Annotated in this window: 49 protein-coding genes (2 of these 49 cut by a window edge); 31 read left to right on the forward strand and 18 right to left on the reverse strand. The window is 70.8% G+C overall.

Features of this window, described 5'->3' with window-relative positions:
* The 4 genes in view from AC2D80_RS11620 to AC2D80_RS11635 are tightly spaced (each overlapping or abutting the next) and all read right to left on the reverse strand, a layout consistent with a single transcriptional unit that may run on beyond the window.
* Positions 1-696, reverse strand: partial view of a carbohydrate ABC transporter permease gene (locus AC2D80_RS11620; protein ID WP_484633173.1) — the 5' portion only. It extends 117 nt beyond the left edge of the window; 696 of the gene's 813 nt are visible here — the first part of the coding sequence; its start codon is at positions 694-696; its stop codon lies off the left edge, out of view.
* Positions 689-1,582, reverse strand: a complete 894-nt coding sequence (locus tag AC2D80_RS11625) for a carbohydrate ABC transporter permease (RefSeq protein ID WP_484633174.1) — start codon at positions 1,580-1,582, stop codon at positions 689-691. The genes AC2D80_RS11620 and AC2D80_RS11625 overlap by 8 nt, the downstream gene beginning before the upstream one ends.
* Entirely contained in the window at positions 1,579-2,652 is a 1,074-nt protein-coding gene (locus AC2D80_RS11630; RefSeq protein ID WP_484633175.1) for an ABC transporter ATP-binding protein, read from the reverse strand. Before AC2D80_RS11630 ends, AC2D80_RS11625 begins: the two co-directional genes overlap by 4 nt.
* The gene (locus AC2D80_RS11635) at positions 2,652-3,734 is read right to left on the reverse strand and encodes an ABC transporter ATP-binding protein (RefSeq protein ID WP_484633176.1); all 1,083 of its coding nucleotides are present in this window, start codon (positions 3,732-3,734) and stop codon (positions 2,652-2,654) included. Before AC2D80_RS11635 ends, AC2D80_RS11630 begins: the two co-directional genes overlap by 1 nt.
* A gap of 151 nt (positions 3,735-3,885) precedes the next feature.
* On the opposite strand from AC2D80_RS11635, the gene AC2D80_RS11640 reads away from it, so the two are divergent.
* The 4 genes from AC2D80_RS11640 (at position 3,886) to AC2D80_RS11655 (ending at position 7,679) form a co-directional block, all read left to right on the forward strand.
* Positions 3,886-4,662: a DeoR/GlpR family DNA-binding transcription regulator gene (locus tag AC2D80_RS11640; protein WP_484633177.1), complete on the forward strand. Its 777-nt coding sequence runs from the start codon at positions 3,886-3,888 to the stop codon at positions 4,660-4,662.
* A gap of 33 nt (positions 4,663-4,695) precedes the next feature.
* Positions 4,696-6,189, forward strand: coding sequence for a glycerol kinase GlpK (gene glpK / locus AC2D80_RS11645; protein WP_484633178.1), 1,494 nt, complete (start codon positions 4,696-4,698; stop codon positions 6,187-6,189).
* 49 nt (positions 6,190-6,238) lie between these two features.
* Complete coding sequence (gene proC, locus AC2D80_RS11650; protein WP_484633179.1) at positions 6,239-7,081, forward strand: pyrroline-5-carboxylate reductase; 843 nt, start codon at positions 6,239-6,241, stop codon at positions 7,079-7,081.
* 181 nt (positions 7,082-7,262) lie between these two features.
* The gene (locus AC2D80_RS11655) at positions 7,263-7,679 is read left to right on the forward strand and encodes an SRPBCC family protein (RefSeq protein WP_484633180.1); all 417 of its coding nucleotides are present in this window, start codon (positions 7,263-7,265) and stop codon (positions 7,677-7,679) included.
* Between the two features lie 205 nt (positions 7,680-7,884).
* Here AC2D80_RS11655 and ubiA read toward each other — a convergent pair whose 3' ends face one another.
* The 3 genes from ubiA to AC2D80_RS11670 form a co-directional block, all read right to left on the reverse strand.
* Positions 7,885-8,763 (reverse strand): 4-hydroxybenzoate octaprenyltransferase, encoded by an 879-nt coding sequence (gene ubiA, locus AC2D80_RS11660; RefSeq protein WP_484633181.1) that lies wholly within the window; start codon positions 8,761-8,763, stop codon positions 7,885-7,887.
* A 23-nt stretch (positions 8,764-8,786) separates the two neighbouring features.
* On the reverse strand, positions 8,787-9,746 hold the full coding sequence (locus AC2D80_RS11665) for a hydrogen peroxide-inducible genes activator (RefSeq protein ID WP_484633182.1): 960 nt from the start codon (positions 9,744-9,746) through the stop codon (positions 8,787-8,789).
* 109 nt (positions 9,747-9,855) lie between these two features.
* Entirely contained in the window at positions 9,856-12,129 is a 2,274-nt protein-coding gene (locus tag AC2D80_RS11670) for an ATP-dependent DNA helicase RecG (RefSeq protein ID WP_484633183.1), read from the reverse strand.
* 63 nt (positions 12,130-12,192) lie between these two features.
* Here AC2D80_RS11670 and queA point away from each other — a divergent pair, with 63 nt between their 5' ends.
* From queA to yiaA, 4 genes are all read left to right on the forward strand, one after another.
* Positions 12,193-13,281 carry a tRNA preQ1(34) S-adenosylmethionine ribosyltransferase-isomerase QueA gene (gene queA, locus AC2D80_RS11675; protein WP_484633184.1) on the forward strand — a complete coding sequence of 363 codons (1,089 nt, stop codon included), beginning with the start codon at positions 12,193-12,195 and terminating at the stop codon, positions 13,279-13,281.
* Positions 13,278-14,513 (forward strand): PQQ-dependent sugar dehydrogenase, encoded by a 1,236-nt coding sequence (locus AC2D80_RS11680; protein WP_484633185.1) that lies wholly within the window; start codon positions 13,278-13,280, stop codon positions 14,511-14,513. Before queA ends, AC2D80_RS11680 begins: the two co-directional genes overlap by 4 nt.
* Positions 14,514-14,535: 22 nt before the next feature.
* The gene (tgt, locus tag AC2D80_RS11685; protein ID WP_484633186.1) at positions 14,536-15,708 is read left to right on the forward strand and encodes a tRNA guanosine(34) transglycosylase Tgt; all 1,173 of its coding nucleotides are present in this window, start codon (positions 14,536-14,538) and stop codon (positions 15,706-15,708) included.
* A gap of 133 nt (positions 15,709-15,841) precedes the next feature.
* The gene (gene yiaA / locus AC2D80_RS11690) at positions 15,842-16,297 is read left to right on the forward strand and encodes an inner membrane protein YiaA (RefSeq protein WP_484633187.1); all 456 of its coding nucleotides are present in this window, start codon (positions 15,842-15,844) and stop codon (positions 16,295-16,297) included.
* A 17-nt stretch (positions 16,298-16,314) separates the two neighbouring features.
* On the opposite strand, the gene AC2D80_RS11695 is transcribed toward yiaA, so the two are convergent.
* Genes AC2D80_RS11695 through AC2D80_RS11705 form a run of 3 tightly spaced genes read right to left on the reverse strand, consistent with a single transcriptional unit; the run spans position 16,315 to position 18,732 of the window.
* Positions 16,315-17,376, reverse strand: coding sequence for a serine endopeptidase (locus AC2D80_RS11695; RefSeq protein WP_484633188.1), 1,062 nt, complete (start codon positions 17,374-17,376; stop codon positions 16,315-16,317).
* A 55-nt stretch (positions 17,377-17,431) separates the two neighbouring features.
* Positions 17,432-18,259 carry a DUF2145 domain-containing protein gene (locus AC2D80_RS11700; RefSeq protein ID WP_484633189.1) on the reverse strand — a complete coding sequence of 276 codons (828 nt, stop codon included), beginning with the start codon at positions 18,257-18,259 and terminating at the stop codon, positions 17,432-17,434.
* Positions 18,256-18,732, reverse strand: coding sequence for a hypothetical protein (locus AC2D80_RS11705; protein WP_484633190.1), 477 nt, complete (start codon positions 18,730-18,732; stop codon positions 18,256-18,258). The genes AC2D80_RS11700 and AC2D80_RS11705 overlap by 4 nt, the downstream gene beginning before the upstream one ends.
* Before the next feature lie 198 nt (positions 18,733-18,930).
* On the opposite strand from AC2D80_RS11705, the gene AC2D80_RS11710 reads away from it, so the two are divergent.
* The 3 genes from AC2D80_RS11710 (at position 18,931) to AC2D80_RS11720 (ending at position 23,161) form a co-directional block, all read left to right on the forward strand.
* Complete coding sequence (locus AC2D80_RS11710; protein ID WP_484633191.1) at positions 18,931-20,493, forward strand: sensor histidine kinase; 1,563 nt, start codon at positions 18,931-18,933, stop codon at positions 20,491-20,493.
* Complete coding sequence (locus AC2D80_RS11715) at positions 20,490-21,194, forward strand: response regulator (protein ID WP_484633192.1); 705 nt, start codon at positions 20,490-20,492, stop codon at positions 21,192-21,194. Before AC2D80_RS11710 ends, AC2D80_RS11715 begins: the two co-directional genes overlap by 4 nt.
* 80 nt (positions 21,195-21,274) lie before the next feature.
* Complete coding sequence (locus AC2D80_RS11720) at positions 21,275-23,161, forward strand: potassium transporter Kup (RefSeq protein WP_484633193.1); 1,887 nt, start codon at positions 21,275-21,277, stop codon at positions 23,159-23,161.
* Between the two features lies 1 nt (position 23,162).
* Here the strand turns inward: AC2D80_RS11720 and AC2D80_RS11725 are convergent, their stop codons facing one another.
* Positions 23,163-25,103 carry an MFS transporter gene (locus AC2D80_RS11725; RefSeq protein ID WP_484633194.1) on the reverse strand — a complete coding sequence of 647 codons (1,941 nt, stop codon included), beginning with the start codon at positions 25,101-25,103 and terminating at the stop codon, positions 23,163-23,165.
* Positions 25,104-25,261: 158 nt separating this feature from the next.
* Between AC2D80_RS11725 and AC2D80_RS11730 the strand changes: the two genes are divergently transcribed.
* The 6 genes from AC2D80_RS11730 (at position 25,262) to AC2D80_RS11755 (ending at position 31,886) form a co-directional block, all read left to right on the forward strand.
* The gene (locus AC2D80_RS11730; RefSeq protein WP_484633195.1) at positions 25,262-25,996 is read left to right on the forward strand and encodes a helix-turn-helix domain-containing protein; all 735 of its coding nucleotides are present in this window, start codon (positions 25,262-25,264) and stop codon (positions 25,994-25,996) included.
* On the forward strand, positions 25,993-27,192 hold the full coding sequence (locus AC2D80_RS11735; protein WP_484633196.1) for an MFS transporter: 1,200 nt from the start codon (positions 25,993-25,995) through the stop codon (positions 27,190-27,192). The genes AC2D80_RS11730 and AC2D80_RS11735 overlap by 4 nt, the downstream gene beginning before the upstream one ends.
* Positions 27,193-27,225: 33 nt before the next feature.
* The gene (gene pyk / locus AC2D80_RS11740) at positions 27,226-28,653 is read left to right on the forward strand and encodes a pyruvate kinase (RefSeq protein WP_484633197.1); all 1,428 of its coding nucleotides are present in this window, start codon (positions 27,226-27,228) and stop codon (positions 28,651-28,653) included.
* A gap of 73 nt (positions 28,654-28,726) precedes the next feature.
* Positions 28,727-29,653: an alpha/beta hydrolase gene (locus AC2D80_RS11745; RefSeq protein WP_484633198.1), complete on the forward strand. Its 927-nt coding sequence runs from the start codon at positions 28,727-28,729 to the stop codon at positions 29,651-29,653.
* A 177-nt stretch (positions 29,654-29,830) separates the two neighbouring features.
* Entirely contained in the window at positions 29,831-30,895 is a 1,065-nt protein-coding gene (gene fba / locus AC2D80_RS11750; RefSeq protein ID WP_484633199.1) for a class II fructose-bisphosphate aldolase, read from the forward strand.
* 82 nt (positions 30,896-30,977) lie between these two features.
* The gene (locus AC2D80_RS11755) at positions 30,978-31,886 is read left to right on the forward strand and encodes a phosphoribosylaminoimidazolesuccinocarboxamide synthase (RefSeq protein ID WP_484633200.1); all 909 of its coding nucleotides are present in this window, start codon (positions 30,978-30,980) and stop codon (positions 31,884-31,886) included.
* Between the two features lie 34 nt (positions 31,887-31,920).
* On the opposite strand, the gene trxA is transcribed toward AC2D80_RS11755, so the two are convergent.
* Positions 31,921-32,829, reverse strand: a complete 909-nt coding sequence (gene trxA, locus AC2D80_RS11760) for a thioredoxin (protein WP_484633201.1) — start codon at positions 32,827-32,829, stop codon at positions 31,921-31,923.
* Between the two features lie 80 nt (positions 32,830-32,909).
* On the opposite strand from trxA, the gene purE reads away from it, so the two are divergent.
* The 3 genes from purE to AC2D80_RS11775 are packed head-to-tail and all read left to right on the forward strand — an operon-like array spanning position 32,910 to position 35,705.
* Positions 32,910-33,404 carry a 5-(carboxyamino)imidazole ribonucleotide mutase gene (gene purE / locus AC2D80_RS11765; RefSeq protein ID WP_484633202.1) on the forward strand — a complete coding sequence of 165 codons (495 nt, stop codon included), beginning with the start codon at positions 32,910-32,912 and terminating at the stop codon, positions 33,402-33,404.
* Between the two features lie 10 nt (positions 33,405-33,414).
* The gene (locus AC2D80_RS11770; RefSeq protein WP_484633203.1) at positions 33,415-34,650 is read left to right on the forward strand and encodes a 5-(carboxyamino)imidazole ribonucleotide synthase; all 1,236 of its coding nucleotides are present in this window, start codon (positions 33,415-33,417) and stop codon (positions 34,648-34,650) included.
* 41 nt (positions 34,651-34,691) lie between these two features.
* On the forward strand, positions 34,692-35,705 hold the full coding sequence (locus AC2D80_RS11775; RefSeq protein ID WP_484633204.1) for an L-threonylcarbamoyladenylate synthase: 1,014 nt from the start codon (positions 34,692-34,694) through the stop codon (positions 35,703-35,705).
* A gap of 22 nt (positions 35,706-35,727) precedes the next feature.
* Here the strand turns inward: AC2D80_RS11775 and AC2D80_RS11780 are convergent, their stop codons facing one another.
* From AC2D80_RS11780 to dacB, 3 genes are all read right to left on the reverse strand, one after another.
* The gene (locus tag AC2D80_RS11780) at positions 35,728-36,807 is read right to left on the reverse strand and encodes an SGNH/GDSL hydrolase family protein (protein WP_484633205.1); all 1,080 of its coding nucleotides are present in this window, start codon (positions 36,805-36,807) and stop codon (positions 35,728-35,730) included.
* 87 nt (positions 36,808-36,894) lie between these two features.
* Positions 36,895-37,185, reverse strand: coding sequence for a SemiSWEET family sugar transporter (locus tag AC2D80_RS11785; RefSeq protein WP_484633206.1), 291 nt, complete (start codon positions 37,183-37,185; stop codon positions 36,895-36,897).
* Between the two features lie 8 nt (positions 37,186-37,193).
* Positions 37,194-38,681 carry a D-alanyl-D-alanine carboxypeptidase/D-alanyl-D-alanine endopeptidase gene (gene dacB / locus AC2D80_RS11790; protein ID WP_484633329.1) on the reverse strand — a complete coding sequence of 496 codons (1,488 nt, stop codon included), beginning with the start codon at positions 38,679-38,681 and terminating at the stop codon, positions 37,194-37,196.
* Positions 38,682-38,732: 51 nt separating this feature from the next.
* Between dacB and tsaB the strand changes: the two genes are divergently transcribed.
* Genes tsaB through AC2D80_RS11805 form a run of 3 tightly spaced genes read left to right on the forward strand, consistent with a single transcriptional unit; the run spans position 38,733 to position 40,962 of the window.
* The gene (tsaB, locus tag AC2D80_RS11795; RefSeq protein ID WP_484633207.1) at positions 38,733-39,530 is read left to right on the forward strand and encodes a tRNA (adenosine(37)-N6)-threonylcarbamoyltransferase complex dimerization subunit type 1 TsaB; all 798 of its coding nucleotides are present in this window, start codon (positions 38,733-38,735) and stop codon (positions 39,528-39,530) included.
* Positions 39,527-40,144, forward strand: coding sequence for a ribosomal protein S18-alanine N-acetyltransferase (gene rimI / locus AC2D80_RS11800; RefSeq protein WP_484633208.1), 618 nt, complete (start codon positions 39,527-39,529; stop codon positions 40,142-40,144). The genes tsaB and rimI overlap by 4 nt, the downstream gene beginning before the upstream one ends.
* A complete protein-coding gene (locus tag AC2D80_RS11805; protein WP_484633209.1) occupies positions 40,141-40,962 on the forward strand; it encodes a uracil-DNA glycosylase in 822 nt (273 codons plus the stop codon). The genes rimI and AC2D80_RS11805 overlap by 4 nt, the downstream gene beginning before the upstream one ends.
* 16 nt (positions 40,963-40,978) lie before the next feature.
* On the opposite strand, the gene AC2D80_RS11810 is transcribed toward AC2D80_RS11805, so the two are convergent.
* Entirely contained in the window at positions 40,979-41,866 is an 888-nt protein-coding gene (locus AC2D80_RS11810) for a DMT family transporter (protein WP_484633210.1), read from the reverse strand.
* Between the two features lie 70 nt (positions 41,867-41,936).
* Between AC2D80_RS11810 and pyrF the strand changes: the two genes are divergently transcribed.
* The 5 genes from pyrF to AC2D80_RS11835 all read left to right on the forward strand — a co-directional run bounded on the left by pyrF (position 41,937) and on the right by AC2D80_RS11835 (position 47,633).
* Complete coding sequence (gene pyrF, locus AC2D80_RS11815) at positions 41,937-42,797, forward strand: orotidine-5'-phosphate decarboxylase (protein WP_484633211.1); 861 nt, start codon at positions 41,937-41,939, stop codon at positions 42,795-42,797.
* A gap of 134 nt (positions 42,798-42,931) precedes the next feature.
* A complete protein-coding gene (locus AC2D80_RS11820; protein WP_484633212.1) occupies positions 42,932-44,791 on the forward strand; it encodes a DUF1800 domain-containing protein in 1,860 nt (619 codons plus the stop codon).
* Positions 44,792-44,799: 8 nt separating this feature from the next.
* Positions 44,800-46,233 (forward strand): DUF1501 domain-containing protein, encoded by a 1,434-nt coding sequence (locus AC2D80_RS11825; RefSeq protein ID WP_484633213.1) that lies wholly within the window; start codon positions 44,800-44,802, stop codon positions 46,231-46,233.
* Between the two features lie 69 nt (positions 46,234-46,302).
* Positions 46,303-47,013 carry a glutathione S-transferase family protein gene (locus tag AC2D80_RS11830; RefSeq protein WP_484633214.1) on the forward strand — a complete coding sequence of 237 codons (711 nt, stop codon included), beginning with the start codon at positions 46,303-46,305 and terminating at the stop codon, positions 47,011-47,013.
* Positions 47,013-47,633 carry a glutathione S-transferase family protein gene (locus tag AC2D80_RS11835; protein ID WP_484633215.1) on the forward strand — a complete coding sequence of 207 codons (621 nt, stop codon included), beginning with the start codon at positions 47,013-47,015 and terminating at the stop codon, positions 47,631-47,633. Before AC2D80_RS11830 ends, AC2D80_RS11835 begins: the two co-directional genes overlap by 1 nt.
* Positions 47,634-47,672: 39 nt before the next feature.
* Here AC2D80_RS11835 and AC2D80_RS11840 read toward each other — a convergent pair whose 3' ends face one another.
* Positions 47,673-49,187 (reverse strand): CYTH and CHAD domain-containing protein, encoded by a 1,515-nt coding sequence (locus AC2D80_RS11840; RefSeq protein ID WP_484633216.1) that lies wholly within the window; start codon positions 49,185-49,187, stop codon positions 47,673-47,675.
* Between the two features lie 131 nt (positions 49,188-49,318).
* Between AC2D80_RS11840 and AC2D80_RS11845 the strand changes: the two genes are divergently transcribed.
* A complete protein-coding gene (locus AC2D80_RS11845) occupies positions 49,319-49,885 on the forward strand; it encodes a hypothetical protein (protein ID WP_484633217.1) in 567 nt (188 codons plus the stop codon).
* A 10-nt stretch (positions 49,886-49,895) separates the two neighbouring features.
* A complete protein-coding gene (locus AC2D80_RS11850; protein WP_484633218.1) occupies positions 49,896-50,705 on the forward strand; it encodes a MipA/OmpV family protein in 810 nt (269 codons plus the stop codon).
* Here the strand turns inward: AC2D80_RS11850 and uvrA are convergent.
* Positions 50,690-53,836, reverse strand: coding sequence for an excinuclease ABC subunit UvrA (gene uvrA, locus AC2D80_RS11855; RefSeq protein ID WP_484633219.1), 3,147 nt, complete (start codon positions 53,834-53,836; stop codon positions 50,690-50,692). The genes AC2D80_RS11850 and uvrA overlap by 16 nt on opposite strands.
* 135 nt (positions 53,837-53,971) lie before the next feature.
* On the opposite strand from uvrA, the gene AC2D80_RS11860 reads away from it, so the two are divergent.
* Positions 53,972-55,140 carry the 5' portion of an MFS transporter gene (locus tag AC2D80_RS11860; RefSeq protein WP_484633220.1) on the forward strand. The gene runs 7 nt beyond the window's last position, so the window shows 1,169 of its 1,176 coding nt (coding positions 1-1,169); the start codon lies at positions 53,972-53,974; the stop codon falls past the right edge of the window.

A 55,140-nucleotide genomic window follows, 5' to 3' on the forward strand; every position in this document is an offset into this window, starting at 1 on the left:
GCTGGCGCTCACGGTGCGTGTCATGGTGGCCACGATGGGCTTGGCATTCACGCTGGTAAGCGTGCGCGCCAACAGGAGTTCAACCCAGCTGAACATGAAACAGAAGAACGCCGCCACACCCACGCCGGCCTTGATGAGCGGCAGGAAGATGGTGAAGAAGAAGCGCGGGAAGCTGTAGCCGTCGATGTAGGCGGTCTCGTCGATCTCGCGCGGGATGCCGCTCATGAAGCCTTCGAGAATCCACACCGCCAGCGGCACGTTGAACAACAGGTGCGCCATCGCCACGGCGATGTGCGTGTCCATCAGGCCGAGCGTGGTGTAGAGCTGGAAAAAGGGCAGCAGGAACACCGCCGGTGGCGTCATCCGGTTGGTGAGCAACCAGAAGAACACGTGCTTGTCGCCCAGGAAGCGGTAGCGCGAGAACGCGTAGGCTGCCGGCAGCGCCACGGTGAGCGAGATCACCGTGTTGATGCCCACGTAGATCAGGCTGTTGATGTAGCCCGAATACCACGACGGGTCGGTGAAGATGGTCTTGTAGTTGGCCCAGGTGAACTCGGCCGGCCACAAGGTGAACGAGGACAGGATCTCCTCGTTCGTCTTGAAGCTCATGTTGACCATCCAGTAGATGGGCAACAGCGCGAAGATCAGGTACGCGATGAGGAACAGCGAGCGCTTCTTGAACCGCTGGTCATTCATGGCCGTGCTCCTTTTGCGCCGTGCCCAGGCTCTGCATCCAGTTGTAGAGCACGAAGCAGAACAGCAGGATGATGAGGAAATAGATCAGGGAGAACGCCGCCGCCGGGCCGAGGTCGAACTGGCCGACCGCCTTGGTGGTGAGGTACTGCGAGAGGAAGGTGGTGGCGTTGCCGGGGCCACCGCCGGTGAGCACGAAGGGCTCGGTGTAGATCATGAAGCTGTCCATGAAGCGAAGCAGCACGGCGATCATCAGCACGCCGCGCATCTTGGGCAGCTGGATGTAACGAAACACCGCCCACTTGCTCGCGCCGTCGATGCTGGCGGCCTGGTAGTAGGCGTCGGGGATGCTGCGCAGGCCGGCATAGGCCAGCAGCGCCACCAGTGGCGTCCAGTGCCACACATCCATGGCCAGCACCGTCCACCACGCGTGGTCGGGATTGCCGGTATAGCTGTAGTCGAAGCCGGCCTTCTCGAGGTAGTAGCCCAGCAGGCCGATGTCCGCGCGACCGAAGATCTGCCAGATGGTGCCCACCACGTTCCATGGGATCAGCAGCGACAGCGCCACGATGACCAGCACCGCCGACGACTGCCAGCCCCGCGATGGCATCGACAACGCCAATGCGATGCCCAACGGAATCTCCACCAGCAGCACCGCCAGCGAGAACTGGATCTGGCGCCACAGGGCCAGGTGCAGCTCCTCATCGCGCATGACGGCCACAAACCACTCGGTGCCGACGAACACGCGACGGTCGGGCGAGAAGATGTCTTGCACCGAGTAGTTCACCACCGTCATCAGCGGCAGCACCGCCGAGAAAGCCACGCACAGCACCACCGGCAGCACCAGCCACCACGCCTTCTGGTTCACGGGTTTCAGGGTCTGGCTCACGGAATCAGCCTTTCGTCCTGGTAGAAGCAGGTGCGGGTGTCAATCAGGCGCAGATGCACCGTGTCACCTTCCGACGGCGCCAAGCGTTCGGCGGGCAAGCGCACCTTCAGGGCGTGGCCGCCGGCCTCGCAAGTGAGCATCGTGCTGGTGCCGATGTCCTGCACTCGGGTCACGCGCGCGGGCAGCGTGCCGGCCTCGTCCGGCCGGCCAAGATCGAGGTAATCGGGCCGAATCCCCAGCCGCAGCTCGGTAGCCGGTAACGCCCGACCCGCCACGGGCAACACCAGGTCCAGCACGCGCACGCCGCCGTCCACACCGTGGGCGGGCAGAAAGTTCATGCCCGGCGAGCCGATGAAGTGGCCCACGAAGGTGTGTTCTGGACGCTCGAACAGCGCCTCGGCCGTGCCGACCTGCACCGCTCGGCCGCGCGACATCACGACCACCTCGTCGGCGAAGGTCAGCGCCTCGACCTGGTCGTGCGTGACGTAGATCAGGGTGAGCTTGAGTTCGTGGTGGATTTGTTTGAGCTTGCGCCGCAGCTGCCACTTCAGGTGCGGGTCGATCACGGTGAGCGGCTCGTCGAACAGCACGGCCGACACGTCCGAGCGCACCAGGCCGCGGCCCAGGGAAATCTTCTGCTTCTGGTCGGCCGACAGGCCTGCGGCGCGCAGGTCGAGCTGATGGCTCATCTCCAGCATCTCGGCGATGCGCCCGACCCGCTCACGGATCTCGGCCGCCGGCACCCGCCGGTTCTTCAACGGGAACGCCAGGTTGTCTGCCACGGTCATCGTGTCGTAGATGACCGGAAACTGGAACACCTGCGCGATGTTGCGCTGCTGGGGCGTCTGGCGGGTCACGTCGGCGCCGTCGAACCTGACCGTGCCCTGCGAGGGAGTGAGCAAGCCCGACATGATGTTGAGCATGGTGGTCTTGCCGCAGCCCGACGGGCCCAGCAGCGCGTAGGCGCCGCCATCGCGAAAGCTCATCTTCAGGGGCAGCAGCGCGTAGTCTTCGTCGCGCTGGGGGTTGGCGCGGTAGGCGTGCGCCAGGTCAAGCTCAATCTGGGCCATCAGCCACGCCCTCCGGTCTGGGTCCGTTGGGCCGCCCGCAGCAGCGGTCCGGCGGCGTCGAAGATGAAGATCTGGCCCGGGTCAAGGTGCAGGGTGAGCGGGGTGCCGAGGTCCAGGTTGTGGACGCCGCGGAGCTGAGCAACGAGCTCACCCACCGGGCTGTGGAGGTGCACGAAGGTGTCGGATCCGGCGATTTCGGCCAGTTCCACCCGACCGGCCAGCGCCACATCACCGGGGCGGGCCTGCGGCCGCAACGCGCCGGCGCGCACACCCAGCACCAGCGCGCGCGGCGCGTCGGGCGGCAGCGCCACCGGCCAGGCACCGCCCCCGTCCACCCGCACGCCCTCAGCGACTGCCTCGGCCGTGAGCAGGTTCATCGGCGGATCGCTGAAAGCGCGGGCCACGCGGATGCTGCGCGGCGCGTGGAACACCTCTGCCGTGGGGCCGTACTGCAACAGCTCACCCGCGTCCATCACGGCCGTGTGGCCGCCCAGCAGCAGGGCCTCGCCCGGCTCGGTGGTCGCGTAAACCACGGTGGAATCGCCCGCGGCAAACAGGGCGCCAAGCTCGTCGCGCAACTCTTCGCGCAGCTTGTAGTCCAGGTTCACCAGCGGCTCGTCGAGCAGCATCAGCGGGGCCCGCTTGGCCAGTGCCCGGGCCAAGGCCACGCGCTGCTGCTGGCCACCCGACAGCTCGGCCGGCAGCCGCGACAGGAAAGGGTCGATGTGCAGCCGAGCGGCCAGCTCGTGCACGCGGCGGTCGATGTCAGTCTCGCCGCGCAGCTTCAGGGGCGAGGCGATGTTTTGGGCCACCGTCATGGACGGGTAGTTGACGAACTGCTGGTAGACCATGGCCACGTCGCGCTCGCGCACCGAGGCGCGAGTCACGTCGCGGCCGTCCACCAGCACGCGGCCGCTGCTGGCGCGGTCCAGCCCGGCCATCACGCGCATCAGGCTGGTCTTGCCGGCCTGCGTGGCGCCCAGCAACACCGTCACCGCCCCGGGCACCAGGGCCAGGTCCAAGGGGTGAAGGTGGATGTCGGGCCCGACCGTCTTGCCGACCTGTTCCAGGGTGAGTTGCATGGGCGTGAAGCGAAAAGAAGGCGCAAAACCGAAAGGCTCGCGCTTTCGATTCGGGCATTCTATTGTTCGTTTAAGTTCGTTTTTATTCGGTATTTACCCTGAGCAGTGCCTTTTGCTTTTCCGTTATGTTCCTGCCCCGGACCCTGCCGCCATGAACCTAAACCCCCGCCAGACCGCCCTGCTCGACGACGTGCGCGCGCACGGACCGCAAACCATCGAGGCCCTGGCGGAGCGTTTCGGGGTCACGCTGCAGACCGTGCGCCGCGACGTGCAGCGGCTGGCCGAATCGGGGCTGCTGGCGCGGTTTCACGGCGGCGTGCGCCTGCCCAGCTCCACCACCGAAAACATCGCGTACCGGCAGCGCCAGGCCATGCACGCCGAAGCCAAGCTGGCGATCGCCCGCGCGGTGGCGGCTCGGGTGCCCAACGGCTGCTCGCTGATCCTCAACATTGGCACCACCGTCGAAGCCGTGGCGCGGGGCCTGCTGCGCCACCGCGGTCTGCGCGTGATCACGAACAACCTGCACATCGCCTCGCTGCTGAGCGCCAACCCGGACTGCGAGGTGATCGTGGCCGGCGGGCAGGTGCGCGGCGCCGATCAGGGGATCGTCGGCGAGGCCACGGTGGACTTCATGCGCCAGTTCAAGGTCGACATCGGCCTGATCGGCATCAGCGGCATCGAGGCCGACGGCACCCTGCGCGACTACGACTACCGGGAGGTGAAGGTAGCGCGCACCATCGTGGCCCAGTCGCGCGAGGTCTGGCTCGCCGCCGACCACACCAAGTTCAACCGCCCGGCCATGGTGGAGCTGGCGCGGCTGGACGAACTCGACCTGCTGTTCACCGACCGGCCGCCGCCGCCGCCGTTTGACCAGTTGCTGGCCCAGAGCCACGTGGAATGCGTGGTCGCCGCCGGCGACGCGGCGTGATCCCCGCCCGCCGCCCCCACCCCGGATGTCCGCATGAGTTACCTGCTCGCCCTTGACCAAGGCACCTCCAGTTCGCGCAGCATCGTGTTCGACCGCGCCGGCCGCGTGGTCAGCATGGCGCAGCGCGAGTTCCGCCAGATCTACCCACAGCCCGGCTGGGTCGAACACGACCCGCGCGACCTGTGGACCACGCAGCTCGACACGGCCCGCGAGGCCCTCAAGCACGCTGGCCTGAGTGCGCGCGACGTGCGCGCGGTGGGCATCACCAACCAGCGCGAAACCACGGTCGTGTGGAACCGCCGCACCGGCGAGCCGGTGTACAACGCCATCGTCTGGCAGGACCGCCGCGCCGAAGACGCCTGCGCCCGCCTGCGCGACGCCGGCCACGAGGCCCGGGTGCAAGCCCTCACCGGCCTGCGCATCGACGCCTATTTCTCCGGCACCAAGCTGCAGTGGATCCTGGACAAGGTGCCCGGCGCGCGGGCCGCCGCGGAGCGCGGCGAACTGGCTTTCGGCACGGTGGACAGCTGGCTCATCTGGCAACTCACCGGCGGCCAGCGCCACGTCACTGACCACAGCAATGCCGCGCGCACGCTGCTGTTCAACATCAACACCCAGCGCTGGGACGACGAGCTGCTGGGCCTGCTCGACATCCCACCGGCGCTGATGCCCGAGTCGCTGCCCTCCAGCGCCGACTTTGGCACCGTGCGCGCCGACTGGCTGGGCGCCGAACTGCCGATCGGCGGCGTGGCCGGCGACCAGCAAAGCGCTCTGTTCGGTCAGGCCTGCTTCCAGGCCGGCATGGCCAAGAACACCTACGGAACCGGCTGCTTCATGCTGATGCACACCGGCCAGCGCTTCCAGACCAGCCAGAACGGGTTGATCACCACCGCCTGCGCGCAGCCACCCGGCGCGCCGCAGTTTGCGCTGGAGGGCAGCGTGTTCATCGGCGGGGCCGTGGTCCAGTGGCTGCGCGACGGGCTGCGGGCGATCGAATCCAGCAGCGAGGTGCAGGCCCTGGCCGAAAGCGTGCCGGACGCCGGCGGCGTGATGCTGGTGCCCGCCTTCACCGGGCTGGGCGCGCCCTACTGGCAGCCGGAAGCCCGCGGCGCCATCACCGGCCTCACCCGCGGCACCACCCTCGCCCACATCGCCCGCGCCGCGCTGGAAAGCATCGCCTTCCAGAGCGCCGCCCTGCTCGATGCCATGAGCCGCGACGCCGTGGCCGCCGGCGGCGTGCCGGTGAGCGAACTGCGCGTGGACGGCGGCGCCTGCGTCAACGACCTGCTCATGCAGATCCAGGCCGACCTGCTCGGCATCCCGGTGGTGCGGCCGGCGGTCGTGGAAACCACCGCGCTCGGCGCGGCCTACCTCGCCGGTCTGCACAGCGGTCTGTACGCCGGCCTCGACGAACTCTCGTCCCACTGGCGCGCCGACCGCACCTTCCACCCCACCCGCTCCCGCGCCGAAGCCGCGGCCAAGATGGCCGCGTGGGAACACGCCGTGCGCCAGACGGTGGCGCCCTGAGCGCGGCGCGCTCAGGGCGGCGCGCCAGACGCGCGCGACAATCCCGCGCATGAACACGCCCGCCTCCTCCATCACCCCCACCCCCCTCATCACCTTCATCGGCGGCGGCAACATGGCCAGCGCCATCGTCGGTGGCCTGCTGCGCCAGGGTCACCCCGCCCAGGCGCTGCAAATCGTCGAACCCTGGGACGAACAGCGCGCCCGCCTCGCCACGCAATTCCCCGGCGTGGCCGTGCTGGCTGCGGCCAGCCGCGACCTCAAACCCTCCGACCTCGTGGTCTGGGCCGTCAAGCCCCAGACCTTCAAAGACGCCGCGCTGGCCGCCGGCCCGCACCTCGGCGGCGCCCTGCACCTCAGCGTGGCCGCCGGCATCACCAGCGACAGCATGGCTGCGTGGCTCGGCACCCAGCGCATCGTGCGCGCCATGCCCAACACGCCCGCCCTCGTCGGCCTCGGCATGACCGGCCTCTACGCCCGCGCCGGCGCCTCCACCGCCGACCGCGCGCTGGTCGACGCCGTCGTGAAAACCACCGGCGAACTCGTGTGGGTGGCCACCGAACGCGACCTCGACGCCGTCACCGCCCTCTCCGGCTCCGGCCCCGCCTACGTCTTCTATTTCCTCGAAGCCATGCGCGACGCCGGCGCCCGCATGGGCCTGCCCCCCGACACCGCCCTGCAACTCGCCATCGGCACCTTCGTCGGCGCCTCCACCCTCGCCCAACGCTCCAACGAACCGCCCCAAGTCCTGCGCGAGCGCGTCACCTCCAAAGGCGGGACGACCTACGCGGCGCTCACCGCGATGGAAGCGGCGGGGATGAAAGCCTCGTTCGAAGCCGCGCTGCAAGCGGCGCAGGCACGGGCGGAGGAGTTGGGGCGGGAGTTTGGGAAGTGAGTCCGACCGCGCGCGGTACCGGCGGCCCCTGGCCGCGGTCCGCCACCACACCACCGCCGGGGCCCAGTGGACATCAGCCTTCTTGGTTTGTAGGCTGTGGTGCAGGCAGCAGACCGGTTGGCTCGGCGCCCAGCCCGGCCCTGGGGCCTCACCCAACGAACCCTGTCATCCGGGAGCCCGCATGAAGATCGTCGTTTCCGCGCTTGTCACTGCGCCGATCCACGTCGTTTGGCAGTCGTACACCACCCCAGAAGACATCAAGGCCTGGAATGCCGCGTCGCCGGACTGGCACACGACCGCGGCGAGCGTTGACCTGCGCCCTGGAGGCCACTTCTCCTCCCGCATGGAGGCCAAGGACGGATCGTTCGGTTTTGACTTTGCCGGGGTGTACACGCAAGTGATCCCGCACCAGCTCATCGAGTACGAGTTTGGTGGACGAACAGGACTTGTTGAGTTCGTGCCCCACGGGGATGGCGTGCTCGTGACGGTCACGTTCGATGCCGAAGAGATTCACTCCGAGGCAGAGCAGCGCACAGGCTGGCAAGCCATCCTGGACAATTTCGCCGCGCACGTGAAGGGCAAGGTCGCTTCGGGCTGACCTTCAACAACCCGGCCCAGAGGGCAAGGCGCCAGGTCCAACCCGTAGGCAACCCAACAACGGGGGGCGCCCGACCGCCTTCGCGCACCGCACCGGGCTCTGCGGCGGAGCACAGTCCGCATCAGGCCGGTCGGACTCATCACCGACCGCTCACCCGGCCCCGCCGCGCGACCGCGTCAGGTCTGCCCCGTGAAACCCAACTCCCTCAAGCCAACCCGACCAGCACCCCCGCAAACACCGTGAATCCAAGCCAGTGGTTGGCGCGGAAGGCGGTGAAGCAGCCGTCGCGGTCGCGGTGGCGGATGAGGGTGAAGTGCCACGCGATCTGGGCGAGGGCGGCGGCCAGCGCAAGCAGCCAGGCCGCGGGACGCAGCAGCGGCCAGAGGGCGGCGGTCCAGAGGGCGAGGTACAGCCCGTAGAAGGCCATCACGGCCGCCACGTCGGCGCGGCCCAGGGTGATGGCGGAGGTCTTCATGCCGATCTTGAGGTCGTCGTCGCGGTCGACCATGGCGTATTCGGTGTCGTAGGCGAGGACCCAGAAGGCGTTGCCGACCAGGAGCGCCCAGGCCAGCGGCGGCACGCTGCCCTGCACCGCGGCAAAGGCCATGGGGATGCCGAAGCTGAAGGCGACGCCCAGCACGGCCTGGGGCATGGAGACGAAGCGTTTGGCGAAGGGGTAGGCGAGCGTGATGGCGAGGGCGGCGAAGGACAGGCCGATGGTGAGTGCGTTGGTGGTGAGCACTAGGCCGAAGGCGGCGAGCGCGAGCACCGCGCCGACGGCCAGGGCTTCTTTTGTGGAGACCTTGCCCGAGGTGACGGGGCGCTGGGCGGTGCGCTTGACGTGGCGGTCGAAGTCGCGGTCGGCCACGTCGTTGACGCAGCAGCCGGCGCTGCGCATGAGCACGGTGCCGAGCGTGAACACGGCCAGCAGGTGCCAGCCGGGGAAGCCGCCAGCGGCGATCCAGAGCGCGGCGAGCGTGGGCCAGAGCAGAAGCAGCCAGCCGGCGGGTCGGTCCCACCGGATGAGGTTGAGCCAGAGGGCCAGCCGGGAAGGCTCGGGCGGGGCAGACAGGGACGCGGTCACCGCGGGTCTCCGGAACGAGGGGCTCAGGACAGGCGCTGCACGCCGGGGAGTTCGCAGGCGTAGATCGCGTTGCGCAGCGCGGCGATGGCTTCGTAGCGGGTGAAGCTGCGCCGCCACGCCAGGACGACGCGGCGCGTGGGCGCCTCGCCCTCGAAGGGCAGGTAGCGCACGTAGGCGGAGTCGCCGAAGTCCTGGCCGGGGCGCGCGCGGGCGTCGAGCGCCGAGGCCGGCACCGACAGGCGTGGCACCAGCGTCACGCCCATGCCGGCGGCGACCATGTGTTTGATGGTCTCCAGCGATGAGCCTTCGAAGCTTTTGCGGATGCCTTCGGTGTCGTTGGAGAAGCGGGCGAACTCGGGGCAGACCTCCAGCACATGGTCGCGGAAGCAGTGGCCGTTGCCCAGCAGGAGCATGGTTTCGCGCTTGAGCTGCTCGGCGGTGATGTGGCCGGCGCCGGCCAGCGGGTGGGTGTGGGGCACGGCGGCGAGGAAGGGCTCGTCGTACAGCGGCGCGATGGCGAGGTTGGTGTCGGGGAAGGGCTCGGCCAGGATGGCGCAGTCGATCTCGCCCAGGCGGAGCTGCTCCAGCAGCTTGCTGGTGAAGTTTTCCTGCAGCATGAGCGGCATCTGGGGCGTGCGGTCAATGACCTGACGCACGAGGTCGGGCAGCAGGTAGGGCCCGATGGTGTAGATCACGCCCATGCGCAGCGGGCCGGCCAGCGGGTCTTTGCCGCGCTTGGCGATTTCCTTGATGGCCGCCGCCTGCTCCAGCACCGTCTGGGCCTGCCGCACGATTTCCTCGCCCAGCGGCGTGACGGCGATCTCGCTGGCGTTGCGCTCGAAGATCTTGAGTTCGAGCTCCTCTTCGAGCTTCTTGATGGCCACCGACAGCGTGGGCTGCGACACGAAACACGCCTCGGCGGCCTTGCCGAAGTGCTTTTCCCGCGCCACGGCCACGATGTACTTGAGTTCGGTGAGCGTCATGGGGGTATTGTGCCCCCCTGCGCCGCTGCGCGGCTTCCCCCCGGAGGGGGGACCGCGCCGGTGGACCGGCGGAGCCGGATCCACGGCGCGCGCGGGTGGTGCCTACCCATCAGGCTTTGAGGTATTCGGCTTTGCTGCCCAGCCAGCGGGCGACGTGGCGCTCGGCGGCGGCTGGGTCGCGGGCGAGAAGATCGGCGGCGGCGTCGCGGGCCCAGGCGAGGAGGTGGGTGTCGGTGAGCAGGTCGGCGAAGCGCAGCAGCGGTGCGCCGCTCTGGCGGGCACCGAGAAATTCGCCGGGACCGCGGATCTCCAGGTCGCGGCGGGCGATTTCGAAGCCGTCGGTCGTCTCGACCATGGCGCGCAGGCGCTCACGCGCGGTTTCGCCCAGGCGTCCGCCGTCGGGCGGGCTGTACAGCAACACGCAGGCCGACGCCGCGGCGCCGCGGCCGACGCGGCCGCGCAGCTGGTGCAACTGGCTCAGGCCGAAGCGTTCGGCGTGTTCGATCACCATGAGCGAGGCGTTGGGCACGTCCACGCCGACCTCGATCACCGTGGTGGAGACAAGCACGCCCATCTGCCCCTGGGCAAACAGGGACATCACCGCCTTTTTCTCCGCCGGCGGCATGCGCGAATGCAGCAGCCCGACGACCGTCGGCGCACCCCCCTGCGCGGCGGACGCGGCTTCCCCCCTTTCTGGCGCGCCATCGGCGCTGGGAGGGGGGACGCTCCCTGGGGCCGGCGGAGCCGGACCCTTGGGTGCCCTGGACAAGGGGGTGTCTCGCGGGGAAGCGGCGTGGGGGCTGTTGAGCGCTGCGCTGAGTTCGGCGTGGGTGGCGGTGGCGTTGCTGAGGTCCAGCGCCTCGCTTTCCTCGATCAGGGGACACACCCAATAGACCTGCCGCCCCTGCGCAAGCTGGGCGCGGATGCGCTCGATCACCTCGGCGCGGCGGCTGTCGGCGACCACCTTGGTGACGATGGGCGTGCGCCCGGGCGGCAACTCGTCGATGGTGGAGACGTCAAGGTCGGCGTAGACGCTCATGGCCAGGGTGCGCGGGATGGGCGTGGCCGTCATCATGAGCAGGTGCGGCTCCATGGCGGGCGCACCCGGTTCGCCCGCCGCCGCCCCGGGCGCCATCTTGGTGCGCAGGGCCAGCCGCTGCGCGACGCCGAAGCGGTGTTGCTCGTCGATGAGCGCCAGCGCGAGCCGGCGAAACACGACCTGGTCCTGAATGACGGCGTGCGTCCCGACCACCAGCGCGGCCTCGCCGCTGGCGATGAGGGCCAGCATGTCGCGCCGCTCTTTCTTCTTCTGGCTGCCGGTGAGCCAGGCCACGCGCTGGCCGCGCGGCGCCAGCAGCGGCTCCAGCCAGCCGACGAGCTTGGTGAAATGCTGCTCGGCGAGGATCTCGGTGGGCGCCATGAGCGCGACCTGCCAGCCGTGGTCGATGGCGCGGGCGGCCGCCAGCGCGGCGACCACCGTCTTGCCCGAGCCGACGTCGCCCTGCAGCAGCCGGTGCATGGGCGTGGGCCGGGCGAGGTCGGCGCCGATCTCGGCGACCACGCGCGCCTGCGCCGCGGTGAGCGCGAACGGCAGCACCGCCTGCAGCGCGTCGGCCAGACCGCCGTTGCGCGGGGGCAGCGCGGGCGCCGACAGCGCGTCCCGCTCGCGCCGCGACAGCGCCTGCGAGAGCTGCTGCGCCAGCAACTCCTCGGCCTTCAGCCGTTGCCAGGCCGGGTGGCTGCGGTCCTCCAGCGCCGCCAGCGGCACGGCCGGGCCGGGGTGATGCAGCTGCTCCAGCGCTTCGCGCAGCGTGGGCGTGACCCTGGCCGCGCGCTGCAGCGACGCCAGCGTGGACGGCGGCAGGGTGTCGCGCAGGTCGGCGCGCGCCAGCCCGCTGGCCACCGCCTTGCGCAGATAGGCCTGCGGCAGCTGGGCGCTGGTGGGATACACCGGCGTGAGGGCGGTGGGCAGCGGGCCGCCCGCGGCCTTGAAGGCCGGGTGCAGCAGGGTCCAGCCCAGAAAGCCGCCCTTGAGTTCGCCGCGCGCGCGCACGCGCTGGCCCACGGCAAGGGTTTTCTGGTGGGAGGGATAGAAGCTGAAGAAGCGCAGCGTGCAGGTGTCGCTGCCGTCGTCGAGCGTGACCAGCAGCTGGCGCCGCGGGCGGAAGGTGACCTCGCTGTGGGTGACGGTGCCCTCGATCTGCACCAGCTGCCCCTCGCGCGCCTCGGCCAGCCGGACGATCCGGGTCTCGTCTTCGTAGCGCAGCGGCAGGTGCAGGGCCAGGTCGATGTCGCGGCGCAGCCCGAGCTTGTGCATCGCCTGCTGCGCGGGCGAGCGGGTCGGCGCCGCGGGGGCGGGGGCGGCGGGGGTATCCGCGGTCATCGGATAATTGTGCCTTCGGCTTTTCTTCCCTCTTGGAACGGGTCCGTCCGGCCCTCAAGCAGCATGAAACACATTCCCCGCCACGCGGCGCGAGCCTTCACGCTCAGCGACTTCGATTTTGAACTGCCGCCCGAGCTGATTGCCCAGCATCCCGCCGCCGAACGCAGCGCATCGCGCCTGCTTGACGGCACCGGCGCGGCGCCGGTGGACCGCATCTTTCGCGAGTTGCCCGGTCTGCTGGCGCCGGGCGACCTGCTGGTGTTCAACGACACGCAGGTGATCAAGGCGCGGCTGTTTGGCGAGAAGGCCAGTGGCGGCAAGCTGGAGTTGCTGGTCGAGCGCGTGCTCGGCGACGGCGAGGTGGTGGCGCACCTCAAGGTCAGCAAGAAGCCGGCGGTGGGGGGCGTGTTGCGGCTCGGGGGCGACCCAGCGCGGCCCGGCCACGGCCCCGGCGCCTTCACCGCCACGCTGCTCGGCCGCTGGCCCGACGAGGGCGGCGCCCTGTTCCGCCTGCGCTTCAGCGAAGACCCCTACGCGATGATGGCGGCACACGGCCACGTGCCGCTGCCGCCCTACATCGAGCACGCCGACACCGCCGAGGACGAGCGCCGCTACCAGACGGTGTTTGCCAAAAATCCGGGCGCCGTGGCCGCGCCCACCGCCGCGCTGCATTTCGACGCCGGGGTGCTCGACGGGCTGCGCGCGCGCGGTGTGGCGACCGCGGAAGTCACGCTCCACGTGGGCGCGGGCACCTTCCAGCCGGTGAAAACCGAAAACATCGCCGACCACACGATGCACGCCGAGTGGTACCGCATCCCGGCGTCCACGATCGCGGCGATCGAGGCCTGCCGCGCGCGCGGGGGCCGCGTGGTCGCGGTGGGCACCACCACCGTGCGCACGCTGGAGAGCTGGGCGGCCAGCGGCGTGACCGAAGGCGACACGCAGATCTTCATCACGCCCGGCTTCCGTTTCCAGGTGGTGGATGCGCTGATCACCAATTTCCACCTGCCCAAGAGCACGCTGATGATGCTGGTCAGCGCGCTGGCGGGCTACGAGCGGGTGATGGCGCTCTACGCCCACGCGGTCGCCCAGCGCTACCGCTTCTTCAGCTACGGCGACGCAATGCTGCTGGCGCGCGCGGAGGCCGTGTGAGCGCGCGCCGCAGGGCGGTGGCGTGGCTCGCGGCGGGCGGCTTGCTCGCGGCGCTGGCAGCGCCCGCGCAGGCCGGGCGTTACGCGCCGCAGGGCAGCTGCGCCGGTCACCCGGGCGTGGCGCTGAAGGTACCGGACGGCTGGTGCGCGGCGCTGGTGGCCGACGCGGACGACGGCCTGCGCATGCCTCGGCGCGTGTTGCCTGTGGGGCCGCAGCGGCTCTGGGTGGTCGACATGGGTTCCTGGGAACCACGCCAGGGCCGCCTGCTGGAAATCCAGCCGCAGCGCCCGCGCGGCGACCCGCTGCGGGTGCGCGTGCTCGCCCGGGGTCTGGACCGGCCGCACGGCCTGGTGCGCGGACCGGACGGCCGCGTCTACGTGGGCGAGGCCGGCACCGTGTGGCGCACGCCGGTGGGCGACACCGTGCAGCGCGAGGACGTGCTGACCGGGCTGCCCGACGACGGCGCCCACCCGCTCAAGGAGCTGGCGTTCGGCCCCGACGGCCGGCTGTTCCTCAACGTGGGCTCCGGCTCCGACGCCTGCCGGCGCGACGACGGCAGCGTGGCGCTGCCCTGCCCCGAAACGCAGGGCGAACGCCCCCGCGCCGCGGTCTGGGTGGCCACGCTCGGCGGCCCGGGCCACACCGTGCAAGACCTGCGGCCCTACGCGACCGGCCTGCGCAACGCGCTGGGGCTGGCCTTCACCACCGGGCCCGGCGGGCGCGCGCGGCTGTGGCAGGCGGAAAACTCGGTCGACTATGTGGACGCCGACGAACCGGCCGAAGAACTCAACGAACTCAGCGACGGCAGCGACCACGGCTGGCCCGGCTGCGTGAGCGACGCGCGCGGCCGCGCCGTGGCCACCCGCGGCGCCGAGGGCCGCGCGCGCTGCGGCCGGGCACAGGCGCCGGTCATGGCGTGGCCGGCGCACGCCGCGCCACTCCAGCTGCTGGCGGTACCGCCCGTGACGACCACGCCCACCCCGCCGTGGAACGGCCACTTGCTGGCCGTGTGGCATGGCCACCGCAGCGGCGGCCACCGGGTGGTCGGCTGGCGGCTCGACGGCTTCGGCCGGCCCACCGGCGAACGCACCGACTTTGTCAGCGGCTGGCGACCGATGCCGGGCGTGCGCCCCCTCGGCAGCCCGGCCGGTGCCGCCGTCGACGACCAGGGCCGCCTGTGGATCGTCGAAGACCGCAACCGCAGCCTGCTCCTGATCGCCCCGGCGCCCTGACGCGCGCCCACCGAAAGCCCCCATGCTCCAGTTCGACCTGCTCGCCACCGACCCCGACAGCCACGCCCGCCGCGGCCGCCTCACGCTCAACCACGGCGTGGTGCAGACCCCCATCTTCATGCCGGTGGGCACCTACGGCACCGTCAAGGGCGTGATGCCGCAGAGCCTGCACGACATGGGCGCGCAGATCATCCTGGGCAACACCTTCCACCTGTGGATGCGCCCCGGCGAGGCCGTGATGCGCGGCTTCGGCGGGCTGCACGCCTTCGAGCAGTGGCACAAGCCGATCCTCACCGACTCGGGCGGCTTCCAGGTGTGGTCGCTGGGCGCGATGCGCAAGATCACCGAAGACGGTGTGCACTTCGCCTCGCCCGTCAACGGCGACAAGCTGTTCATGTCGCCCGAGGTGAGCATGCAGATCCAGACCTGGCTCAACAGCGACATCGTCATGCAGCTCGACGAATGCACGCCCTACGAGACCGACGGGCGCCTGACCACCGAGGCCGAGGCCGAAAAGAGCATGGCCATGAGCCTGCGCTGGGCGCGTCGATCCCAGGACGAATTCCACCGGCTGGGCAACCCCAACGCGCTGTTCGGCATCGTGCAGGGCGGCATGTTCGAGCACCTGCGTGAAGCCTCGCTCGACGCGCTGGTGGCGATGGACTTTCCGGGCTACGCGGTGGGCGGCGTGAGCGTGGGCGAGCCCAAGGAGGAGATGCGCCGCATCATGGCCCACACGCCCCACCGCCTGCCGGCCCACAAACCGCGCTACCTCATGGGCGTGGGCACGCCGGAGGACCTGGTGGAGGGCGTGGCCTGCGGCGTGGACATGTTCGACTGCGTGATGCCGACCCGCAACGCGCGCAACGGCACGCTCTTCACCCGCCACGGCGATCTGAAAATCCGCAACGCGCGCCACAAGACCGACCCCCAGCCGATCGACCCCACCTGCACCTGCCACGCCTGCGCCGGACGCAGCGGCGTGAGCTGGGCCGACGGCGGACGCGACGGCTTCTCGCGCGCCTACCTCCACCACCTCGACCGCTGCGGCGAGATGCTCGGCCCCATGCTGGCCACGATCCACAACCTCCATTACTACCTCAACCTGATGCGCGAGGTGCGCGAGGCGCTCGACGCCGGCACCTACAGCGCCTGGCGCCGGCAGTTCCACGCCGACCGGGCGCGCGGCGTCTGACCGGGCGCGCACCGCCCGACGCCAAGGGGCGCCGTGGCCTGTGAGGCCGCGGGACGTGAAGCGCCGGGTACCCGGTGGGGCACGCGAGCGGCGCGTTGCCTAGAGTGCGACCTCCCCCACTGGAAGGTCCCTCATGCGCGAACCCAGCCCACCCCTGCCACCCTCGTCCCTGCGCCCCACCGGCGCCTTCGTCGCCGCCTCCTGGGCCGCCCTGTTCACCGGCGCCGGCGTGTACCTCGTCGGCCTGTGGAACGCCACGATGGCCCTCAACGAGAAGGGCTACTACCTCACGCTGCTGCTCTATGGCCTGTTTGCCGCGGTGTCTCTGCAGAAATCCGTGCGGGACCGGCTGGAGGGCGTGCCCGTGACCGGCCTGTACCACGGGCTGTGCTGGACCTCGCTGCTGGCGGCCCTCACGCTGCTGGGCGTCGGCCTGTGGAACGCCAGCCTGGCCGGCAGCGAAAAAGGCTTCTACGCGATGGCCTACCTGCTGGCCTTGTTCGGCGCGGTGGCGGTGCAGAAAAATGTGCGCGACCTGGCCCGTCTGGGCCGCGCGGCGCCGGCCGAGACCGGCAACGACGGTCTCTGAGCCGGTGCCCGGGCCACTCAGGCCGATGCGGCCCCGCCGTCCACCGGCCGGGTGGCCGTGCCGCAGGAGAAACAGTACCGGGCGAAGGCGCTCTTGCGGGTCTGGCAATGGCCGCAACGGGCGAACAGGCACAGACCGCAGTGCGGGCAGAAATCGGTCTGGCCGTCCTTGAGGTCCACGCTGCGCTCGCAGCCCGGGCACACGCCCTTGGTCAGCCGCGCCTGGGCCAGGTCGTAGTCCAGTTCCTGGCGCCGCTGGGCGTCGGGCAGCGCCTCGGCCTGGGCCTGACGCTCGCGGTAGCGCTGCAGCGCCTGGATCGCGTAGCGGCCCGCCACCACCGTGACCACGATGCCCACGATCTGGCGCACGTAGCCGCCGTAGCTGGGCAGGTAGGGCACCAGTTCCACGAAGAAGGCAAACAGCGCGAAGAAGATGAAGCCCCAGACAAACGGCCACCACGCGCCGCGCCGGTGCTTCACAAACAGCCAGCCGGCCAGCCCCAGCAAGGGCAGCGTGAGTGCCAGGCGGTAGCCGAACACGCGCAGCTCCTGCGCGCGCTGGGCGCGGTCAAACGCCTGTTGTGCGGTGGTGCGCATCTCGGCGAGCTCGCGCTGCGCGGTGTCCTGCGCCTGGCGGGCGTCGAGCGCGACCTGCTGCTGCGCCTCCACCGCTGCGAGCGCCGCGCGCTCGTCCTGGCGGAACGCCTCCAGCTGCTGCGTGCGCTCGATCAAGGCCGGGTCCTGGTCGGGGCGCTGGGTGGCCTGGCGCGTGGCCAGCCACTGGTTGAAGGTGTCGCGCGCGGCGCGGTGGTTGGCCTCAGCCGTCTGCAGCTTGAGCTGGGCCTGTTCCAGCGCCGCCTGCGCCTCCCGCGCGACCACGCGCTGGCGGTCGACCTGCGCCTTGAGCGCGGGCGCGCGCTGGGGGTCCAGGAAGTCGTCAAGGCTGCGCGTCTGCTCCACCCGCGGGAGGTCGCCCACGATCGCGCCACCCAGACCGATGAGAAAGCTGGCAAACACCAGCGCCAGCAGCCACAGGCCGCGGTTGAACCACTTTTCCGACCATCGCAGGGCCTTGCTCATGGAAATCCTCCTGGGTGACTGACGACTGACAAGTGATGGGGCATTGTGGGGCGAGTCATGGCACCAGGCGCTCGGGCGGCGACGCGAGGCCGGCGTGGGTCATCCACTGGAACACCGAGTCCACGGTGACCGTGTCGATGCGGTCGGCGAAGCGCTGGGCGTTGGGGTGGTCGTCGAACGCGATGTGCGCGGTGCCCACGCGCGCACCGAGTCGCTGCAGCGCCCCCACGCGCAGCGATGTGGGCTGATAGGCCTTGAACCGCAGCCAGGCCTGGGCCTGATCGCGGCGGGCGATGCCGGGCTCCAGCGCCGCGGCCAGCAGCTCGATCGCCCACTGGTTGGATTGCTGGTAGCGCGTGCTCCACGGGTAGCTCACCATGTTGTAGGCCGACTCGTGCAGCGCCACCGCGCGCTGGCCGTCGACCAGGGCGGCGTGCAGCGGCGCCTGCAGGGCCGGCCCCGGCACCACCCACGCCGCCTCGTGCCGCCACAGATCGTCCAGGAAAAACACGCCCAGACCCTGCCGGTACAGCACGCCTTCGGCCGTGCCGCAGGTGTTGAGCTTGTGCAGCACGCGCCAGCCACCGTCGGGCAGGCGGTACGCCCAGCCGGCGTGGGAGTAGCGCAGGCCATGGGCGCTGAGGTCCTGTCCGGCGCGCGCCAGCAGCACGACGCGGGTGCCGTCGCGCGCGTGAGCGGCCTCCAGCGCGCCGTGGGTGGCGTGCGCGAGCTGCAGGCCCCGCACCAGGGCCTCGGCGGTCAGCGGGCGGGCCTCGCAGGTGCGGCCGGCGTGGGCCGGGCTGACCATGCCCAGCATCGCCACCACCAGGCACCCGGCGACGAGCGCGCGGGCACCCCAGAAAGATCCCCGGCGCGCGCTCATCGCGTCACCCGCTCGTCGGCCAGCAGGGCTTCGCCCAGGGCGTTCGGCACAAAGGCGACCACCTCGCCCGCCGCCACCAGCAACGCGCCCGAGGCCAGCGTGGTCACGGTCACGAGCGCGCCCACGCCGAGCGAGGCAGCGCCAGCGGCGCGGGACGACACCCGCACGCTGACCCGCGCGCCGTCCGACAAGCGCTCCAGCACCCACACCGTGCCCTGCGCCGAAGCCTCCACCGCCCGGATCGCCAGCACGGCGCCCGTGACGGAGAGGGCGACGGGCACCGCCACCGACGCGCCCACCGCGGCGCCGGCGGACGCGCCCGCCGCCGCCGATCCGACCACCACCGAGGCCAGGGGCAACGCCGACACGGCCACGGACGCCTCGCTCTGGGCATGAACGGCGGGGCTGGCCAGCAGAGCCAGCGCAAGGCCGGCGACCAGGGAGACACGTTGAAGGGATGCGGCAGGGAACATGAAACACCTTGGGATTGGTTGAAAGCGGTGCGGATGGTGCCGGTTCACCCCATGTCCGGTGCCCGGGCGTTGGAGCCGGGCCGGCGATGAGGCACCGGCGGTAGCGTGGCGCGATACCGCCGGGCGCTGCACACCGACGAAATCCTGATGCCCGGCGTGGTAGCGTTTCACCGAGCCAGACGACCCAGTGCTTCGCGCATGCCTGCCCCCGACGATCACCCTTCACCCACCCGCACCCGATGGTCGGGCGCTCTCAGCCTGGCGGTCTGGGCCGTCACCTGGGGCTCGATGCTGGCCCTGGATGAGCACATGGACCTGGCCAATCTGGCGCTGCTGCTGGTGCTGGGTGCGGCGGTGGCGGCCATCGGATCGTCACGCACCGTGGCCCTGCTGGCGTGCGCTGCCTCGGTCGTGGGCTTCAATTACGCCTTCGTCCCGCCACGTGGCACGCTGACCGTCGGACTGCACCAGCACGCGGTGCTGCTGCTGGCCATGCTGGCGGTCAGCGGCATCGTCACGCTCCTCATGGGAAGACTGCGCTGGCACGCCGCCCAAGCCGCCGAGCACGCCCGTCGATCCGACCGGCTGCGGCAAATGGGCGAAGCGCTTCGCCAGATCGACGACCCGGCGGAACAGGTCATCGCACTGCGCGATGCCCTGCAGGCAGAGTTACCCGCCCGGGCGCGGAGAGATACAGAGACCTACGCAGCCCTCCTGCGTGATCCGCAAGGCAACGAGCGATGGATCGGCCACACCAGCGCCGACGACGCCGACGGTCTGCGGCTGTGTGTGGAACGCGGACAGGCCATGGGGCCAGGCAGCGGCCGTTACGAGCAGCGAACCGCGTGGTATCTGCCGCTGCGCGGCCGCCAATCGACACACGGCGCGGTGCTCCTCCCGGGAGCGCTCGAACCCGCCGGCGCCGAAGCACTGTTGCCGCAACTGCAGGCTTTGTGCGATCTGCTGGGGGGCGTGCTGGAACGCCAACTGGCGCTGGAGGCAGCGCGCGCAGCGCGCGAGCAGGCAGCCGACCACGCGTTGCGGAACACACTGCTGACGGCCATCGCCCACGACCACCGGACGCCCCTGGCCACCATCCTGAGCGCAGCCAGTGCCCTGCACGACCAAGTCGGTCGCCTGAGTGTTGAACAACAACAGCGCCTCGCCGCCACCATCGTGGATGAGGCGGGTCAGCTGGCCCGGCTGACCGACAACACACTTCAACTGGCGCGCCTGGGCAGTCCCGGGATCGCCCTTCAAACCGATTGGGTGGCGGTGGAGGATCTGGTCGGACCGGTGCTGGCCCGGGCACGACGGCGCGACCCCCAACACCGGATCCACGCCCGGCTGGACCCCGGGCTTCCCCTGCTGCGGGTCGATGCGGTGCTGATGGTGCAGCTGCTGGACAACCTGGTCGACAACGCCAGAAAGCATGGAGGGCGCGATGTTCCGGCGGAACTGCTGGCGCAACGCGCCGGGGATGCGATCTTGCTGGTTGTGCAAGACCGAGGTCCCGGTGTGGTTGCGGCCATGCGGCCACGGCTGTTCGAGCGGTTTTTGCGCGCAGACACGGCTTCACAGGAGGCGACCAGCCGCTCCGGGGCCGGGCTGGGCCTCGCCTTGTGCCGCGCGATTGCCCAGGCACACGGTGGCGATATCGGGTGGCGCCCGCGGCGCAGCGGCGGCAGCCGTTTCGAGGTCCGTCTGCCGCTGCACCAGTTGCCCGACGGATCACGGGCCGAACGGGGAGATGCCCCATGAGCCTGGGCGTGCTGCTGGTCGAGGACGACCGCGAACTGCGTGATACCTTGCGAGAGGCGTTGCAAGTGGAAGGCTATCGTGTCGCGGCGGCGGCCAGCCTGGCCGATGCCCGCGCCCTCCTGGCTCACGCGCCGGCCGATGCCGGTATTGATCTGGTGCTGCTGGACCTGGGACTGCCCGACGGCGAAGGAGCCACCTTGCTGGCTGAACTGCGGCGCCAGTCGGCCACAGCGGTGTTGGTGATATCGGCCCGCATGGACGAAGGGCCGAAGGTGCAGTTGCTCGATGCCGGCGCGGATGATTACCTGATCAAGCCGTTCAGCTTGGCCGAGTTGCTGGCCCGCATGCGGGTCGCGTTGAGACACCGGGGACGGACCGCGCAGCCGGCGATCCTGCGGTACCGCCTCGCCGGCGTGTACATCGATCTGGCAGCGCGTCGGGTGCAGCGGGACGGCCAGGATGTCCACCTCACCCCCACCGAATACCGGCTGCTGGCCCGGCTGGTGCGGCAGGCAGGCAGTGTCGTGACACACCGGCAGTTGCTGGTGGACGTGTGGGGGCCCGAGTTCAGCCACCACACCCACTACTTGCGGCTCTACATGGCGCAACTGCGCGCGAAACTGGAAACAGACCCTGCCGACCCCCAACTGTTGATCACCGAACCCGGCGTGGGTTATCGACTCACTGAAAGCGAACCCTGACGCGTGATCCGAACCTGGGACTTATGCGTTCCTGATGGCCCCTCCAGGAACATGCCGACCTGTCCACTTCAGGCAAAGGCATGACCTCCGCTTCCCCCTCTCCCCGACGCCAGGCTTTGGGCGCACTGACACTCGGCGCCATCGGTGTGGTCTATGGCGACATCGGCACCAGCCCGCTTTACACCGTCAAAGAAGTCTTTGCTCCGCACACCGGCGTACCGCTGGATGCTGTACATCTGGTGGGCGCCATCTCCGTCATCTTCTGGGCCCTGATGCTGGTGGTGACCCTCAAGTACGTGACCCTCATCCTGCGTGCGGACAACCACGGCGAGGGCGGTGGGCTGGCGCTCACCGCCTTGGCCGCACGCGCGACGCGGGACAGACCGGCGCTGCGCCGCGCGCTTCTGTTGCTGGGGGTGTTCGGTGCGACCCTCTTCTACGGCGACAGCCTGATCACGCCGGCCATCTCCGTGCTGGGTGCGATGGAAGGGCTCGTCCTGATCACCCCGGCGCTGGAGGCCTATGTGGTGCCGCTGACCCTGGTCATCCTGATCAGCCTGTTCATGGTGCAGCGCTTCGGCACGGCGGCCGTGGGGCGCTGGTTCGGCCCGATCATCGTGCTGTGGTTTGTGGTCCTGGGCGTGGCCGGTGTGGTGCAGATCGTGCAGCAGCCGGCCATTCTTGCCGCCCTCAACCCGATCCACGCTTGGAACTTCATGGCAGATCGAGGCTGGCAGCTGTTTGCCGCGGTGGGCGCGATCGTGCTGGCGCTCACCGGCGCTGAGGCGCTCTACGCCGACTTGGGCCACTTCGGGCGCCGACCGATCCAGATCGCCTGGACCGGACTGGTGCTGCCCGGCCTGGCCTTGAACTACCTCGGCCAAGGCGCGCTGCTGATGGGCAATCCTGCCGCCATCGACAACCCGTTCTACCGGCTCTTCCCGGACGCCTGGGTGCTCCCCGCCCTCGTGCTGGCCACGCTGGCCGCCATCATCGCGTCGCAGGCCGTCATCTCGGGCGCTTACTCGCTGACCAAACAGGCCATCCAGCTGGGTTTCCTGCCCCGCATGACCATCCGCTACACCTCGGCGCGCGAGATCGGCCAAATCTACATGCCCGCGGTCAACTGGGCGCTGCTGGCGGGGGTGATCGCCGCCGTGCTTTTCTTTGGCAGCTCCTCCGCGCTGGCGGGCGCATACGGCATCGCCGTGACGCTCACGATGATGATCACCACGGTGCTGACCTACTTTGTCATTCGCGGCGCTTGGCGACTGCCAAGGCCGCTCGCTGTGGGAGCCACCGTGTTCTTCCTCGCGGTCGACGCCCTGCTGGTGGCGGGCTGTGCCATCAAATTCTTTGACGGCGGCTGGTTCCCGCTGGCCCTGGGCCTGGCGCTGTTCGCACTGATGAGCACCTGGGCCCACGGTCGCCAGCAACTGATCGACAGCATTCAGCGCGAGGGCGTCGAACTGCAGTCGTTCATCGATCAGCTCGATCCGCGGACCGTGCCCCGTGCCGATCGGACCGCCGTGTTTGCCGTGGCCGATCCCACCACCGTGCCGCAGGCGCTGTTGCACAACCTGCGCCACAACCAGGTGCTGCACGCCCGCAACGTGGTGCTCACTGTCGTGTTCGAGGAGGAGCCCTGGGTGCCGATGGAACGCCGCATCGAGGTCGAACCCCTGGGCCATGGGTTCTGGCGGGTGACCCTGCGCTTCGGGTTCATGAACACACCGGATGTCCCGCAGGCACTGGAACTGGCTGCATCCCACGGCCTGCGGATCCCGGCCTTTGAGACCACCTACTTTCTCAGCCGAGAGGCGGTGGTGCCGCGCGCGGGCGGCCGGGCCGGGGCTTGGCGTCAGCGACTCTTTGCGGCCATGAGCCGCAACGCCGGCAGTGCGGCGGACCATTTCCACCTGCCGCTCAACGCGGTGGTGGAGCTGGGTACACGGGTGGCGATCTAGCTCACGAGAGGGCGATCAGCGCGGCCACGCGCTCGCGCAGCGTCTCGGGCGTGAGCCCCTCCACGCCTGGCAGCGGCGCGCCGACGTTGAGCCCGACGCGACTCCACACGCCGCGGCGGAACGGCCGCACCATGGCCGTGGGCTCCCCGGCGCGGCGCTCGACGCGACTGAAGAACGAACCCCACAGATCGGTCAGGGCCATGGGCACCACCGGCACCGCGCCGAGGCCGTCGGACCGGGCTTGCTCGAGGATCTTGGCCACGCCGCCCTTGAACGGCTGCAGCGTGCCATCGCGGGTGATGCCGCCTTCCGGAAAGATGCCGAGCAGATCGCCGTCGCGCAGCACCTGCGCGGCCGCCCGGAATGCCGCCTCATAGGCGACCGGGTCTTCCTTCTGGGGCGCCACCGGGATCGCCTTGGCCAGCCGGAACAGCGCCCCGAGCACCGGTACGCGGAAGATGCGGTGGTCCATCAGGAAGCGGATCGGGCGCGGGCTGGCCGCCATCAGCAGCACCGCGTCGACAAAGCTCACGTGGTTGCACACCAGCACCGCCGCGCCGGCGGTGGGCAGGTGTTCATCCCCGCGCACGCGAAAGCGGTACACCAGCCGCGAGGCGATCCAGGCCACGAAACGCAACAGGTACTCGGGCACGAGCAGGAAGATGTAAGCCGCCACCACCGCGTTGGCCAAGCCCACCAGCAGGAACAGCTCGGTCACGCTGAATCCCAGCTGCAGCAGCAAGCCGGCGAGCAGCGCGCTGGCGATCATGAACAGCGCGTTGAGGATGTTGTTGGCCGCGATGATGCGGGCGCGGTGTGTGGGCTGGCTGCGCATCTGGATCAGCGCGTACATCGGCACGCTGTAGATGCCCGCAAACAGCGACAAGAGCGCCAGGTCGGCCAGCACCCGCCAGTGCGCCGCTGCGGCGAGGAAGCCCGCGAGGGTGAAGCCGCCCTCCGGCGCGGTGGGCAGGCCGCGGGAGGCCAGGTAGAGGTCCACCGAGAACACCGTCATGCCGATCGCGCCCAGCGGCACCAGACCGATCTCCACATGCCGGCGGCTCAACACCTCGCACAACAGCGCGCCCGCCCCGATGCCCACGGAAAACACCACCAGCAGCAGCGAGGCCACCTGCTCGTTGCCGTGCAGCACGTCGCGCGCGAAGCTGGGGAAATTGCTCAGGAACACGGCGCCGAAGAACCACATCCAGCTGATGCCCAGCAGCGAGCGAAACACCACCACGTTGCCGTGCGCGAGCTTGAGGTTGCGCCAGGTTTCGGTGAACGGGTTCCAGTTGATCGACAGCCCCGGGTCGGTCGCCGGCGACAGCGGCACGGCCTGCGCCAGCACCCGGCCCGCGACGGCGAGCAACACGCAGGTCGCCGCCACGTAATGGCTGCCCACCGCCGGCATCGCGATCAGCAGCCCACCGGCCACATTGCCCAGCAGGATCGCCACGAAGGTGCCCATCTCCACCATGCCGTTGCCGCCGGTGAGCTCGCGCTCGCTCAGGTGTTGCGGCAGGTAGGCAAACTTCACCGGCCCGAACAGCGTGGAATGCAGGCCCATCAGGAACACGCAGGCCAGCAGCACGGGGATCTGCTGCATCCAGAAGCCCCAGCCCGCGAGCACCATGATCGCGATCTCCAGGTCCTTCACCAGACGGATCAGCCGCTCCTTGGGGTACTTGTCGGCCAGCTGGCCGCTGGTGGCCGAGAACAACAGGAACGGCAGGATGAACAAGGCCCCAATCACCAGCCCCGCCATCGCCGGGGGCAGCCACGCCACCTGCACCTGATACGTCACCAGCACGGTGAAGGCGAACTTGAACACGTTGTCGTTGCCCGCCCCGAGGAACTGCACCCAGAAAAACGGCGCGAACCGGCGCTGGCTCAGCAGGGAGAACTGGCTGGTGGGGACGGGGATCGGGGTGGCGGTCATGAACGGGCTCCTGCATCAACCGGGAATGGTGGCGCACGCCGGCGCCGCGATCGACAGCATCCGCGACACCCGTCGTGCGTACCCCCGGGTTTCGACGCAGTGCGCCACCGCGGCCATTCCAGTATCTTCTGACGATACCCTGAGCCTTGAACCCTCCCATGAGCACCACCACCGACCTCATCGCGGCCATCAAGCTCGAACTCAAGTCCGCGGGCATGACCTACGCCGATCTGGCGCGTGCGCTGGGCATGGCGGAGTCGAGCGTCAAACGCATGCTGGCGCGCGGGGACATGCCGCTGTCGCGGGTGGACGCGGTGTGCCGGGCGCTGAAGCTTGACTTTGCGGACCTCGCCCGGCGGGTGGCGGATGCGCAGCCCCTGCTGCGCGAACTCAGCGCCGAGCAGGAACGCGCCGTGGTGGCGGACAAGAAGCTGCTGCTCGTGGCGATCTGCGTGCTCAGCCAATGGACGCTGGAGCAGATCACCGCAACCTACCGGCTCACCCCGGCCGAGGGCATCAAGTACCTCGCCCAGCTCGACCGCATCGGCATCATCGAGCTGCGCCCGCTCAACCGCTACCGGCTCAAGCTGGCCAAGACCTTCCGCTGGCGGCCTCACGGCCCGGTGATGAACTACTTCCGCGAGCACGCCCTGCTGGACTATTTCGCGGGCGGCTTTGACGGCGCCGGCGAGGGTCTGCAGCTGGTCCACGGCTCCATCAGCCGGGCGCTGGCGCCGCTGTTCGTGGAGCGGCTGCAGCGCCTGGCTGCCGACTTCGCGCAACAACACCAGACCGACCAGAAACTCGCCGAACGCGACCGCGAGGGCTACACGCTGGTGCTGGCGATGCGCAGCTGGGAGTTTGAGGCGTTCACGCCCATGCGCCGCTCATGAGCACCCCCCACATCCCCCGCCACGTCCTGCCGGTGATCGTGCTGGCCCAGCTGCTGGGCACCTCGCTGTGGTTCGCGGTGAATGCCGTCATGCCGGACCTGCAGCGCGAGCTGGGCTGGTCGACCGCCGCGGTCGGCACGCTCACCTCCGCGCTGCAGTTCGGCTTCATCCTGGGCACGCTGGTGTTCGCGCTGCTGGCCATCGCCGACCGCTTTCGGCCGCGCGCGGTGTTTCTGGTCTGCGCGCTCGCGGGGGCGGCGTGCACCGTGGGCGCCTGGGCGATGGTGCGCGACCAGAGTGCGCTGATGCTGTGGCGCTTCGCGACCGGCTTCTTCCTGGCCGGCATCTACCCGGTGGGGATGAAGATCGCCGCGCAGTGGTACACGCGCGGGCTGGGCGCAGCGCTCGGCTTTCTGATTGGGGCGCTGGTGCTGGGCTCGGCAAGCCCCCACGCGCTGCGCGCCCTGGGCGACGCGCTGCCGTGGCCGACGCTGATGCTGGGCGTGGCGGCGCTGGCGGCGGCCGGTGGGCTGCTGCTGTTCGTGGCCACGCCCGACCCGCCGGGCGCGGCGGCCCGCGTGACCTCGCTGCAGTGGCGGGCGCTGGCCACGGTGTGGACCGACGCGCGGGTGCGCAGCTCGGTGCTGGGGTACTTCGGTCACATGTGGGAGCTGTACACGATGTGGGTGCTGGTGCCGCTGATCCTGGCCACGCGGCTGGAGGGCACGGCGCTGTCGTGGACGGCCTTTGCGGTGTTGGGCGCCGGCGCGCTGGGCTGCGCCGGCGGCGGCTGGGTGGCGCAGCGCTGGGGCAGCGCGCGCGTGGCGGGCAGCCAGCTGGCCACCAGCGGGCTGTGCTGCCTGGCGGCGCCGCTGATGCTCGGCGCGCCCGACGCACTCTTCTATGGCTGGCTGGTGTTGTGGGGCATCACGGTGGCGGGTGATTCACCGCAGTTCAGCACGCTGACCGCCCGCAATGCGCCGCCGCAGGCGGTGGGCAGCGTGCTCACGCTGACCAACAGCATCGGCTTCGCCATCTCGATCGCGAGCATCCTGCTGTTCGTGGGTCTGTCCACGCGGGTGCCGATGGGCGCGCTGGTGCCATGGCTGGCGCTCGGACCAGCGCTCGGGCTGTGGGCGCTGTGGCCGCTGGTGCAGGCCGAACGCGCCGCGGCCCGTCACGCGCCCACCCCATAATCAGACACCCCCCTGTCACCCGGAGACCGCTTCATGCCTTTGCGCGCCACCAAGATCGTCGCCACCCTCGGCCCCGCGTCGAGCGACCCCGCTTTGCTCGAGGAGATGATCCGCGCCGGCGTCAATGTGGTGCGGCTGAACTTTTCGCATGGCACCGCGCAAGACCACATCGACCGCGCAGCACTCGTGCGCGAAGCGGCCCAGCGCGCGGGCCGCGAGGTGGGCATCATGGCCGACTTGCAGGGTCCGAAGATCCGCGTCGGCAAGTTCGCGCACGGCAAGGTGATGCTGGTCAACGGCCAGCCGTTCGTGCTCGATGCCGCGCGCGCCGAACCCGGCGACGAACAGGGCGTGGGCCTGGACTACAAGGAGTTGCCGCGGGACGTGAAGCCCGGCGATACGCTGCTGCTCAACGACGGCCTGATCGTGCTGACCGTGGACAAGGTGGTCGGTCCGGCGGTGCACACCACGGTGAAGGTCGGTGGCGAGCTGTCCAACAACAAGGGCATCAACAAACAGGGCGGCGGCCTGACGGCGCCGGCCCTCACCGCCAAGGACATGGACGACATCAAGACCGCCATGGGCCTGAGGGCGGACTACGTGGCGGTGAGTTTTCCGAAGAATGCGACCGACATGGAGCTGGCGCGCCAGCTGTGCGCGGTGGCCGGCGGCGGCCACAAGCCCGGCCTGATCGCCAAGATCGAGCGCGCCGAAGCCATCCCCGAGCTGCCCAATATCCTGAAGGTCTCCGACGGGATCATGGTCGCGCGCGGCGACCTGGCGGTGGAGGTCGGCAACGCCGCGGTGCCGGCGCTGCAGAAACACATGATCAAGCTCGCCCGCGAGATGGACAAGGTGGTGATCACCGCCACGCAGATGATGGAGAGCATGATCCAGAACCCGGTGCCCACCCGCGCGGAGGTCAGCGACGTGGCCAACGCCGTGCTCGACGGCACCGACGCGGTCATGCTCAGCGCCGAAACGGCGGCCGGGAAATACCCGCTGGAGACGGTGAAGGAAATGGCGGCCATCTGCTCGGAAGCCGAAAAGGCCGATTACCACGAGCTGAGCAACGACTTCCAGGGCAAGACCTTCAAGCGCATCGACCAGTCGATCGCGATGGGCGCGCTGTTCACCGCCCACCACCTCGGCGCCAAGGCCATCGTCGCCCTGACCGACTCGGGCTCCACCGCGCTGTGGATGAGCCGCCACCACGTGCGCATGCCGATCTACGCCATGACGCCCAACCTGACCACGCAGCGGCGCATGACGCTCTACCGCAACGTGCGTCCGCTGCTGATGGACACCAGCACCGACCGCGACACCGCGCTGGCCGATGCCGAGGCGCATCTCAAGCGCCGCGGCATCGTGCAGACCGGCGACGTGTACGCCATCACCGTGGGCGAGCCCATGGGGCAGGCCGGTGGCACCAACACGCTGAAAATCTGCCAGGCGCGCTGAGGTTTCCCCGGCGGTGGTGCAATGGGAGGTGCGCGGGATGAATCCAGCGCCCGCCGCACCGCGTAACCCCACCATGCCGCCCACCCCGCCCGCCGCCGACCCGCCATCGCGCACACGCCGCTGGCTGGCGCTGCTCGGTCTGGCGCCGCTGCTGCAGGCCTGTTCACCCCTGCGGCTGATCAACGCCACCGTGTCGCCCGACACCCACACCGTCCTGGCCGATCAGGCCTACGGCGAGGACCCGCGCCAGCGCCTGGACGTGTACCGTCCGGCGGCCCTGGCCAGCGGCAACGGCGCCCCGCTGGCGGTGTTTTTCTATGGCGGCAGCTGGAGCAGCGGCGACCGGGCCGACTACCGGTTCGTCGGCGAAGCGCTGGCCTCGCGCGGGATCGTGACCGTGGTGGCCGACTACCGACTGAGCCCCGCGGTGCGCTACCCCACCTTCCTGCAGGACTGCGCGCGCGCCGTCCGCTGGGCACACGACCACGCCGCGCGCCTGGGTGCCGATCCCCGCCGCCTGCACACCGTGGGCCACAGCGCCGGGGCCTACAACGCCGCCATGATGGCGCTGGACCCGCGCTGGCTGGGCGAGGTGGGGCTGGCGCCGGCGGCGCTGGCCGGCTGGGCCGGGCTGGCGGGTCCGTACGACTTCCTGCCGATCGGGCTGCGCGACGTGCAGACGGCCTTCAACTGGCCCGACACGCCGCCCGACTCCCAGCCCCTGTTCCACGCCACCGCCGCCGGGTCGGTCACCTCGGTCGCTGCGCGCCACCGCGTGCTGCTGCTGGCGGCGCGCAGCGACCTGCTGGTCAACCCGCAGCGCAACACGGTGCAGCTCGGCGAGGCGCTGGCCGCGCGCGGCGTGGCGGTGAACGTGGAGTTGTTCGAGCGCGTCAGCCACACCACCCTGATCGGCGCGCTGGCGCGACCGCTGCGCGGTCTGGCGCCGGTGCTCGACCGGCTCGACGCCTTCCTGAAGACCCCGCCAGCGCGCACTTGATCACGCGGGCCCGCCCCGCCGGGGTGGCTAAAATCGCGGGTTACCAACCGGTTACCAAACCGGCGAAACGCCCCCGCCAAGCCGACGCAGCCCCCGGAAAACCGGTCCCGGCCGCGCGCCACGCCACGGCGTTTCACCCGCGCCCACCACCACCGCCAACCTGTCCAGGGGATATCCATGCCGCTCGTTTCCATGCGCGAACTGCTCGACCACGCCGCCACCCACGGCTACGGCATTCCGGCGTTCAACGTCAACAACCTCGAACAGGTGCAGGCTGTCATGGCCGCGGCCGACGAGGTCGGCGCGCCGGTGATCCTGCAGGCCAGCGCCGGCGCCCGCAAATACGCCGGTGAGCCCTTCATCAAGCACCTGATCCAGGCGGCGGTGGAGAGCTACCCGCACATTCCGCTGGTGATGCACCAGGACCACGGGACCAGCCCCACCGTCTGCCAGGGCGCCATCGACCTGGGCTTCGGCTCGGTGATGATGGACGGCTCGCTGATGGAAGACGGCAAGACGCCGGCGTCCTTTGACTACAACGTGGACGTCACCCGTCGCGTCGTCGAGATGGCGCACCGGGTCGGCGTGACCGTCGAGGGCGAACTCGGCTGCCTGGGCAACCTGGAAACCGGCGATGCCGGCGAGGAAGACGGCATCGGCGCGGCCGGCAAGCTCGACCACAGCCAGATGCTGACCGACCCGGAAGAGGCCGCGCAGTTCGTCAAGGCCACCCAGCTCGACGCCCTGGCCATCGCCATCGGCACCAGCCACGGCGCCTACAAGTTCAGCCGCCCGCCCACCGGCGACATTCTGGCCATCGGCCGCGTCAAGGAAATCCACGCCCGCATCCCCAACACCCACCTGGTGATGCACGGCTCCTCGTCGGTGCCGCAGGCGCTGCTGGACATCATCAACCAGTACGGCGGCCAGATGAAGCAGACCTACGGTGTGCCGATCAAGGAAATCCAGGAAGCCATCAAGTTCGGCGTGCGCAAGATCAACATCGACACCGACATCCGCCTGGCGATGACCGGCGCCGTGCGCAAGTTCATGGCCGAGAATCCGGACAAGTTCGACGCCCGCGAGTGGCTCAAGCCCGCCCGCGAAGCCGCCAAGCAGGTCTGCAAGGCGCGCTACCTCGAATTCGGCTGCGAAGGCCAGGGTGGCAAGGTCAAGGGCACGCCGCTGAGCGTGATGGCGCAGAAATACAGCGCCGGCGAGCTGGCCCAGGTCGTGCACTGAGCGCCGCGAACTTGCGATAATCCGGCCGAACCGCACCGGGCCCGTTGAGCGTTCAACGGGCCTTTTTCTTGCCCCGCCCGCCATGACGACCGCCCTGCACACCTCCAACCTGACCTCCCTGCCGCTGCTGGCGCGCGGCAAGGTGCGCGACAACTACGCCGTGGGCGATGACCGCATCCTGATGGTCGCCAGCGACCGGATCAGCGCGTTCGACGTGATCATGGGCGAGCCGATCCCGGGCAAGGGCGCGCTGCTGACGCAGCTCTCGCTGTTCTGGTTTGACCGGCTGGGCCCCAAGGGGCTCAACATCTGCCCGATCCACCTGACCGGCGACGCGCCCGAGAGCGTGGTGTCGCCGGCGGAAGTGCCGCAGGTGGCGGGCCGTTCGATGCTGGTGCAGCGGCTCAAGCCGATCCCGGTGGAGGCGGTCGTGCGCGGCTACCTGGCAGGCAGCGGCTGGAAGGAGTACCAGGAAAGCCGCTCGGTGTGCGGCGTGCCGCTGCCCGAGGGCCTGAAAAACGCCTCGCGCCTGCCGGCGCCGATCTACACGCCGGCGGCCAAGGCCGAGGTCGGTGAGCACGACGAGAACATCACCTACGAACGCACCGTGGCCATGGTCGGCGAGCGCGTGGCCGCGCAGATCCGGGACACCGCCATCGCGCTCTACCAGGCGGCGGCGGCCATCGCGCTGGAGAAGGGCATCATCATCGCCGACACGAAGTTCGAATTCGGCCTGGACGCGCAAGGCCGCGTGGTGCTGATGGACGAGGTGCTCACGCCCGACAGCTCCCGCTACTGGCCGGCCGAGAGCTACCGCGAAGGCAGCAATCCGCCGAGCTACGACAAGCAGTACCTGCGCGACTGGCTGGAGACCGCCACCGTCGGTGGCAAACCCTGGGACAAGACCGCACCGGCTCCGCGGCTGCCGCGCGAGGTCATCGAGAAGACCGCCGAGAAGTACCAGGAAGCGCTGCGCCGCCTGACCGGCTGACCCGCGGCCGGGGCGACACCGCCAGCCCGGCGATTCAGCTCAGCACCACGCTGGAGAGCCGGCGCCGGTAGGTCGCCACCGTCGGGTCTTCCGGCGGCACCTGGCCTTCGGCCACCTTGGGCTTGGGCGGCTCGATCACGTCGAGCACGGCGATGAAGGTCTTGCGCGCGAGGTCTTCGTTCCAGGCCTTGTCGCGCATGAGGATTTCCAGCAGCTCGTCCATCGCGGCGGTGGGCTCGTTGAACGCCCAGTAGAGCTGGGCCAGCGCGAAGCGAGCCTCGAAATCGCGCTTGTTGGCGGCGATGCGCGCCTGCAGCGCGGCGGCCTGCGCGTTGGGGTCGGCCACATCGGCCTGCGCATCGCGCGCGGCCATCCAGCGGCGCAGGGAATCGAGCCGGCGCACGCCGGCGGCCTTGGCGATCACCGGGGCGAAGGCCACCTTGGCTTCGTCGTCGTCCCCCACCTCCAGCAGCAGCTTGACGAGATCGAAGCGCGCATCGTCGTTGGCGGGATCGGCCTGCACCGCCGCGCGCAGCTTGTCCAGCGCGGCGTCCACATCACCGGCCACGAGCGCCTCCTGCGCGGCGGCGTCGTCTTCCTCGGCCTGCTGTTCGCCCTCGGTGGGCACATGCTTGTCGAGGAAGGCGCGGATCTGGCCCTCGGGCAGCGCACCCATGAAACCGTCGACCGGCTGCCCGTTCTTCATCAGCACGCAGGTGGGGATGCTGCGGATGCCAAAGGCACCGGCGAGTTGCTGCTCCTGATCGGAGTCGATCTTGACCAGCTTGAAGCGCCCGCCGTAAGCGGCTTCGAGCTTTTCCAGCAGCGGGCCGATGACCTTGCACGGGCCGCACCACGGCGCCCAGAAGTCGACGAGCACCGGGGTGTGGCGGGAGGCTTCGATGACCTCGGCTTCGAAGTTGGCGATGGTGACGTCGATCATGGCGGGTGGGGGGCGAACCGTAAAATCACGACTTTACCGGAGCCCGCGCTCCGGCGGCTTCTCCCTCGAAAGCGCCCCACATGAACCCCATCGCCGTGGGCGTGGTCATGGGCTCCAGCAGCGACTGGGACACCATGCAACACGCCGTGCAGATCCTGCAGGAATTCAACATCCCCCACGAGGCGAAGGTGGTGTCGGCGCACCGCATGCCGGACGACATGTTTGCCTACGCCGAGGCGGCCGCCGGGCGTGGCCTGCAGGCCATCATCGCCGGCGCCGGCGGTGCGGCGCACCTGCCGGGCATGATCGCGTCCAAGACGGTGGTGCCGGTGCTCGGCGTGCCGGTGGCCAGCCGCCACCTGCAGGGCGTGGACTCGCTGCACAGCATCGTGCAGATGCCCAAGGGCGTGCCGGTGGCGACCTTCGCCATCGGGGCGGCCGGCGCGGCCAACGCGGCCCTGTTCGCCGTGGCCCTGCTGGCCAACCACGACCCGGCGCTGCGCGAGCGGCTGCAGGCCTTCCGCGCCGCGCAGACTGCCGCCGCGCGCGCCATGACCCTGCCGCCCACCGCCTGAGGACACGACCATGATGAAGACCCTTCTGCCCGGCAGCCTGTCGGCCACCGGCCAGCAAATCACCCTGGGCGTCATGGGCGGTGGCCAGCTGGGCCGCATGTTCGTGCAGGCCGCGCAGGCCATGGGCTATTTCACCGCCGTGCTGGACCCCGACCCAGCCAGCCCGGCCGGGCTCGTCAGCCATTTCCACATCCAGACCGCGTACGACGACGAGCAGGGCCTGGCGCAGCTGATGCAGCGTTGCGAGGCCATCACCACCGAGTTCGAGAACGTGCCGGCCGGCGCGCTCTTCACGCTCGGCGCCCACCGGCCGGTGGCCCCGGCGTCCGCCTGCGTGGCGGTCGCGCAGGACCGCGTGCGGGAGAAGGCGCATTTCGTGCGCAGCGCACCGCGCAGCGGCGTGCACCCCGCGCCCTACGCCGCGATCGACACGCCCGAACTGCTCGCCGCGGTCCCGGGCGACCTGCTGCCCGGCATCCTGAAGACGGCCCGCCTGGGCTACGACGGCAAAGGTCAGGTGCGGGTGAACGACCGCGCCGAGCTCGCGGCCGCCTGGGACTCGCTCCATCGCGTGCCCTGCGTGCTGGAAAAGCGGCTGGCCTTGCGGGCCGAGTGCTCGGTGATCGTGGCGCGCGGCGCCGATGGCCAGTGCGTGAGCTTCCCGGTGCAGAAAAACACCCACCGCGACGGCATCCTGGCCCTGACCGAGGTCTACCCCGGCGCGGTGGACGCCGCGCTGGCGGCACAGGCGCAGCGCGCCACCGAGGCGATCGCGGCCGAGCTGAACTACGTGGGCGTGCTGTGCGTGGAGTTTTTCATCGTGGACGACGCCAACGGCGCGCCCTCGCTGGTGGTCAACGAGATGGCGCCGCGGCCGCACAACAGCGGCCACTACACGATGGACGCCTGCGATCTGTCGCAGTTTGAGGCGCAGGTGCGCGCGCTCGCCGGGCTCCCGCTGCCCACGCCGCGCCAGCACAGCCCGGCCATCATGATCAACCTGCTGGGTGACCTCTGGTACGACGCCCACAGCGCGCGGCCCGCCGCCGGCGACGCGCCACTTTCGCCACCGTGGGCCGCCGTGCTGGCCCTGCCGGGCACCCACCTGCACCTGTACGGCAAGCTGAGCGCGCGCCGCGGCCGCAAGATGGGCCACCTCACCGTGACCGGGCCCGACGTGGCGGCGGTGCGTTCCACCGCCGCCCAGGCGCTGGCGCTGCTGGGCCTGCCCGGGCTGGACGGCTGAGCCCGCGCGGACACGCGCCCGCCGCCTTTTCGCCCGCCGCCATGCCGCGCCTCCTCGACGCCGCCGACCCGCAGGCGCCCGCCGAGGCCGCCGCCCAGCTGGCCGCGGGCCGGCTGATTGGCCTGCCCACCGAGACCGTGTACGGACTCGGCGCCGACGCCGACCAGCCGGCGGCGGTCGCCGCGGTGTTCGCGGCCAAAGGACGGCCGGCCGACCACCCGCTGATCGTTCACCTCGCTGCCGGGCCGGACGGCCGCGGCTGGCGCGCGGGTGTGGACCGCTACGCGCAGTCGGTGCCGGCCTTCGCCGAGCGCCTGATGGCGCAGTTCTGGCCCGGCCCCCTCACGCTGATCCTGCCGCGCCGCCCGGAACACGCGGCCGCCGCGGCCGGCGGCCAGGCCGCCATCGGCCTGCGCTGCCCGGCGCATCCGGTGGCGCAGGCGGTGTTGTCGGCCGCGTGCGCGGCGGGCGTGCACGGCGTGGCCGCGCCCAGCGCCAACCGCTTCGGCCGCGTCAGCCCCACGCGGGCCGCGCACGTGATGGAGGAATTCGCCGCGCTCGACCAGGAAGCATTGCTCGTGATCGACGGCGGCGACTGCGCGGTGGGGATTGAATCGACCATCGTCGACGCCTCGCGCGGGCATCCCGTGTTGCTGCGCCCGGGCATGATCGGTGCGGCCGACATCGAGCGGGTGGCCGGCGAGCCGTTGCGCGACCGGGATGGTGACAGCCCGCGCGCCTCGGGCACGCTGGCCTCGCACTACGCGCCGCGGGCGCGGGTGCGGCTGATGGACGGCGCGTCGTTGCAGACCGCGCTGGAGGTGTTGGGCAGCGATGCGACACACATCGCCGTCTACGCTCGCCGACCGATCAGGGCCGCCGCCGGCGTGGTGGTGCGGCGCATGCCCGACGACGCCGCGGCCAGCGCCCACGAGTTGTTCGCTGCGCTGCGCGAGCTCGACGCCCGCGGTGTGAAGCTGATCTGGGTGGAAACGCCGCCCGCCGACCCGGCGTGGGACGGCGTGCGCGACCGGCTGCAACGCGCGGCGGCCTGAGCGGCGCGCCGCGCGGGGGCGTTTAGCGCCAGCCGGCGATCGAGAGCTGCTGCAGCGCGAAGTCGGCGAGCAGGCGATGGCCGTAGGGCGTGGGGTGCACGCTATCGGCGTATTGATAGCCCTGAGCGTCGGACGCGGAGACGGCCAAGTTACCCGTGTTGCAGATTAGCGCACTGCCTGCCGGGCTGCCGAAAAGATTGGCACCACACGCGACCGCCGTGTTGTTGACGATTCCGTAGACACCGGGCCGGTTGAACTGGTCTTCGCTGACGCTGTATGCATCTCCCAGGCGCACGTTGGGCACACCATTCAGCCCTGCTGCCAAGGCGGTATTGAACGCTCGCACCAGAGAATCAATCAACGCTGCAGTGCCCGGCGCTGATACGTCAGCCGCCTGTGCAAACGGGGTCCCAGCGACGTACGGTACGTTCACCACCAGTACCCGCTGTGCCCCCTTGCCCACCACTTCATTGCGGATGAGGTTCGCCAGCGCGGTACCGTGGGTGGTCATGTTGACAATGGCACCTGCCGGCGTAGCGGCACCTGCGGGTGTGCCGATAAGCCCAAGCTCCATGAACACGTCGTTGGCGCCGGCCAGCACGATCACCAGATCGCGTGGACTGAATCGACCGGATGGACTGACCGCCTGATGCCGTGCGATTTGCTGTTGAATTGGCTTGGCCATGAAGCCCGGATTGGTCTCGCCGAGCACGGTTTGCGAAGCAACCGACTGTGGCCCGAGTGGACTGGTGATGCGAGCGCTGCCCTGGGCGTAGTTGAAGCACCCGGAGACCGCAGTCACTGGGGCGCCGACAAACGGAGGTGCGAGGTTCGGGAGCAGTCCCGTTTCCGCGGCGCAGGTCTTGCTCATGCCCAGACTGCTGGCCACGCGGTCCACCCACAAGTCGCTGTTGGGCGCGTCGTTGATCGTCCAGCGCCCGCCGCCCAATGCAGCGATCGTTCCGACGCGGTACGTCCCCACATCACTGAGGCTGTCGCCGAACACGACCGTTTTTTCATAACGGAAGGGCTCACCCCCGCCGCCGCAAGCGGCCAACAAAGCCGTGGCGGCCGCAGCGGCCAGCCAAGTACGCAAACGCATGAAGATCTCCTCGGGACGTCAAATTTCCGAACGGTCGTTCGGGACCGACGGATGGTAGGGGTCGCGCGGCGCTTGGAACAGAAGGGTTTATGCCGATGGTCGGGGGCGGGTTCCAGAAACCCGGCCAAACCGCCACTTCATCACGAGGATCGCCGCCGCCAGCGCCAGGGTGATGGCGTTGGCCACCACGATCGGCCAGGCGCCGAGCCACAGGCCATAGACCAGCCACAGCGCCACGCCGAGCGTGAAGGCGCTGTACATGCCCAGGGAAATGCCGCTGACGTCGCGGGTGCGGAAGGTGAGCCAGGCTTGGGGGATGAAGCTGGCGGTGGTGAGGGTGGCGGCGGCGAAGCCGATGAGGTCGGGCCAGGCGGGCATGGGGGTGGTCAGTCGGGCTGGGCGGCCACCCACTCCACCAGGGCTTCGAGCGCGGGGCGGGCGGCGCTGGCGTTGGGGTGGTTGATCAGGCCGACCACGGCATAGCGCGCGCCGTTGGCGGCGTTGACGTAACCGGCGATGCCGCCGACGTCGCGCAGGGTGCCGGTTTTGAGGAAGGCGTTGGCGTGGGCCGGGCTGCGGGGGTCGCGGGCGATGCGTTGGGCGGTACCGCTGACGCCGGCCACCGCCAGCGACTGCACGAAGGCCGCGCCTTGCGGGTGCTGGGCGGCCTGGCGCAGCAGCGCGCCCAGGGCCTCGGGGGTGATGCGCTCGTCGCGGCTGAGGCCCGAGCCGTTGTCCACCAGCGGGGCGGGCACCCGCGGGCCGAAGCGCCGGGCCCACCACTGGCTGACGACCTCGCGCGCGCGCTCGAAGCTGCTGCGCCGCGGGAGGCCGGGCGCGGGCTGCGGCGCGGCCTGGGTCGAGAGCTGGCCGAGCGTGAGGAACACCTGCTGGGCCATGACGTTGTTGCTCCACTGGTTGACGTCGGTGATGACGTCGGCCAGCGGCAGGGACCGGGCTTCATGGAGGAGCACCGCGCTGGTCGGCGTGAGGCCTTCGCGCACACGACCGGTGAGCAGGCCGCCGCTGGCGCGCCACAGGCCCTCGAAGCCGCGCGCGGCGTAGCTGGTGGGCTGGTGGTAGGCAACCGGCCACTTCAGCTCGCCGCAGGCCGCCGGGTAGCGGCCCTCGAAACGGATGCGGTCGGGGTCATCAAAGCGGGCGCGCAGGGCACCCCGCCAGTCGGCGCAGCGGGCCTGGCGGTCCAGCGGCACGCTCGCGTCAATCGCCAGCCCGGCCAGGGGCGGCTCGCTGAGCACGCGCGCCACGCCAGCCGCCAGATCGGGCTGGAAGCTGAGGATGACCGATTTGAAGTTGAAGAGCAGCGCGTCGGGCGTGGCGTTGTAGGGGCGCAGGGCTTCGCCGTCGAACGCGCCGGGGTCGGTGGCGGGCAATTCGAAGGCGCTGTGGTCGAGCACCATGTCGCCGAGGATCAGCCGCACACCCTGCGCCTGCAGCGCGGCGTAGGCCTCCTGCAGGCGCTCGATGACGAGCTTGGGATCGCCGCCGCCGCGGATGTACAGGTTGCCGCGCAGCGCGCCGTTGTCGAGCGTGCCGTCGGTGTAGAACCGGGTTCGCCAGGTGTGTTCGGCGCCCAGCAGGTCGAGCGCGGCGAAGGTGGTCACCAGCTTCATCACCGACGCGGGGTTGGCCGGCTGGTCGGCCTGGTGACGCAGGCGCACCTGCCCGGGGGCGTCGAGCGCCACGACAAAAGCACCCAGGGCCTGGGGCGGCACGTCGGCGCGCTGCAGCGCGCGCAGCACCGGCGCCGGCAGGGCGGATTGGGCGAGCGCGGGCGGCGCGGTCAGCGCCGCGGGCAGCAGCGCCCAGGCGGCGACCGCCCACGGCCGGCAAAGAGCGCGGTAGAGGGACATCACGCGGGCCATTATCCGGCCCGCGCGCAGGGGCTGGCCGATAATCCGGCGATGCTTCCCAGCGCCCCGCCCCGCTTCCTCGCCATCGAGTCCAGCACCGACCGGCTGTCGGTGGCGCTGGGCACCGGATCGGCGGACGACCCGGTGTGGTCACACACCGGCGCGGGCGGCGCCCAGGCCTCGCGCGACCTGTTGCCGGCCGTGCAGCGCCTGTTGCAGGAAGCGGGCTGGGCGCTGACCGATCTGACGGCCATCGCGTTTGGCCGCGGCCCGGGCGCCTTCACCGGGCTGCGCACCGCGTGCGCCGTGGCCCAGGGCCTGGCCTATGGTGCGCGCGACGATCACCGCCCCCACGGCCTGCCGGTGCTGCCCATTGACACGCTGCTCGCGCTGGCCGAAGCCGCCCGCGCCGCACAGGAGCGGGCCGGCCCCCTGCGCGCGGTGGCGGCGCTGGACGCGCGCATGGACGAGCTGTACGTGGCGGCCTACGAGCACGACGGTGCGGACTGGACCCCGGTGGCACCCGCCCGCTTGTGCGCGCCAGATGACTTCGGCGGCTGGCTGCGCGGCGCCACCGTGGCGGCCGACGCGGGCACGCTGTTGGCCGGCAACGCCTGGACGGCCTACGGCGCGCGGCTGGGCACGCTGCCCGCGCCGGGGGTGGACGCGCTGCCCGACGCGGCCGCGCTGCTGCGCCTGGCCCCGCGGCACTGGGCCCTGGGCGAGGCCGTGCCGGCGGCCGCCGCCCTGCCGCTGTACGTGCGCGATCAGGTGGCGCGCACCACGGCGGAGCGGGAAGCGCTGGCCGCTGTGCCCCCGCAGGCGGCGGCATCGGAGGCAGTGCGATGAGCGACGCCGCGCTGCTGCCCGACTGGGCGCACGGCCTGTGGCCCGCGCCACCGGTCGACCAGCCGCACCCCGCCCGCCCCGGCCGCGCGGCGCGCCGCATCGCCTTCGAACCGATGACCGAGGCCGACCTGGACGCCGTCCACGCGGTCGAGGTCCGCGCCTATGGCCACCCGTGGAGCCGGCGCCATTTCCGCGACTCGCTGCAGGCCGGTCACCCGGCGATCCTGCTGCTCGGCGAGGCCCTGCCGGGCGAGTCGGAGCACCCGCCGCGCGCCGACGGCCGCGTGCTGCTGGGCTACCTCGTGGCCATGGCCGGTGTGGACGAGGTGCATCTGCTCAACATCACCGTGGCCCCGGCGCACCAGCGACAGGGCTGGGCGCGCTTCCTGCTGGACGCCCTCGCCCTGTGGTCGCGGGGCCAGCGGGCGCAGTGGCTGTGGCTGGAGGTGCGCGAGAGCAACACGCCCGCGCGCCGCTTATACGAGGCCCACGGCTTCGAGGCGGTCGGGCGGCGGCGGGGCTATTACCCGCTGGCGGGCCCGCAGCGCGAGGACGCCATCGTCATGCGCCTGCCGCTGGTGGCGGGCCTGCGCGAACACCCGCCGATCGCATGAGCTGGGTACAAGACCTCGACGCGCGCCAGCGCGCCATGCTCGCCGAGATGGGTGTGCGGGTGTGGGCGCCGAAGGCGGCCAGCGCGCCGGTCGTGCGCGCGGTCGAGCCGGCCGAGTCCACAGCGGCACCCGCGCCCGCCCCGCAGCCCATCGCGGCCCCGTCCCGCGCCGCCGCACCGGGCGCGGCTGCCGCGGCCGCGGTCCCGCTGGCGGCGGATCGAGGCCGCGCGGATCCGGTCCTGGCCATGGACTGGCCCGCGCTGCGGGCGGCGGTGGCGGCCTGCCAGGCCTGCGGCCTGTGCCGCACGCGCCAGCGCACGGTGTTCGGCGTGGGCCACGAGCGGGCGCCGCTGATGATCGTGGGCGAAGCCCCGGGCGAACAAGAAGACCGGCAGGGCGAGCCCTTTGTGGGCGCGGCCGGGCAGCTGCTCGACGCGATGCTGCGCGCGGTGCAGCGCGACCGCACAGCCCCCGACGCCGAGCGCGCGGTGTTCATCGCCAACGTCCTCAAGTGCCGGCCGCCGTCGAACCGCAACCCGCAGCCCGACGAGGTGGCCCGCTGCGAGCCTTTCCTCGCGCGTCAGGTGGCGCTCGTGCAACCGCGGCTGATCCTCGCGCTGGGCCGCTTCGCGGTGCAGAGCCTGCTCAAGACCGACAAACCCATCGGCCAGCTGCGCGGTCGGGTGCATCGTTACGAGGGCGTGCCGGTCGTGGTGAGCTACCACCCGGCCTATCTGTTGCGCAGCCCCGCGGACAAGGGCAAGGCGTGGGCCGACCTGTGCCTGGCGATGGAGCAGCTCGACGCGCCGCCCGCCTGAGCGTCGCCCGAGCCGCTCAGGCGTCGGCGCGCCGCGCCGGCCACAACACCGAGGCGATCGCCACAATGATCAGCGCCACCGCGGCCCAGTCCTGCCAGTGCAGGACTTCCCCGAGCCACCAGGCGCCGCTGAACACCCCCAGCACCGGGATGAACATCACGGACAGCGTCGACGCGATCGGCGGCAACGCGCGCGCCAGGATCAGCCACGCCACCTGCGCGAACGCAAACACCCCCAGCGCGTTGTAGACCGTGGCACCCCACACCGCCGCGCTCGGCCAATGCCAGCGGTGGCTTTCCAGTGCGGTGGCCAGCACCGTCATCCACAGCGTGGTGATCACCGTCATCCAGAAGCTCAGCGCGAGCGTGGACGCCGGTATCTGCGTGCGGCGCATCATCTGCGTGCCCACCGCCCAGGCCGCCGCCGCGGCGAGCATCAGCAAGACCGCCAACGGCCGGCCGGTGAGCGCGGTGATCTCGTGCCACAGCAGCAGCACCACCGCCAGCGCCGCAGCGCCCACGCCGGCCCAGGCGCGCGGCGACAGGCGCTGGCTGAACAGCAGCGCGCCAACCACCGCCGAGAACACCGGCATCGTGTAGCCCAGGATCGCGGCCCGCCCGCTGGACAGCGACTGGATGGCCACGATCGCCAGCGTGTGCCACACCAGCATGTTGAACACGGTCAGCCAGCCCAGTTCGCGCCAGTGGGCGCGCGGCACGCGCAGCGGCTCGCGCCGCCACCACAGGAAAAGCCCCAGCACCGGCAGACCGATCCACATGCTGAGCGCGCGAAAGCTCATGCCCGGAAACCCGGTCACGCCCAGCTTCATGATGGGCCAGTTGATGCCCCACACCAGGGTGAGGCAGACCAGCAGGATCGTGTGTTGGCGGCTGATGACGGGCATGGGCCGGCAGTGTAGGCGTGCCCCGCGGCGCGCGGTGTCACCCACCCGGGGCGCCGCCTAAAATCCGGGCATGACTTTCCTCGACATGCTGGGCGCGGCGCAGCGCCAGAATGGATCGCTGCTGTGCGTGGGCCTCGACCCCGACCCAGCCCAGTTTCCCGAGGTCTGGCGCGGTGAGCCGGCGCGCATTGCCGACTTCTGCAGCGCCATCGTCGATGCCACCGCCGATCTCGCGCTGGCCTTCAAGCCCCAGATCGCCTACTTCGCCGCCCACCGCGCGGAGGACCAGCTCGAACGCCTGATCGCCCACATCCGCCGCGCCGCGCCCACCGTGCCGGTGATCCTGGACGCCAAGCGCGGCGACATCGGCAGCACCGCGGAGCAGTACGCCATCGAAGCGTTCGAGCGCTACGGCGCCGACGCCGTGACACTGTCTCCCTTCATGGGCTTCGACTCGGTGCAGCCCTACCTCCGGCGCCACGGCAAGGGCGCGTTCCTGCTCTGCCGCACGTCCAACCCCGGCGGTGACGACCTGCAGGCGCAACGACTGGCCGGGGTCGATGGCGAGCCGCGGGTGTATGAACACATCGCCCGTCTCGCGCAGGGCCCGTGGAACCTCAATGGCCAGCTCGGGCTGGTGGTGGGCGCCACCTACCCCGCCGAGATCCGCCGCGTGCGTGAACTCGCCCCGACGCTGCCGCTGCTGATCCCCGGCGTGGGCGCCCAGGGTGGGGATGCGCGCGCCACGGTGCAGGCCGGCCTGCGCGAACGGGGCGGCGTGACCACGGGGCATGTGGTGGTGAACTCCTCGCGCGCCATCCTGTACGCGTCGCGCGGCGCCGACTTTGCGGCCGCGGCGCGGGCCGCGGCCCTGAAAACGCGTGACGAATTGCACGCGGCGCGCACGCCCGACGCGACGGCTGGCGGCTGAGATACCCCCGAACGGTATGCCGTTCGGCGGCTGCGGCGGCGCCGCGACAGCCATTTGTAACGATCCGAAAACACCCCCGGCGCGCGGCGGCGGCCTTCCTAGACTCGCGCTCCATTGCGATGGAGGACCGAGCGATGGCAGCGCCACCCACCACGGCCGAACGGCCCACCCCAGTCACACCCAGCCCGGAACGAACGGCACCGTCCGAGGCTGAACGCGGGCCCGGCGGCCCGGCGGCCGGCCTCGCGCTGGCGTCCACGGCGCTGCTGGCGGCCTGCGGCGGCGGCGGGGGAGGAGAGGGCGGCGGGAGCGCCGCAGCGCCCTTCGTGCCGGTGGTCGACTTTCCCACCACCGGCTATGCGCACCTGTCGGCCAGCACCGACGCGCAAGCCGCCCGCTTCCTGCAGCAGGCCCAGTTTTCCTCCACGCCGGCCGAGATCGCGGCGGTGCGCAGCGAAGGCTTTCCCATGTGGCTGGCGCGGCAGTACCAAGGGCCACGCGCCCCGGGCGGCTGGGACTGGCTGGAAGCCCGCGGCTACGGCGCGGTGGACACCCACAGCTATTTCTTCAACACCTACCCCGCCGACTTCATGATCTGGGGCCAGCTGCTCAGCGGCCCCGAGATGATGCGCAAGCGCTGCGCGCTGGCGCTGTCGGAGTTCTTCGTGAGCTCCATGGCGTCGGCTGAATTCACCTGGCGCAGCCACGCCTACGCGTCGTGGTGGGACATGCTGATGCGCAACGCCTTCGGCAATTTCCGCCAGCTGCTCGAAGACGTGACCCTGCATCCGGCCATGGGCTGGTTCCTCAACACCAAAGGCAACCAGAAGGAAAACCCGGCGACCGGCCGCGTCCCCGACGAAAACTACGCCCGTGAGGTGATGCAGCTCTTCACCATCGGCCTGGTGCGGCTCAACCTCGACGGCACGCCGGTGATGAGCGGCGGCGTGCCCGTGGAGAGCTACTCGCAGGCGGATGTGACCAACCTGGCGCGCGTGTTCACCGGCTGGGACTTCGACACCACCGACGGCGTGCGCCACACCGTGCCCGGCCAGACCTGGACCATCGAATCCAAGGCTTTCGCCAACAAGCCGATGCGGCTGATCGAGAGCCGCCATTCCACGCTGGAGGCGCGCTTCCTGGGCACCACCGTGCCCGCCGGCACGCCCGGGCGGCAGGCGATGACGATGGCGATGGACACGCTGTTCAACCACCCCAACGTCGGGCCGTTCTTTGCCCGGCAGATGATCCAGCGCCTGGTCACCAGCAACCCCAGCCCGGCTTACGTGGCGCGGGTGGCATCGAAGTTCAACGACAACGGACGCGGCGTGCGCGGCGACCTGCAGGCGGTGTGGACCGCGATCCTGCTCGACGAAGAGGCCCGCGGCGACGCCTCGCTCACCGACCCGGCCCACGGCAAACTGCGTGAGCCGATGGTGCGCTTCATCCAGTGGGCGCGCAGCTTCAACGTGGCCTCGGCCGCGGGCAGCTGGAAGGTCTTCGACCTGGCCAACCCGGGCACCCAACTCGGGCAGAGCCCGCTGCGCGCGCCCTCGGTGTTCAACTTCTTCCGGCCTGGCTACGTGCCGCCGGCCACCGCCATGGCCACGGCCAACGCCACCGCACCCGAGTTCCAGCTGGTCAACGAGACGAGCGTGGGCGGCTACCTGAACTTCATGCAGGGCGTGATCGAGCTGGGCATCAACTGTCCAACGCCGTCTCTGCCGCAAGCGGACTGGAGCAGCAGTTCACGCGACGTGCGCGCCAACTACAGCCGCGAACTGGCGCTGGTGAATGACGCCCGCGCGCTCGTGCGTCACCTCAACGTCGTGCTGGCCGCCGGCCAGATCTCGCTGGCCACGCAGGACCTCATGGTCAGCGCGCTGGACGCCACGCCCCTGACGGCCAGCAGCAGCGCCGACGCCCGCAACCGCCGCGTGTGGGCCGCCATCCTGATGGTGATGGGCTGCCCCGAATACCTTGTGCAGAAGTGAGGCCCTCCATGCACCTGCTGCAAACCGATCGCCACAACCGCCGCGCCTTCCTGCGCCGCGCCGGACAGCTCGCCTTCACCGGCGCCGCCCTGCCCACCGTGATGAATCTCGCTGCCCTCGGCGAGGCCGCGGCCTTCAACGCCACCGACTACAAGGCGCTGGTCTGCGTGTTCCTCTTCGGTGGCAACGACCATGCCAACACGGTGATCAACTACGACCCGACCACCCACGGGCAGTACAACACCATCCGGACCAGCATCGCGCTGCCGCGCGCCAGCCTGACCGCCACCGCCCTGAACCCGACCGTGCCCCTGCCCGGCGGGGTGCAGTACGCGCTGCATCCGTCCATGACCGGACTGGCCGGGCTGTTCAACGCCGGCCGTGCCGCGGTGCAGCTCAACGTGGGCCCGCTGGTGGTGCCCACCACGCGCCAGCAGTACAACGCACGCAGCGTGCCGCTGCCGCCCAAGCTGTTCTCCCACAACGACCAGCAATCGGTGTGGATGACGTCCGCTCCCGAGGGCGCCACCACCGGCTGGGGCGGTCACATCGGCGATCTTGCCCGCAGCAGCAACAACCCCAACAACGTGCTGACCTGCATTTCGGTGGCGGGCAACACCGTGTTTCTCTCCGGCGATCAGGCGCTGAGCTACCAGGTCAGCAGCAACGGCGCGGTGCGCATCAACGCGCTGAACAACAACGTCTACGGCTCGGCGCAGGTGCGCGCGGCGATGTTGCAGCTCGCCCTGCAGTCGCGCGGCCATGCGCTGGAGAACGAATACAACCTCGTCACCGCCCGCGCCTTCGCCACCGAGGGCGCCATCACCAACGCGCTCAACGCCTTCCCCGCGACCAATGCGCCCTTCAACACCTTCCCAACCACCAACAACAGCCTGGCCAGCCAGCTGCGGCTGGTGGCGCGCCTGATCGCCGCGCGCGACACGCTGGGCACCAAACGGCAGGTTTTCTTCGTGTCGATGGGTGGTTTCGACCTCCACGACAACCTGATCAGCGGCCAGGCCACGCTGATGGACCGGCTGAGCAGTGCACTCACGGCCTTCTATGAAGCCACGGTGCAGCTCGGCGTGGCCGACAAGGTCACGGCGTTCACCGCGTCCGACTTCGGCCGCACGCTGTCCTCCAACGGCGACGGCTCCGACCACGGCTGGGGTGCCCACCACCTCGTCGTTGGTGGTGCGGTGCGCGGCGCCGCCTTCTACGGCCGCGTGCCGCCGGTGAGTGTGACCAACAGCACCACCGACGCCTTTGACCAGTGGCACGTCGGCCAGGGCCGCCTGCTGCCCAGTACCTCGGTCGACCAGTACGCGGCCACGCTGGCGCGCTGGTTCGGCGTGGAGGCCGGCGAGCTGGGACAGATCCTGCCCTACATCGGCAACTTCGGCGGCACCGACTACCCGGTGGATCTCGGCTTCATGGCCTGACGCGGCGCCGCACGGCGCGCGTAGCCCAGGCGACAGCGTGGTCCCGCGCCGCCCGCCTACCATGGGCCCATGATCGACCTCTACACCGCCGCCACGCCCAACGGCCACAAAGTCTCGATTGCGCTCGAGGAGCTGGGCCTGCCCTACACGCTCAAGGTGCTTGACCTCGGCGCGGGCGAACAGAAGCAGCCTGGCTTTCTGGCCATCAACCCCAACGGGCGCATCCCGGCCATCGTCGACCGCGGGGCCGAGGACTTCGCGGTGTTCGAGTCGGGCGCGATCCTCATCTACCTCGCCGAAAAAACCGGCCGCCTGATGCCCGCCGATCCGCGCGGGCGCTCGCGGGTGCTGCAGTGGCTGATGTTCCAGATGGGCGGCGTGGGACCGATGATGGGCCAGGCGAATGTGTTTTTCCGCTACTTTCCCGAGAAGATTCCGGCCGCGATCGACCGCTACCAGGGCGAAACGCGGCGGCTGTTCCGCGTGCTGGATGGCCAGCTGAAAGACCACGAATACCTCGCCGGCGACTACTCGATCGCCGACATCGCCACCTGGGCCTGGGTGCGCACGCACCGCTGGTCCGGTGTGGAGATCGACGACCTGCCGCACCTGCGCCGCTGGCGCGATGCGATCCGGGCACGGCCGGCGGTGCAGCGCGGCATCGAGGCGCCCCCGTCGAAGATCGATCTCACGCGCGATGGCGACCCGGCCGCGCAGCGTTTCGCCGAGGAAGCGCGGCGCCTGGTGGAAACCGGCCAGAGCCGGGCGGGAGGCGTGTGATGCGGCTGTACATGGCGCCGCGCGCGCCCAACCCGCGGCGGGTGCAGATGTTCATCGCCGAGAAGGGGATCACCGGCATCGAGGAAGTGCCGGTGGACATCAATGCCCACGCCCACCGCGACCCGGCGTTTCGCGCCAAGAGCCCGCTCTCGCGCATCCCGGTGCTCGAACTCGACGACGGCCGCGCGCTCGGCGAAACCCGCGCGATCTGCGCCTGGCTGGAAGGCCGCTGGCCGACGCCCAACCTGATGGGTGACGGCGCGGACGAAGCCGCCTTCATCGAGATGGCCGACCGTCGGGTGGAGTGGTACGTGATGCTGCCGCTGGCGCAGGCCATCCGCCACACGCACCCCGGGCTGGCGGTGCTGGAACAACCGCAATTCCCGGACTTCGGCGCGTCGCAGCGCGACAAGGCCCTGGATGGCCTGCGCTGGCTGGACGAGACGCTCGCGCGCCAGCCGTGGGTGGCGGGCGAGCGCTTCACCATCGCGGACATCACGGCGTTTTGCACGGTGGAATTCGGCCGGCTGGCCAAGTTCCGCCCGGCCGACGCCGGGCTGAGCGCCCTGCAGGCCTGGCGCGACCGGGTCGCGGCCCGGCCATCGGCGCTGGCGACCTGAGCCACGGCGCCCTCGCGCCGGCGCGCCGGTCGCGGCGCGTCAGTCGCGGTGCGCGCGCGCCAGGGTGCGCGCGAGGGCCGGCAAGCGCGCCAGACGCTCGGCCTGATCGGCCAGCAACGCCGCGCGCAGCGCCGCCACCGCCTCCGGCGCCAAGCCCTCGGGCACCGCGCCGAGCCACCGGAGGGCGCCGTCGATGTCGTTGAGTTCCCCCAGCAGCGCCTGAGCCTCCACCCACGGGCCGGCATCGGCCAGCCGCTCGGGCAGCAGCGCGGCCAGGAACTGCTGTCCGTAGCGCAGGCGCTTGACCGCCAGGCGCAGCGCGTGGCGACCGTCGGGCCCGACGTGCAGCGCCTGCCGCGCGCGCCGCTGCACCGAGGCCGCCTGGGCCCGCACGGTGCGGCGCGCCCACCGCGCCAGACCCCCCGGCGCCGCCGGCCCGGGTGGCAAGCTGAGTGCGGCATGGGACTGCGCGAGCAGCGCCAGCGCGTGGGCGGCGCCCGACACGGCGGCGGCCGCGCCAGCGTGGGCGGCGCGGCGCTGGGCGTCGAGCCGGGCCTGCAGCGCGTCGGCGCCGGGCAGGCCGGCCCAGCGGGGTGCCAGGGTGTCGGTGGCGAGCACATCGGCCTCGCGCGCCGGCCCCAGCGCGCGGGCCAGCTCCCCCCAGACCGCGCTCCAGTGCCGCACAAAACGCTCCGGCAGGAAGGGCTCGAACAGCCGCAATCCGCTGCGCAAGCGGCGCAGCGCCACCCGGCCCTGATGCACAAACTCCGGGTCGGGCCAGCCATCCGCACCGAGCGCGGGCCCGGCGATGCCGACGCGGTTGGCCTGCCACTGCCCGAGCGCCGCGAAGGTGGCGTCGCACCAGGCCTCGCGCGGTGTCTGGCCGTCGCGCAAGACCACGGCGCCCGCGCGCACCGGCGCCGCACGCCCCCCGGTGAACAGCGCAAACCCGCGCTCGGCCTTGCTGGTCACCGCCGGCATCAGCCGCAGCCCGCGCGCCGCATCGCCCGCCGGACCCAGCGCCAGCGTGTGGGCGAGGTCAAACAACGCGGCCACCGGGCCGTCGAGCAGTTCCAGTTCGAGTTCCAGAATCGGTTCGCGCAGCGCCTCGCCACTGCGGATCCAGCCCTGGTCGAGCGCCACCTCGATGCGCGCGCCCGCGTGATCCACCACCCAGCGGTGGCGCACAAAGTCGGTGTGGAACACGGGCACCAGCTGCCAGGCCAGGCGGCCGAGTTCCTCCGCCAGCGCGGCATCGTCAACCAGCGCGGCGAAGTCGAAGGCCCCAGGCCGCGTGGGCCCCTCCCATTCGCCACGGCGCGACAGGCCGCCGACCGTGGTGCCGGCGGTCTTGACCGTCAGCAAGGTCTGGCCGTCCACCCGCCGCTCGCGCACCGCCACGCGGCGCGCCTGCAACGCCAGCGTCGCGGTGTCGAAATACGTGTTGGCCAGACGCTGCGCCGGCCCCGCCGGGCACGCCAACGTCGGGTGGCGCAGCAGGCGCACGCGGTCTTGCGGATGCACGGTGAGCTTGAGTTCGGTTTCGGTGGCCATGGCCCGAGTCTGCCACCCGGCCGTTCAAGGGGGGAGTACCACCGCCTGACATTCGGTAACGTGCCGGCCCCGCACGAGCCGCGCACAATCGGGGCCGTGCGCCACTGCCACCGCTTACGTCAGGAATGCCCATGAACGCCCGCCCCCTGCTCGCCACCACCGCCCTGCTCGCCGCCCTGTCCTGGGCAGCCGCCCCCGCCCTGGCCGGAAAACCCGACTGGGCCGACGACCACCCCAAGCACCAGAAAGGCGGCAAGGGGGAGAAACACGACAAACACGACAAACGGGACAAACACGACCGCGATGACCGCTACGAGCGCTCCGGCGGCGACCGCTATGAGCGCGGCGGCGACCGCAGCGGCGTGTCGGTCAACATCCAGATCGGCGGCTATTTCAACGACAGCCAGCGCCGCGCCGCGGTGGACTACTACGAGCCGCAGTTCCGCAGCGGCAAGTGCCCGCCGGGCCTGGCCAAGAAAAACAACGGCTGCCTCCCGCCCGGTCAGGCCAAGGCCTGGCGCCGCGGCTATGCGCTGCCGCCGGACGTGGTGTACTACCCCGTGCCAAGCCACGTGTCGGTGCGCCTGGGCACACCGCCGGCGGGCTACAAGTACGTGCGCGTGGCCGCCGACATCCTGCTGATCGCCGTGGGCACCAGCATGGTCATCGACGCGATCGAAGACCTCGGCCGCCTCTGACCTCCGTCGCATGACACCCCGGCTTCTCGTCCTGACCGGCCTGGCCCTGGCGGCCGGAGCCGCCCTCGCCGACGAACCCGCACTCGCGCAGAGCCGCGACTACCTCCTCGGCGCCAGCCTCCACAGCAGCCGCGACCCGCTGGGCACCAGCGACCAGACGCTGCGCCTGCGCCCGATCTGGGCCTTCCAGCTGGGGCGGTTCCGGGTGGCCAGCAGCGGCGCGACCGCGCTGCTCAACCACGGTCGGCGCAGCATCGACAGCGGCGTGAGCACCGAGCTGCGCAGCGGCGACCGCTGGACGCTGAGCACCTCCCTGTCCATCGACGAAGGACGCGACTGGGACCGCGACCCGGTCTACCGCGGCCTGCCCGACGTGCGAACCACGCTGCGCGGCCGCCTCACCGCGGCCACCGATCTCAGCCCGCGCTGGAGCGCCAGCGTGCGCGCCTCGCAAGACCTGCTGGGCCGCGACGGCGGCCTGCGGCTGGATGGCGGCGTGAACTACCGCCACCCGCTGTCCGACCAGACACACTGGGACCTGTCACTCGGCCTGGGCTGGACCAACGGCACCTACGCCCGCACCCACTATGGCATCGCCACGGCCGACGCGGCCGCCACCGGCCTGCCCGCCTTCGCGCCCGGCAGCGGCCTGGACACGGCCTCGATCGGCTGGCGCCTGACCAGCGCCCTGGGCACCCACTGGGTGGCCTACGGGGGCGTGAGCGCCCTGCAGCTGCAAGGCGACGCCGCCCGCAGCCCGCTGACCACGCGGCGCACGGTGTTCGGCGCGTCCGTCGGCCTGGCCTACCGCAGCCACTGAGCGGCGCGGTCGGCCGACGCTCCCCCGGGCAGCAGCCGCGCGAGGTAGCGGCCGGTGTGGCTGGCCGGGTGAGCCGCCACGTCTTCCGGCGTGCCTTGCGCCACCACCGTGCCACCGCCGCTGCCGCCCTCGGGGCCCATGTCGATCAGCCAGTCGGCGGTCTTGATGACGTCGAGGTTGTGCTCGATCACCACGATGGTGTTGCCCGCGTCGCGCAGCTGGTGCAGCACCTTGAGCAGCAGCTCGATGTCGGCGAAGTGCAGTCCGGTGGTGGGCTCGTCGAGGATGTAGAGCGTGCGGCCGGTGTCGCGCTTGGAGAGCTCCTGCGCGAGTTTGACGCGCTGCGCTTCGCCGCCGGAGAGCGTGGTCGCGCTCTGGCCGAGCGTGATGTAGGACAGGCCGACATCGAGCAGGGTCTGCAGTTTGCGGCGCAGCGTGGGCACGGCGCTGAAGAAGTCGAAGGCCTGCTCGACCGTCATGTCGAGAATCTGCGCGATGTTGCGGCCCTTGTAGAGGATCTCCAGGGTTTCGCGGTTGTAGCGCGCGCCGCCGCACACCTCGCAGGGCACGTACACGTCGGGCAGGAAATGCATCTCGACCTTCACCACGCCATCGCCCTGGCAGGCCTCGCAGCGGCCGCCGGCGACGTTGAAGGAGAAGCGGCCCGGACCGTAACCGCGCTCGCGCGCCGCAGGCACCTCGGCCATGAGTTCACGGATGCCGGTGAACAGGCCGGTGTAGGTGGCGGGGTTGCTGCGCGGCGTGCGGCCGATGGGTGACTGGTCGACGTTGATGACCTTGTCGATGTGCTCCAGGCCCTCGATCGCGTCGTGGGGCGCGGGCTCCTCGTGGGCGCGGTAGAGCGTGCGGGCCACGGCAGCGTAGAGCGTGTCGTTGACGAGGGTGGATTTGCCGGAGCCCGACACGCCGGTGACACACGTGAGCAGGCCGACCGGGAAATCGACCGACACGTTTTTCAGGCTGTGGCCGCGCGCGCCCACGACGCGGATGGCCTGCCGGGCGCCGGCGGGCGGGGCCACGGGGCGCGGTGCAGCCGAGGGAAACCGCGGGCGGGCAGCGGGGGGCGATGCCGGGGATGCGGCGGGCGCTGGCGCCGCGGCGGCGGGCAGCCAGGGCGTGCGCCGCGCCGGCACGGGAATGGCGCGCGCACCACTGAGGTACTGGCCGGTGACCGAGCCGGGCGTGGCCATGACCTGCGCGCAGCTGCCCTGGGCCATCACGCGGCCGCCGTGCACGCCGGCACCCGGCCCCATGTCGATCACGTGGTCGGCGGTGCGGATCATGTCTTCGTCGTGTTCAACGACGAGGACCGTGTTGCCGAGGTCGCGCAGGTGCTGCAGCGTGGCGATGAGGCGGTCGTTGTCGCGCTGGTGCAGGCCGATGCTGGGCTCGTCGAGCACGTACATCACGCCGGTCAGGCCGCTGCCGATCTGGCTGGCCAGGCGGATGCGCTGGGCTTCGCCGCCGGAGAGGGTGTCGGCGCTGCGGGCGAGGCTGAGGTAGTTGAGGCCGACGTCGTTGAGGAAGCGCAGGCGCTGGCGGATTTCGTGGATCACGCGGGCGGCAATGTCGCCCCGCGCGCCGGGCAGGTGCAGCGCGTCGAAATAGGCCTGCGCCTCGCCCAGCGTGATCTGGCCGATGGCGTGGATGTCGCGTCGCGCGTCGCCCTCGCCGATGAAGACGTGGCGGGCCTCGCGACGCAGGCGCGCGCCGCCACAGGCCGGGCACGGCCGCGTGGCGCGGTAGCGGGCCAGCTCCTCGCGCACGAGAGCGCTGTCGGTTTCACGAAAGCGCCGCTCCAGGTTGGGGATGATGCCCTCGAAGGGGTGTTTCTTGGTCACCCGCCGGCCGGGCTTGTCGCCCGCGCCATCCAGCGGGTAGCTGAAGCGGATGTCCTCCTGGCCGGAGCCATACAACAGGAGCGTGCGCACGGCCTCCGGCAACGACTCCCACGGCGCTTCGGCATCGAAACCGGCGTGAGCCGCGAGACTCTCGACGAGCGAAAAGTAGTGGCCGTTGCGCCGGTCCCAGCCCTTGATGGCGCCGCTGGCCAGGCTCAGGCTGGGAAAGGCCACCACGCGCTCGGGATCGAAGAACTCGGTGTGGCCCAGGCCGTCGCAGGTGGTGCAGGCACCGACCGGCGAGTTGAACGAGAACAGGCGCGGCTCCAGCTCACCCACGGTGTAGGTGCAGCGCGGGCAGGCGAAGCGGGCCGAGTAGCCCTGCTCGGCGCCGCTGTCCATGTCGAGCGTGAGTGCGCGGCCATCGGCCAGACGCAGGGCGGCCTCGAAACTCTCGGCCAGGCGCTGGCGCAGCGGGTGCGGGCCGTCGCCGGCGTCGCGGCGGACCTTCACACGGTCGATCACCACGTCGATGTCGTGGCGGTCGTTCTTGCGCAGGTGGGGCAGCGCGTCGGCTTCCACCACCGCGCCGTCGATGCGAAAGCGCACATATCCCTGCGCCTGCATGTCGGCCAGCAACTCGGCGAACTCGCCCTTGCGTTCGCGCGCCACCGGCGCGAGGATCATGAGTTTGGTGTCTTCGGGCAGCGCCAGCACGCTGTCGACCATCTGCGCCACGCTCTGCGCCGCCAGCGGCAGATCGTGGTCGGGGCAGTGCGGCGCGCCGGCGCGGGCGAACAGCAGCCGCAGGTAATCGTGGATCTCGGTGACCGTGCCGACGGTGGACCGCGGGTTGTGGCTGGTGGCCTTCTGCTCGATGGCAATCGCCGGGGACAAGCCCTCGATCAGGTCCACATCGGGCTTGTCCATGAGCTGCAGGAACTGCCGCGCGTAGGCCGACAGACTCTCCACATAACGGCGCTGCCCCTCGGCGTACAGCGTGTCGAAGGCCAGGCTCGACTTGCCCGAACCGCTCAGACCGGTGATCACCACCAGAGCGTGCTTGGGGATGTCGAGGTCGATGTTGCGCAGGTTGTGCGTGCGTGCGCCCCGCACCGCGATCAGGTCGCGCCGCTGGCGCAATACATCGCCCAGATGACGCTCACCCCGGTGAGGCTCGCGCGGCTCGGGCACCGCGTCGGCGGGCAGCAGGTGGTCAGGCGGTTCGGGGTTCACGGCGCGGCGGGCGAATTCAGGGCAACCCGGCATGATACGGCGCGGCGGGGTTTCGCGCGTCCCGCCCCCGGCCGCCCGAACCGGATCGCCGACAATACCGACTCACCCCCCGCCGCCGTGCCCGCCGCTCCGTTGACCACCCCCCGCCCGCCCGATCTTGACGCCCGCATGACGCCCGACGAACGGCGCGCCAGCGGCGCACTCGCGTCGATCTACGCGCTGCGCATGCTCGGCCTGTTTCTGGTGCTGCCGGTGTTTGCGCTGCAGGCGCGCCACTACCCCGGTGGCGACAACCCGGCGCTGGTCGGGCTGGCCATGGGCATCTACGGGCTCACGCAAGCGTTGCTCCAGGTTCCGCTGGGCATGGCCTCGGACCGGCTCGGCCGCAAGCCGGTGATCATCGCCGGGCTGGCCTTGTTCGCCATCGGCAGCACGGTAGCGGCCTGGGCGCCCACGATGGGCTGGCTGGTCGTGGGCCGCGCCCTGCAGGGTGGGGGCGCGATTTCCGCCGCCGTGACCGCCCTGCTGGCCGACCAGACCCGCGACGCGGTGCGCACCAAGGCGATGGCGCTGGTGGGCATCAGCATCGCCATGATGTTTGCGCTGTCGCTGGTGCTCTCGCCAGTGCTGGTCACTCACATCGGCCTCTCGGGCCTGTTTGCGCTCACCGCCGCGCTGGCGATCACCGGCATGGCGGTGGTCGCCTGGGTGGTGCCGCCCGAGCCACCCCTGCCCACCGCCCCGGGACGCGGTCGGCTGGCCGAGGTGCTGCGGGACCCGGAACTGCGGCGGGTGGACGTGGGCGTGTTTGTGCTGCATGCCGTGCAGATCGCCATGTGGATGGCGGTGCCCGGACTGCTGGAACGCGCCGGCGTGGCCACCGCGTCTCACTGGCAGGTGTACCTGCCGGCGGTGCTGGGCTCGCTGCTCGTGATTGGCGGGCTGTTGTTCCGCCTGGAGCGGCAGGGTCATTTCCGGGCGGTCTACCTCGGTTCGATCGCGCTGATCGCGGTGGTGCAGCTGGGCTTCCTCGGCAGCGCGGCCGCGCCGTCGCTGCTCGGCGTGGGCCTGCTGCTCACGCTGTATTTCGTGGGCTTCAACACCCAGGAAGCCAGCCAACCCAGCCTGGCGTCGCGGCTGGCCGCACCCCACCAGCGCGGCGCGGCGCTGGGGGTCTACAACACCCTGATGTCGCTGGGCATCTTCACCGGCGGCAGCGTCGGCGGGGTGATCGCCAAGACCTGGGGCAGCACCGGCATCTTCACCGCCAGCGCACTGGCCGTGGCGCTGTGGCTGGTGGTGGCCTGGCCCATGAGCGCCGAACGCGCCTCGCCGCG

It is taken from the genome of Hydrogenophaga sp. T66, assembly GCF_057219855.1.

What these genes read in the sequence shown, in the direction of transcription:
- AC2D80_RS11845 (WP_484633217.1), top strand. Translation starts at nt 49,319, where the DNA reads ATGAACGCCCGCCCCCTGCTCGCCACCACCGCCCTGCTCGCCGCCCTG.
- uvrA (WP_484633219.1), bottom strand. Translation starts at nt 53,836, where the DNA reads ATGCCGGGTTGCCCTGAATTCGCCCGCCGCGCCGTGAACCCCGAACCG.
- AC2D80_RS11720 (WP_484633193.1), top strand. Translation starts at nt 21,275, where the DNA reads ATGACCTCCGCTTCCCCCTCTCCCCGACGCCAGGCTTTGGGCGCACTG.
- AC2D80_RS11850 (WP_484633218.1), top strand. Translation starts at nt 49,896, where the DNA reads ATGACACCCCGGCTTCTCGTCCTGACCGGCCTGGCCCTGGCGGCCGGA.
- AC2D80_RS11755 (WP_484633200.1), top strand. Translation starts at nt 30,978, where the DNA reads ATGACGACCGCCCTGCACACCTCCAACCTGACCTCCCTGCCGCTGCTG.
- AC2D80_RS11635 (WP_484633176.1), bottom strand. Translation starts at nt 3,734, where the DNA reads ATGCAACTCACCCTGGAACAGGTCGGCAAGACGGTCGGGCCCGACATC.
- pyk (WP_484633197.1), top strand. Translation starts at nt 27,226, where the DNA reads ATGCCTTTGCGCGCCACCAAGATCGTCGCCACCCTCGGCCCCGCGTCG.
- AC2D80_RS11785 (WP_484633206.1), bottom strand. Translation starts at nt 37,185, where the DNA reads ATGCCCGCCTGGCCCGACCTCATCGGCTTCGCCGCCGCCACCCTCACC.
- tsaB (WP_484633207.1), top strand. Translation starts at nt 38,733, where the DNA reads ATGCTTCCCAGCGCCCCGCCCCGCTTCCTCGCCATCGAGTCCAGCACC.
- AC2D80_RS11735 (WP_484633196.1), top strand. Translation starts at nt 25,993, where the DNA reads ATGAGCACCCCCCACATCCCCCGCCACGTCCTGCCGGTGATCGTGCTG.
- AC2D80_RS11670 (WP_484633183.1), bottom strand. Translation starts at nt 12,129, where the DNA reads ATGACCGCGGATACCCCCGCCGCCCCCGCCCCCGCGGCGCCGACCCGC.
- AC2D80_RS11830 (WP_484633214.1), top strand. Translation starts at nt 46,303, where the DNA reads ATGATCGACCTCTACACCGCCGCCACGCCCAACGGCCACAAAGTCTCG.
- AC2D80_RS11805 (WP_484633209.1), top strand. Translation starts at nt 40,141, where the DNA reads ATGAGCTGGGTACAAGACCTCGACGCGCGCCAGCGCGCCATGCTCGCC.
- AC2D80_RS11770 (WP_484633203.1), top strand. Translation starts at nt 33,415, where the DNA reads ATGATGAAGACCCTTCTGCCCGGCAGCCTGTCGGCCACCGGCCAGCAA.
- AC2D80_RS11820 (WP_484633212.1), top strand. Translation starts at nt 42,932, where the DNA reads ATGGCAGCGCCACCCACCACGGCCGAACGGCCCACCCCAGTCACACCC.
- AC2D80_RS11630 (WP_484633175.1), bottom strand. Translation starts at nt 2,652, where the DNA reads ATGGCCCAGATTGAGCTTGACCTGGCGCACGCCTACCGCGCCAACCCC.
- AC2D80_RS11825 (WP_484633213.1), top strand. Translation starts at nt 44,800, where the DNA reads ATGCACCTGCTGCAAACCGATCGCCACAACCGCCGCGCCTTCCTGCGC.
- AC2D80_RS11715 (WP_484633192.1), top strand. Translation starts at nt 20,490, where the DNA reads ATGAGCCTGGGCGTGCTGCTGGTCGAGGACGACCGCGAACTGCGTGAT.
- AC2D80_RS11725 (WP_484633194.1), bottom strand. Translation starts at nt 25,103, where the DNA reads ATGACCGCCACCCCGATCCCCGTCCCCACCAGCCAGTTCTCCCTGCTG.
- AC2D80_RS11840 (WP_484633216.1), bottom strand. Translation starts at nt 49,187, where the DNA reads ATGGCCACCGAAACCGAACTCAAGCTCACCGTGCATCCGCAAGACCGC.
- AC2D80_RS11810 (WP_484633210.1), bottom strand. Translation starts at nt 41,866, where the DNA reads ATGCCCGTCATCAGCCGCCAACACACGATCCTGCTGGTCTGCCTCACC.
- AC2D80_RS11775 (WP_484633204.1), top strand. Translation starts at nt 34,692, where the DNA reads ATGCCGCGCCTCCTCGACGCCGCCGACCCGCAGGCGCCCGCCGAGGCC.
- AC2D80_RS11835 (WP_484633215.1), top strand. Translation starts at nt 47,013, where the DNA reads ATGCGGCTGTACATGGCGCCGCGCGCGCCCAACCCGCGGCGGGTGCAG.
- AC2D80_RS11655 (WP_484633180.1), top strand. Translation starts at nt 7,263, where the DNA reads ATGAAGATCGTCGTTTCCGCGCTTGTCACTGCGCCGATCCACGTCGTT.
- AC2D80_RS11745 (WP_484633198.1), top strand. Translation starts at nt 28,727, where the DNA reads ATGCCGCCCACCCCGCCCGCCGCCGACCCGCCATCGCGCACACGCCGC.
- AC2D80_RS11730 (WP_484633195.1), top strand. Translation starts at nt 25,262, where the DNA reads ATGAGCACCACCACCGACCTCATCGCGGCCATCAAGCTCGAACTCAAG.
- AC2D80_RS11780 (WP_484633205.1), bottom strand. Translation starts at nt 36,807, where the DNA reads ATGCGTTTGCGTACTTGGCTGGCCGCTGCGGCCGCCACGGCTTTGTTG.
- fba (WP_484633199.1), top strand. Translation starts at nt 29,831, where the DNA reads ATGCCGCTCGTTTCCATGCGCGAACTGCTCGACCACGCCGCCACCCAC.
- glpK (WP_484633178.1), top strand. Translation starts at nt 4,696, where the DNA reads ATGAGTTACCTGCTCGCCCTTGACCAAGGCACCTCCAGTTCGCGCAGC.
- AC2D80_RS11700 (WP_484633189.1), bottom strand. Translation starts at nt 18,259, where the DNA reads ATGAGCGCGCGCCGGGGATCTTTCTGGGGTGCCCGCGCGCTCGTCGCC.
- purE (WP_484633202.1), top strand. Translation starts at nt 32,910, where the DNA reads ATGAACCCCATCGCCGTGGGCGTGGTCATGGGCTCCAGCAGCGACTGG.
- AC2D80_RS11665 (WP_484633182.1), bottom strand. Translation starts at nt 9,746, where the DNA reads ATGACGCTCACCGAACTCAAGTACATCGTGGCCGTGGCGCGGGAAAAG.
- proC (WP_484633179.1), top strand. Translation starts at nt 6,239, where the DNA reads ATGAACACGCCCGCCTCCTCCATCACCCCCACCCCCCTCATCACCTTC.
- trxA (WP_484633201.1), bottom strand. Translation starts at nt 32,829, where the DNA reads ATGATCGACGTCACCATCGCCAACTTCGAAGCCGAGGTCATCGAAGCC.
- queA (WP_484633184.1), top strand. Translation starts at nt 12,193, where the DNA reads ATGAAACACATTCCCCGCCACGCGGCGCGAGCCTTCACGCTCAGCGAC.
- AC2D80_RS11695 (WP_484633188.1), bottom strand. Translation starts at nt 17,376, where the DNA reads ATGAGCAAGGCCCTGCGATGGTCGGAAAAGTGGTTCAACCGCGGCCTG.
- rimI (WP_484633208.1), top strand. Translation starts at nt 39,527, where the DNA reads ATGAGCGACGCCGCGCTGCTGCCCGACTGGGCGCACGGCCTGTGGCCC.
- pyrF (WP_484633211.1), top strand. Translation starts at nt 41,937, where the DNA reads ATGACTTTCCTCGACATGCTGGGCGCGGCGCAGCGCCAGAATGGATCG.
- AC2D80_RS11710 (WP_484633191.1), top strand. Translation starts at nt 18,931, where the DNA reads ATGCCTGCCCCCGACGATCACCCTTCACCCACCCGCACCCGATGGTCG.
- dacB (WP_484633329.1), bottom strand. Translation starts at nt 38,681, where the DNA reads ATGTCCCTCTACCGCGCTCTTTGCCGGCCGTGGGCGGTCGCCGCCTGG.
- yiaA (WP_484633187.1), top strand. Translation starts at nt 15,842, where the DNA reads ATGCGCGAACCCAGCCCACCCCTGCCACCCTCGTCCCTGCGCCCCACC.
- tgt (WP_484633186.1), top strand. Translation starts at nt 14,536, where the DNA reads ATGCTCCAGTTCGACCTGCTCGCCACCGACCCCGACAGCCACGCCCGC.
- AC2D80_RS11640 (WP_484633177.1), top strand. Translation starts at nt 3,886, where the DNA reads ATGAACCTAAACCCCCGCCAGACCGCCCTGCTCGACGACGTGCGCGCG.
- AC2D80_RS11705 (WP_484633190.1), bottom strand. Translation starts at nt 18,732, where the DNA reads ATGTTCCCTGCCGCATCCCTTCAACGTGTCTCCCTGGTCGCCGGCCTT.